Origin of the sequence: Allobacillus sp. SKP2-8, from assembly GCF_007559355.1 — a bacterium.
Taxonomy (GTDB): domain Bacteria; phylum Bacillota; class Bacilli; order Bacillales; family Alkalibacillaceae; genus Allobacillus; species Allobacillus halotolerans.
Genome location: NZ_VMHF01000004.1, coordinates 47,842 through 92,903 on the forward strand (window position 1 = coordinate 47,842; position 45,062 = coordinate 92,903).

47 protein-coding genes are annotated in these 45,062 nt (G+C 39.3%); 18 read left to right on the forward strand and 29 right to left on the reverse strand.

Annotated features, from left to right (window positions below; genetic code table 11):
- Positions 1-92 precede the first annotated feature (92 nt).
- Entirely contained in the window at positions 93-887 is a 795-nt protein-coding gene (proC, locus tag FPQ10_RS05875) for a pyrroline-5-carboxylate reductase (RefSeq protein WP_370512026.1), read from the reverse strand.
- 130 nt (positions 888-1,017) lie between these two features.
- Here proC and FPQ10_RS05880 point away from each other — a divergent pair, with 130 nt between their 5' ends.
- Positions 1,018-2,103 (forward strand): ABC transporter ATP-binding protein, encoded by a 1,086-nt coding sequence (locus FPQ10_RS05880; protein WP_144161734.1) that lies wholly within the window; start codon positions 1,018-1,020, stop codon positions 2,101-2,103.
- A gap of 56 nt (positions 2,104-2,159) precedes the next feature.
- Here FPQ10_RS05880 and FPQ10_RS05885 read toward each other — a convergent pair whose 3' ends face one another.
- Positions 2,160-3,632 carry a GGDEF domain-containing protein gene (locus tag FPQ10_RS05885; RefSeq protein ID WP_144161737.1) on the reverse strand — a complete coding sequence of 491 codons (1,473 nt, stop codon included), beginning with the start codon at positions 3,630-3,632 and terminating at the stop codon, positions 2,160-2,162.
- A 1,049-nt stretch (positions 3,633-4,681) separates the two neighbouring features.
- Positions 4,682-6,577, reverse strand: a complete 1,896-nt coding sequence (locus FPQ10_RS05890) for an SEC-C metal-binding domain-containing protein (RefSeq protein WP_144161740.1) — start codon at positions 6,575-6,577, stop codon at positions 4,682-4,684.
- 86 nt (positions 6,578-6,663) lie between these two features.
- On the opposite strand from FPQ10_RS05890, the gene FPQ10_RS12980 reads away from it, so the two are divergent.
- On the forward strand, positions 6,664-6,837 hold the full coding sequence (locus FPQ10_RS12980; RefSeq protein ID WP_186278564.1) for a hypothetical protein: 174 nt from the start codon (positions 6,664-6,666) through the stop codon (positions 6,835-6,837).
- Between the two features lies 1 nt (position 6,838).
- On the opposite strand, the gene FPQ10_RS05895 is transcribed toward FPQ10_RS12980, so the two are convergent.
- On the reverse strand, positions 6,839-7,321 hold the full coding sequence (locus FPQ10_RS05895; RefSeq protein ID WP_144161743.1) for an AbrB family transcriptional regulator: 483 nt from the start codon (positions 7,319-7,321) through the stop codon (positions 6,839-6,841).
- Positions 7,314-7,838: an AbrB family transcriptional regulator gene (locus FPQ10_RS05900; protein WP_144161746.1), complete on the reverse strand. Its 525-nt coding sequence runs from the start codon at positions 7,836-7,838 to the stop codon at positions 7,314-7,316. The genes FPQ10_RS05895 and FPQ10_RS05900 overlap by 8 nt, the downstream gene beginning before the upstream one ends.
- A gap of 746 nt (positions 7,839-8,584) precedes the next feature.
- On the opposite strand from FPQ10_RS05900, the gene FPQ10_RS05905 reads away from it, so the two are divergent.
- A complete protein-coding gene (locus FPQ10_RS05905) occupies positions 8,585-9,943 on the forward strand; it encodes a hypothetical protein (protein ID WP_144161749.1) in 1,359 nt (452 codons plus the stop codon).
- On the opposite strand, the gene FPQ10_RS05910 is transcribed toward FPQ10_RS05905, so the two are convergent.
- Together FPQ10_RS05910 and FPQ10_RS05915 are read right to left on the reverse strand one after the other, a co-directional pair.
- On the reverse strand, positions 9,931-10,245 hold the full coding sequence (locus FPQ10_RS05910) for a hypothetical protein (protein ID WP_144161752.1): 315 nt from the start codon (positions 10,243-10,245) through the stop codon (positions 9,931-9,933). The genes FPQ10_RS05905 and FPQ10_RS05910 overlap by 13 nt on opposite strands.
- Before the next feature lie 64 nt (positions 10,246-10,309).
- A complete protein-coding gene (locus FPQ10_RS05915) occupies positions 10,310-11,251 on the reverse strand; it encodes an MBL fold metallo-hydrolase (RefSeq protein WP_144161755.1) in 942 nt (313 codons plus the stop codon).
- A 197-nt stretch (positions 11,252-11,448) separates the two neighbouring features.
- Between FPQ10_RS05915 and FPQ10_RS05920 the strand changes: the two genes are divergently transcribed.
- The gene (locus FPQ10_RS05920) at positions 11,449-12,222 is read left to right on the forward strand and encodes a hypothetical protein (RefSeq protein WP_144161758.1); all 774 of its coding nucleotides are present in this window, start codon (positions 11,449-11,451) and stop codon (positions 12,220-12,222) included.
- A 92-nt stretch (positions 12,223-12,314) separates the two neighbouring features.
- Here FPQ10_RS05920 and FPQ10_RS05925 read toward each other — a convergent pair whose 3' ends face one another.
- The 3 genes from FPQ10_RS05925 to FPQ10_RS05935 all read right to left on the reverse strand — a co-directional run bounded on the left by FPQ10_RS05925 (position 12,315) and on the right by FPQ10_RS05935 (position 15,918).
- Entirely contained in the window at positions 12,315-14,162 is a 1,848-nt protein-coding gene (locus FPQ10_RS05925; RefSeq protein ID WP_144161761.1) for a TcaA NTF2-like domain-containing protein, read from the reverse strand.
- A gap of 108 nt (positions 14,163-14,270) precedes the next feature.
- Positions 14,271-14,897, reverse strand: coding sequence for a hypothetical protein (locus FPQ10_RS05930; protein ID WP_144161764.1), 627 nt, complete (start codon positions 14,895-14,897; stop codon positions 14,271-14,273).
- A gap of 79 nt (positions 14,898-14,976) precedes the next feature.
- Positions 14,977-15,918, reverse strand: a complete 942-nt coding sequence (locus tag FPQ10_RS05935) for a hypothetical protein (RefSeq protein WP_144161766.1) — start codon at positions 15,916-15,918, stop codon at positions 14,977-14,979.
- A 220-nt stretch (positions 15,919-16,138) separates the two neighbouring features.
- Here FPQ10_RS05935 and FPQ10_RS05940 point away from each other — a divergent pair, with 220 nt between their 5' ends.
- Positions 16,139-16,654 (forward strand): GNAT family N-acetyltransferase, encoded by a 516-nt coding sequence (locus FPQ10_RS05940; RefSeq protein ID WP_144161769.1) that lies wholly within the window; start codon positions 16,139-16,141, stop codon positions 16,652-16,654.
- Between the two features lie 229 nt (positions 16,655-16,883).
- Here the strand turns inward: FPQ10_RS05940 and FPQ10_RS05945 are convergent, their stop codons facing one another.
- The 3 genes from FPQ10_RS05945 to FPQ10_RS05955 form a co-directional block, all read right to left on the reverse strand.
- Positions 16,884-17,192 carry a hypothetical protein gene (locus tag FPQ10_RS05945; protein ID WP_144161772.1) on the reverse strand — a complete coding sequence of 103 codons (309 nt, stop codon included), beginning with the start codon at positions 17,190-17,192 and terminating at the stop codon, positions 16,884-16,886.
- A gap of 121 nt (positions 17,193-17,313) precedes the next feature.
- Positions 17,314-17,982, reverse strand: a complete 669-nt coding sequence (locus FPQ10_RS05950) for an LrgB family protein (RefSeq protein ID WP_144161775.1) — start codon at positions 17,980-17,982, stop codon at positions 17,314-17,316.
- The gene (locus FPQ10_RS05955; RefSeq protein WP_186278565.1) at positions 17,973-18,332 is read right to left on the reverse strand and encodes a CidA/LrgA family protein; all 360 of its coding nucleotides are present in this window, start codon (positions 18,330-18,332) and stop codon (positions 17,973-17,975) included. The genes FPQ10_RS05950 and FPQ10_RS05955 overlap by 10 nt, the downstream gene beginning before the upstream one ends.
- A 135-nt stretch (positions 18,333-18,467) precedes the next feature.
- Here FPQ10_RS05955 and FPQ10_RS05960 point away from each other — a divergent pair, with 135 nt between their 5' ends.
- From FPQ10_RS05960 to FPQ10_RS12990, 3 genes are all read left to right on the forward strand, one after another.
- Entirely contained in the window at positions 18,468-18,911 is a 444-nt protein-coding gene (locus FPQ10_RS05960; protein ID WP_186278566.1) for a cell wall hydrolase, read from the forward strand.
- 688 nt (positions 18,912-19,599) lie between these two features.
- Positions 19,600-19,863, forward strand: coding sequence for an AMP-binding enzyme (locus FPQ10_RS13495; RefSeq protein ID WP_144161783.1), 264 nt, complete (start codon positions 19,600-19,602; stop codon positions 19,861-19,863).
- 209 nt (positions 19,864-20,072) lie between these two features.
- Positions 20,073-20,819 (forward strand): hypothetical protein, encoded by a 747-nt coding sequence (locus FPQ10_RS12990; protein WP_186278567.1) that lies wholly within the window; start codon positions 20,073-20,075, stop codon positions 20,817-20,819.
- A gap of 55 nt (positions 20,820-20,874) precedes the next feature.
- Here FPQ10_RS12990 and FPQ10_RS05975 read toward each other — a convergent pair whose 3' ends face one another.
- Positions 20,875-22,074 (reverse strand): benzoate/H(+) symporter BenE family transporter, encoded by a 1,200-nt coding sequence (locus FPQ10_RS05975; RefSeq protein WP_144161786.1) that lies wholly within the window; start codon positions 22,072-22,074, stop codon positions 20,875-20,877.
- Positions 22,075-22,200: 126 nt separating this feature from the next.
- Between FPQ10_RS05975 and FPQ10_RS05980 the strand changes: the two genes are divergently transcribed.
- On the forward strand, positions 22,201-23,340 hold the full coding sequence (locus FPQ10_RS05980; protein WP_144161791.1) for a glycerate kinase: 1,140 nt from the start codon (positions 22,201-22,203) through the stop codon (positions 23,338-23,340).
- A 1-nt stretch (position 23,341) separates the two neighbouring features.
- Here FPQ10_RS05980 and FPQ10_RS05985 read toward each other — a convergent pair whose 3' ends face one another.
- Both FPQ10_RS05985 and FPQ10_RS05990 read right to left on the reverse strand, forming a co-directional pair.
- Complete coding sequence (locus FPQ10_RS05985; protein WP_144161794.1) at positions 23,342-23,671, reverse strand: hypothetical protein; 330 nt, start codon at positions 23,669-23,671, stop codon at positions 23,342-23,344.
- A 166-nt stretch (positions 23,672-23,837) separates the two neighbouring features.
- On the reverse strand, positions 23,838-24,149 hold the full coding sequence (locus FPQ10_RS05990) for a hypothetical protein (RefSeq protein ID WP_144161797.1): 312 nt from the start codon (positions 24,147-24,149) through the stop codon (positions 23,838-23,840).
- A gap of 253 nt (positions 24,150-24,402) precedes the next feature.
- On the opposite strand from FPQ10_RS05990, the gene FPQ10_RS05995 reads away from it, so the two are divergent.
- Genes FPQ10_RS05995 through FPQ10_RS06005 form a run of 3 tightly spaced genes read left to right on the forward strand, consistent with a single transcriptional unit; the run spans position 24,403 to position 27,433 of the window.
- Positions 24,403-25,374, forward strand: coding sequence for a Bug family tripartite tricarboxylate transporter substrate binding protein (locus tag FPQ10_RS05995; RefSeq protein ID WP_144161800.1), 972 nt, complete (start codon positions 24,403-24,405; stop codon positions 25,372-25,374).
- A 46-nt stretch (positions 25,375-25,420) separates the two neighbouring features.
- Complete coding sequence (locus FPQ10_RS06000) at positions 25,421-25,903, forward strand: tripartite tricarboxylate transporter TctB family protein (RefSeq protein WP_144161803.1); 483 nt, start codon at positions 25,421-25,423, stop codon at positions 25,901-25,903.
- A gap of 15 nt (positions 25,904-25,918) precedes the next feature.
- Positions 25,919-27,433 (forward strand): tripartite tricarboxylate transporter permease, encoded by a 1,515-nt coding sequence (locus FPQ10_RS06005; RefSeq protein ID WP_144161806.1) that lies wholly within the window; start codon positions 25,919-25,921, stop codon positions 27,431-27,433.
- 42 nt (positions 27,434-27,475) lie between these two features.
- On the opposite strand, the gene FPQ10_RS06010 is transcribed toward FPQ10_RS06005, so the two are convergent.
- The gene (locus FPQ10_RS06010; protein WP_144161809.1) at positions 27,476-28,486 is read right to left on the reverse strand and encodes a dipeptidase; all 1,011 of its coding nucleotides are present in this window, start codon (positions 28,484-28,486) and stop codon (positions 27,476-27,478) included.
- Between the two features lie 121 nt (positions 28,487-28,607).
- On the opposite strand from FPQ10_RS06010, the gene FPQ10_RS12995 reads away from it, so the two are divergent.
- Positions 28,608-28,781, forward strand: a complete 174-nt coding sequence (locus tag FPQ10_RS12995) for a hypothetical protein (RefSeq protein WP_186278568.1) — start codon at positions 28,608-28,610, stop codon at positions 28,779-28,781.
- A 46-nt stretch (positions 28,782-28,827) separates the two neighbouring features.
- Here FPQ10_RS12995 and FPQ10_RS06015 read toward each other — a convergent pair whose 3' ends face one another.
- Positions 28,828-30,309 carry an RsiV family protein gene (locus tag FPQ10_RS06015; protein WP_144161812.1) on the reverse strand — a complete coding sequence of 494 codons (1,482 nt, stop codon included), beginning with the start codon at positions 30,307-30,309 and terminating at the stop codon, positions 28,828-28,830.
- Positions 30,310-30,425: 116 nt separating this feature from the next.
- On the opposite strand from FPQ10_RS06015, the gene FPQ10_RS13000 reads away from it, so the two are divergent.
- Complete coding sequence (locus FPQ10_RS13000; protein ID WP_186278569.1) at positions 30,426-30,599, forward strand: hypothetical protein; 174 nt, start codon at positions 30,426-30,428, stop codon at positions 30,597-30,599.
- A 220-nt stretch (positions 30,600-30,819) separates the two neighbouring features.
- On the opposite strand, the gene recQ is transcribed toward FPQ10_RS13000, so the two are convergent.
- From recQ to FPQ10_RS13005, 4 genes are all read right to left on the reverse strand, one after another.
- Positions 30,820-32,967, reverse strand: coding sequence for a DNA helicase RecQ (gene recQ, locus FPQ10_RS06020; protein ID WP_144161814.1), 2,148 nt, complete (start codon positions 32,965-32,967; stop codon positions 30,820-30,822).
- Between the two features lie 113 nt (positions 32,968-33,080).
- The gene (locus FPQ10_RS06025) at positions 33,081-33,674 is read right to left on the reverse strand and encodes a type II toxin-antitoxin system PemK/MazF family toxin (RefSeq protein ID WP_186278570.1); all 594 of its coding nucleotides are present in this window, start codon (positions 33,672-33,674) and stop codon (positions 33,081-33,083) included.
- Positions 33,675-33,789: 115 nt separating this feature from the next.
- Positions 33,790-34,002, reverse strand: a complete 213-nt coding sequence (locus FPQ10_RS06030) for a hypothetical protein (RefSeq protein ID WP_144161820.1) — start codon at positions 34,000-34,002, stop codon at positions 33,790-33,792.
- A gap of 514 nt (positions 34,003-34,516) precedes the next feature.
- On the reverse strand, positions 34,517-34,663 hold the full coding sequence (locus FPQ10_RS13005) for a hypothetical protein (RefSeq protein ID WP_186278571.1): 147 nt from the start codon (positions 34,661-34,663) through the stop codon (positions 34,517-34,519).
- 150 nt (positions 34,664-34,813) lie between these two features.
- Between FPQ10_RS13005 and FPQ10_RS06035 the strand changes: the two genes are divergently transcribed.
- A complete protein-coding gene (locus tag FPQ10_RS06035; protein ID WP_186278572.1) occupies positions 34,814-35,089 on the forward strand; it encodes an AbrB/MazE/SpoVT family DNA-binding domain-containing protein in 276 nt (91 codons plus the stop codon).
- An 8-nt stretch (positions 35,090-35,097) separates the two neighbouring features.
- Positions 35,098-35,487 carry a type II toxin-antitoxin system death-on-curing family toxin gene (locus FPQ10_RS06040; RefSeq protein ID WP_144161826.1) on the forward strand — a complete coding sequence of 130 codons (390 nt, stop codon included), beginning with the start codon at positions 35,098-35,100 and terminating at the stop codon, positions 35,485-35,487.
- Between the two features lie 203 nt (positions 35,488-35,690).
- On the opposite strand, the gene FPQ10_RS06045 is transcribed toward FPQ10_RS06040, so the two are convergent.
- The 4 genes from FPQ10_RS06045 to FPQ10_RS13500 all read right to left on the reverse strand — a co-directional run bounded on the left by FPQ10_RS06045 (position 35,691) and on the right by FPQ10_RS13500 (position 38,564).
- Positions 35,691-36,140: a hypothetical protein gene (locus FPQ10_RS06045; RefSeq protein WP_144161829.1), complete on the reverse strand. Its 450-nt coding sequence runs from the start codon at positions 36,138-36,140 to the stop codon at positions 35,691-35,693.
- Positions 36,133-36,384: a hypothetical protein gene (locus tag FPQ10_RS06050; RefSeq protein ID WP_144161832.1), complete on the reverse strand. Its 252-nt coding sequence runs from the start codon at positions 36,382-36,384 to the stop codon at positions 36,133-36,135. The genes FPQ10_RS06045 and FPQ10_RS06050 overlap by 8 nt, the downstream gene beginning before the upstream one ends.
- 843 nt (positions 36,385-37,227) lie before the next feature.
- Positions 37,228-38,154 carry a hypothetical protein gene (locus tag FPQ10_RS06055; protein ID WP_144161835.1) on the reverse strand — a complete coding sequence of 309 codons (927 nt, stop codon included), beginning with the start codon at positions 38,152-38,154 and terminating at the stop codon, positions 37,228-37,230.
- Positions 38,155-38,312: 158 nt separating this feature from the next.
- Positions 38,313-38,564, reverse strand: coding sequence for a DUF2513 domain-containing protein (locus FPQ10_RS13500; RefSeq protein WP_144161837.1), 252 nt, complete (start codon positions 38,562-38,564; stop codon positions 38,313-38,315).
- Between the two features lie 189 nt (positions 38,565-38,753).
- Between FPQ10_RS13500 and FPQ10_RS06065 the strand changes: the two genes are divergently transcribed.
- Positions 38,754-39,185: a hypothetical protein gene (locus FPQ10_RS06065; RefSeq protein WP_144161840.1), complete on the forward strand. Its 432-nt coding sequence runs from the start codon at positions 38,754-38,756 to the stop codon at positions 39,183-39,185.
- A 117-nt stretch (positions 39,186-39,302) separates the two neighbouring features.
- Here the strand turns inward: FPQ10_RS06065 and FPQ10_RS06070 are convergent, their stop codons facing one another.
- Positions 39,303-40,421, reverse strand: a complete 1,119-nt coding sequence (locus FPQ10_RS06070) for an SAP domain-containing protein (protein WP_144161843.1) — start codon at positions 40,419-40,421, stop codon at positions 39,303-39,305.
- 141 nt (positions 40,422-40,562) lie between these two features.
- On the reverse strand, positions 40,563-42,002 hold the full coding sequence (locus FPQ10_RS06075; protein ID WP_144161846.1) for an ATP-binding protein: 1,440 nt from the start codon (positions 42,000-42,002) through the stop codon (positions 40,563-40,565).
- A gap of 450 nt (positions 42,003-42,452) precedes the next feature.
- Between FPQ10_RS06075 and FPQ10_RS06080 the strand changes: the two genes are divergently transcribed.
- On the forward strand, positions 42,453-43,280 hold the full coding sequence (locus FPQ10_RS06080; protein ID WP_144161849.1) for a hypothetical protein: 828 nt from the start codon (positions 42,453-42,455) through the stop codon (positions 43,278-43,280).
- Between the two features lie 484 nt (positions 43,281-43,764).
- On the opposite strand, the gene FPQ10_RS06085 is transcribed toward FPQ10_RS06080, so the two are convergent.
- Positions 43,765-44,817, reverse strand: coding sequence for a nuclease-related domain-containing protein (locus FPQ10_RS06085; protein ID WP_144161852.1), 1,053 nt, complete (start codon positions 44,815-44,817; stop codon positions 43,765-43,767).
- Between the last annotated feature and the right edge of the window lie 245 nt (positions 44,818-45,062).

A 45,062-nucleotide genomic window follows, 5' to 3' on the forward strand; every position in this document is an offset into this window, starting at 1 on the left:
TTCAAAGAATTACCTTAACCGCTCAAACCAACACAATAAACCCAAAAAAAACGCGCTCTTCATTCAATTTCTGAAGAGCGCGCCACCTGATATTATTCTTCTCTCGTCGCATCCATCGCTTTAATGATACTGTTACGGAATCCGTTTTCTTCCAACGCTGCAATGGCTTTAATTGTCGTGCCTTTCGGTGTACATACTTGGTCCTTCAGTTCTCCTGGATGAATGTCGGTGTCGCGCACCATTTTCGCAGCTCCCAGAACGGCTTGACTGGCCAAGCGATACGCCTGCCGACGCGGAATTCCTTGTTTCACCGCGCCATCTGCCATCGCTTCAATCATGACATAAACATATGCTGGCGATGAACCGGATACTGCAGGAATCGCGTCCATTTGCTTTTCTTCCATCACTTCCACTTGGGAGAAAGCTTCAAAAATTTTAATGACTTCACCTTGTTCTTCATCTGATACGAGTTCGTTTGGGCTAATGACGGTCATGCCCTCTCCGACAAATGAAGGTGTATTCGGCATGCTGCGCACAACTTTTGTTTGCTCCCCGAATACGTCGGTAATGTCTTTAATTGAAACACCTGGTGCAATGGTAATAATGATCGCACCCTTCTTTAAATGCCCTTTTACTTCTTCAATCACTTCTGGATAAACATACGGCTTTACTGCAAAAAATAAAAAATCACTTTCTGAAGCGACCTTCTTATTATCTTTAAACATTTCAATCCCGTATCGCTCTTCCATCCAATTGATTGTGCGGGTCGTCAATGCCGATGCAAAAATTTGATCCTTATTGACCATTCGTGATTCCAACATCCCACCAATCATGGCCTGGGCCATTTTTCCACTGCCGATAAAACCGATATTTTTATCCATTAACATTCACCTCGTCCTCGTACGAATTGTTTCATTTAATTTTAGTAGATAGAAACTTGAAAGTACAGGGTTATACTAGGCGGCATTCAAACAAATACGTTAAAATAAATACAAGTAACGACGGAGGAGAATACATATGACTGAGCTTCGGTTAGAAAATCTGTCAAAATCCTATGATGGAAAAAACGTTGTGGTCAATAACATTAATTTACATATACACAATAAAGAGTTCATCGTTCTCGTAGGTCCATCCGGGTGCGGCAAATCAACGACATTACGAATGATTGCCGGACTGGAAGATCCTTCATCAGGGAATATTTATATCGATGAAAAAAGAATGAATGATCTCTCACCAAAAGACCGCGATATCGCGATGGTTTTTCAACACTATGCCTTATATCCACACATGACTGTTTATGGGAACATGGCGTTTGGATTAAAGCTCCGAAAGTTTTCGAAAAAAGAGATCGATGAGCGCGTTAAACATGCTGCGAAAATTCTCGACTTGGAAACGTGTCTGAACCGCAAGCCGGGATCTTTATCCGGCGGTCAGCGTCAACGCGTCGCTTTAGGAAGAGCGATTGTTCGTGATGCAAAAGTATTTTTGATGGATGAGCCGCTCTCCAATTTGGATGCGAAATTACGTGTTCAAATGCGTGCAGAAATTCAAAAAATCCATCAAGAGCTCCAGACAACAACGATTTACGTAACACACGACCAGGTTGAAGCAATGACAATGGCCACCCGATTAGTCGTGATGCATCAGGGTGAAATTCAACAAATCGGTGCTCCGAAAGAAATCTTTGACAATCCGAAAAACACATTTGTCGCAGGATTCATCGGTTCACCTTCTATGAATCTCATAAACGGGACAATTGTAGACGGTCACTTTATCGTCGGTCAATCAAAATTTCTGCTCCCTGAACCTCACTTTCAAACCTTGAAGGAACGTGGCTACGAAAATAAACCTATCATTTTGGGTGTCCGACCTGAAAACATCAGTGAAATTCCAGATGACAACTATGCAACGTTCGAAGCAACCGTTCGAGTCGTCGAATTAATGGGATCGGAAAGTTATGTATATACGACAATTGACGGGCAAGAATTGGTGGCACGTGTTGATTCCAATACAAATTACAAAGCAGGAGATACGATGAAATTAACTTTCGACTTGGACCACATTCATTTTTTTGATTACGAAACCGGAGAAAGAGTTTCATAGATTGCTAATTTAAAAAACTCCAGATTAGTCACTGCTGCAACTAACCTGGAGTTTTCCTATTCATCCTCTATTCCTTGTGTGAAAAATCCCCATTGATTCTTTCCTTTTTCCTTCGATTGATATAAGGCTGCATCCGCTTTTCGAAATAGTGATGATGCATTTTTTCCGTGGTCTGGAGACAGCGAAATACCAATACTCGCAGACACGTTCAACTGACGCAACATTTCATGGTCCCCAAAAACTTCTTCAAGAGATTTCAAGATTCGGTTTGCTGTCTCGATCGCTTCTTCACGACTGCTATCCTTGATGATTACAACAAATTCATCGCCGCCATACCGATAAGCAGTAGCCTGTTCAGGTATATTTTCTTCAATCGCAAATGCAACTTTTTTGAGTAACCGGTCACCAGCCTCATGACCGAGCAAATCATTTACCGATTTAAAATAATCCAAATCAATCATTAAAAAAGCATAATTTGTACGTTTCGCAAGTGATTGGTTGAGCACTTCCTCAAATGCCGTGCGATTTTTCAATTTCGTTAAACCATCATGGAAAGCGAGATGCATCGGAATCGACACCCACCGAGAAATAAGCGCCGCAACCAATATAGCAATGACGATAATCGCCGTCATTTGCAACAGAAATTTATTTCGCTGGGAAGCTAATACGGATGTCAGCATATCTCGATTCATGACCAACTCGATCACTTTCTTCTCCGATGTACCTGAATCGTACTCCGATTGGTAAGGAATATATCGATAAGTGAATCCGTCTTTCTTCATTTCCTGATCCGTGTTGGAAGCCAACGCTCGTGAAAAAAATTCCTTTCGCTCTCCGCTCAACTCAGCTTCTTCCCGTGCCATTCCATAGGCCAGTCCCCATATATTCAGTATTCGTACCGATTCGACCGACACAAATTTTTGTGTCAATTGATCTTCATACTCCAAAAAATTAAACGTATGAAAAACCTCTTCATTACCTAGATCATTCCCGAGCTCGATCACATACTTACCATCTGGAGTCCCCATGTAACTGTATTTCTTTATTTTCCCGGTTTTCTGTTCAACTTCCATTCCATCATGATGGAAAATTCCATTCATCCGGTACTGATCCAGTAATACAGCTAGCTTTGAACAACAATCATCAAAATCCATTCCGATATCATCGGCAAAACTACTATGTGTGATTTCATTTTCCTGATTGATGATATAGATATCCATTCCTATTTCTTTTTTCAACTCAGCAAAATTCCATGTATCGAAATCAGGATTACGTTGATATTTCTCAACGAACCGTTCAGATATATTTTCCATCTGTTCAGCGATCTCCTGATCAAGAAAATAATATGCTTTTTCCGTCGTTTCCAATGATTGAGTCACCATATCTTCAATATGCTGCATCTTCTCTTCGTGATCTTGTGTCGTTTGTTTCTTCAATTCATTGAAATTCACGAAAGCAATCGTTCCAGCGATCATGACAGCGAAAACAATCATCGTCAAAAATAATTTAATTCGAAATTTCTTATACATCCTGCTTCTCCCCAGCTTATGTACGATTTATTATGAACCATTCCATATCGTAGCATAAAAAACAGAAAAAAAGTTCAATTAGATTCTGATTCGGTGCATATATTTTCAATTTGTTCACATAAACTTCTAGATTGGTATCATATAATCGGAGGTTGGGTTCATAAATTCATAACTTGGGTGCAAATATTCATTGCATGGGCGCATATTTCATGTGACACGGAGCATATATTTTGGTTTGGCATATATTTTTGAGGCTAGTCTATGTATACCGGGGGCGGGAGCATATATTTTGAGATTGGTCGTATATATTTCAAATATGGGTGCATATATCCCTCGAATGGGTTCATATCACCAAAACTCGGGCACATATCTCATCCTGTTGGCACATATTTTTCAAATTAGGGTACATATCCGAAGCAATAACTTCACATTAAGCGATGAATTCACGTGGGATCTGTTTCGAAGGCTCCGAAAACAATTCTCTGCCTAAGGGAGCATATATTTTGAGATTGGGTACATATATTTCAAGAATGGGCGCATATGTCCCATCAATGGGACCATATAAACAAAACTCGGGCACATTTCTCATCTACTTGGCTCATATTTTTCTAATTAGGGTGCATTTCCGAAGCAACAACTTCACATTAAGCGACGAATTCACGTGGGATTGTTTCCAAAGGCTCCGAAAACAATTCTCCGCCTAAGGGAGCATATATTTTGAGACTGGGTACATATATTTCAAGAATGGGCGCATATGTCCTATAAATGGGACCATATAAACAAAACTCTGGCACATTTCTCGTCTACTTGGCTCATATTTTTCAAATAAGGGTCCATATCCAAGCCCTCTCCCGCAAAAAAGAACCCACCTTTAAACAGGCGAGATAAAAAGCTGCAGGCAACTAGAAATCGACCCAAATTTCATTAAATGGTGTGCATTGTCGATAATGACAACCAACCGTTTCTTATCCTTACTCAGTTCATTGACGTTATAACCATGAATTAGGTAGAAAAAATAAAACCCACCAGATTCCTGGTGAGTTTGTGGGTTAAAATTGAATCTCTCTGACTTTTTCCAGAAGTGGTTCGTCCCAATACTGTGCATACTGACTCGCATATTGATAGGCTTCGTATTCAGCTTGGCCAATCTCAGGGGTGATTTTCCCGCCCCTCTGAACATCGGCTAGAATGCCCATCACGACGATGACTTGCTCATTTTCTTGAATGGCTTGTTTGATTGATTGGTTCAATTCTTTCTCTGGCTTTTCGGCCTTGTAATCATACAGCACTTTGTGATACATCATTTCAGTTGTTTGTTCTGGAAACGCATCAAACAACTTTTCTGCTCGGTCAAATTTTCCGAGTTCGATCAGTAACGGAATCAAATCATAACGAACGCCAAGATTATCATTTTCGTTTAAATACATGATCCGCTCAAAGTACTCCCTTGCTTTTTCCTTCTTATTTACTTCTATCAAATATTTCGCATACGCATATAAAGCTCGCATATAAGGTCTTGTTTCAACCATCATCCAATACGAGCCTGCATTTTCCTTCTCGAATTCATCATCGAATTTCTCTTCTCCGATTTTCACCGCATCTGTCAAATAGCGTTCTCTCTCATCAGGTGGAAGGTGAAATGAATAGAGAATGAGTGCATCGACATAATCAGGTTTGAGGGTCAATACTTGTTCAAGCATCGCTTTTTGCTCTTGGGATTGTGCGTGGACCGCTTCCTCAAACAATTTTTCGGCTTCGGATTTGTCGGGAATCATCCCTTCGCCGCCCGTTTCATTCCATTTCTGAATAAACTGTTCGAACTCTTCCTCGCTTTCAAAAGTTTGCTCGTTCATCGCCCGAAACATATCTTCCGTGGGACTGGAAAAATCCGCTGCTGGAGATTGTCGGGTAATAATCGGCGATCCCATTTCCATTTTATCATCAAAATATTCCTCGATTTGTTTTTTCCGATTACTGATCGACCCAGTTGTTGTTTGATATTTTTCGGCTAAAAATTTGAGTGTCACCTTTTTATAATCCTCTGGATAAAGGTCTACCCGGTAAACATATTCAAAAGCCGCAATTATTGGTTCTGGTTTATTGATTTGAATATAATTAACACGTGCCATATTTTCCCACTCAGCAATCATTTCATCAATGACATCTTCATTTCCAGGTTTCTGAAGCTGACGAATCCCTTGCGAAACTTCCTCTTCTTCCGGAAGCAAGGAAAATGAACCAATCATATCTTCAGTCGCTTCTTCCATCATTTCATCTAAATGATCAATTGCCGGAAAGATATAATCAGTTGTTCGTAAAAATTCATCAATACTTTGTCCTTCTTCATCTGCCGCATACGAAATCAATTGTTTCAAAAGATCCATTTCTTCATCGATGATCTCTATTAGTTCATGCGGAAAAATTTGATATGGACCACACTGTACAGGGAGTCCAAAAACACAGTCTATCTCCGGGTCGTCTGTATGGAATCCTAAAAGAAGCGACGTTTCTTCTTCGGTGAACACATTTTTCGCACGCGCGATACCATTTTCCATTTCAAGAATTTCAAAAAATGACGACTCAACCTTATGCCATTCATCCATACTTCGGATGACGGATTCCCGTCGTTCTTTTTTCTTCTGGTGCGCGATAACGTGATCAAGATAAGATTTGCTTTCTCCCTTTTCCTCATTTCGTAACGCGTTCAATAACTTAGAAACTTGATATACAAAATCAAGGTCATTGTCTTCAAGATCCACAAACCGAGTCGGCAATAAATGAGTATAGTTCTCTGTAATTTCGAAAATCATTCGTTGAAACGCTTGGATGGTTTCTTCAAACATCCCTTGAGATACCATCCCTGCCACTTGTTGAACTTTATTCAAGCAACACTTTTTATACTTTTTTCCACTTCCACACGGACACGGGTCATTTCTTCCAATCATACTTAGTCACCTCGTTCAAGTTCATTTGCTTTCAGTATATGGCATCTTGTATAATCAGTAAACAAAGGCTTCGAGGAGGTTTATTTATGAAAATCCATTTTCTAATTGGCATTTGGCTTGGTTTTTTCATCTCATTTTTAATATCTGGTTGGTATGATGGTGAGTTTAATTGGACTTTCCTAATTGCTTCATTAATCGGTGGTACGCTAGCTCACTTTTTACTGATCGTTCCACTTTCACGAAAATATCCTCAAAAATAATTTAAAACAACATGACGAGAAGTGGTACGCTCACGACAATCGCAATCACGCGAATCGTATGAACCATGATCACGACAGGCATTTGAGCTCTGAACTCCTCCGAAATTATCGTCACTTCACTCATTCCAGCCGGCGCTGAACTGCAAAATGACGTCACGATATCAAATTGAAAAACACGATGCAGAACCCACGTTAAGATAACGGCAAGAATTAAATGGGCAATCGGCGCCAACAGTGCAACCTTCCAAACGGATTGAATCGCCTGAAATGTTTCTGTCGTAAATGCGAGGCCGATACTCCCTCCGATGATACTTTGCATGACTTTTTTTGCACGGAAACTAAAGGTCGGTAAATTTTTTCGGACAAATTGATAGCCACCGACCGCAAATAAGGATCCGAGCAACGTCCCAAGAGGAATCCCTGAATAAAATCCAATCGTACCGCCGGTAAAAGCCAATACGGCTACAAAAATCCACTTATCCATTGAGATCCCCCTCTCTCTTTCTCAATCGCATTGCTTGTTTCAATAAAATTGGAAACAGACTCATAATGACGACAACGCGCACAAGATGAACGAGTACAACAGTCGGTGCATCCAAGTCCAATTCCTGCGCTAATGTCGCAACTTCCACAATGGCACCAGGCGATGCCGCGAGCGTTGCCAGAACAGGATTAGTGCCCGTCATCCAACCGAGCGTCGCACCTGCCACACCTGTAAAAATAACCACGATGACCACGACGACAGCCAAGCTTTTCCCGAGCGTGATTAATTGTTGTTTATTAATTTTAATCAACGACAACCCAAGCATCGCACCGAGCAACACCTGAATGACAAACGAAATCGAAACGGTTCGCTCCAAATGTAAAATATCGAAATACTTCGCCAACCCGACCGCAAACATCGAGCCAAGAACGACGCCAACCGGCAAGCGGGTAATATAGCCAATCGCCCCGCCGATTAACGCGAGAATAAGATAAAAAATCACAGAAGCTGTCATCATCTATCGGTCCCTTTCATGCTAAACATCTATTTTCTATGATAATCGAGTCACTTCGGAAAAGAAACCCAGGGAGGGAGGATGTATTTTAGGGACGGGTGGATATGTCTTGAGGAAGGGCTCATATTTTTCGGAGTTGGGCTCATATTTATTGAAATTGGGTCCATAATTTCGGATGCTGGGTGCATATCTCTATAACTCAGGACCATATATACCACAGCTGGGTGCATATGACTTGAGTAGGGTGCATATATTCTGGAGTTGGGAGCATATAGTTTGAGATTACCGCATAGATCATGGAGATGAATACATATTATGCGGAGTGGGCTCATATATCTTGAAGTTGGGCTCATAAATTCGGTCTCTGGGCACATATCTCAATAACTCGGGATCATATATACAATAGCTGGTCGCATATCAGTCATTCTTGGCTCATTTCCTGGAAATCAGGGCACATATCCTAGCATTCATCTCAAATGAAGCAACAGTTCAGCAGCTAGATTTCAATGGATCATATTTCCTCAAGTTAGTCTCATAACTCACTCAATAGGGCGCATATATTCGATGCCTCGGCTCATATATCAGTGAAGTGGGTTCATATCCCACTAGATCGGTTACATATCCAAAGCAAATGGGCGCATATTATTTCTAGATAATTCCCTCATTAATCCCCCTCCACAGACAGTCTCCATGACAAACCACGCCAACTTTTCTATAATGGTACAAGTGAATCACAAAGGAGTTTCAACATGAGTTATATACGTTTGCAGTCGACGAGCATCTTGCTGATGGGGATCACGTATTTGATTTCCCAGTTCATAGACTCGCCGCTTCTGCCTAAATTGGTCAGTATTTTCGCTTTTATTACGTTAGTTCTTTTTATCCCTTATTTAACAAAAGTTCCGAGAATCCTCATTAGCTCTTTATTGATTTTGACCACCATCTTATCCATTTTCGGTGAAGGGTTACTTCAGATGTTGTGGAGTTTTGATGAGAATGCGGGACTTTTAGCGATTTTCATTTTCGTTCCGCTGATATCCATTCCGATTAAAGCAGGTAAATACTTGGATTCCATGGATGTTATTTTTACATCGTATGTTCGTACAACAAAACAGCTTTTCACCTATTTGTCTTTTTCAACGATGGGGGTTGGGTCGGTGATGAACTTAGGTTCCATTCCGATCATTCACCAACTGACGAGCACAGATGCATTCAATCCTCACATGGATACAAAGTTGCGGGCAATGAATCGCGGATTTTCAATGGCCTTCATGTGGTCACCGTATTTCATTTCCGTTGCTCTCGTTTTAAGTTATTTCGATATTTCTTGGTTAGAATTATTTCCGTATGGGCTTGCCCTCGCTCTTGTTGGCATGGTGATGGGAGTGATTGCCCAAGGGAAAAACTCGCAGCCAATCGACATGAATCAAGACCCTGTGGATGAACAAACATTGAAAAATGCCCAGCGAAAAGTTGCTCAATTACTAACGTTAATCGTCACGATGACAGTCATCACCATCTTGCTCGAACAGTTCGTCAATTTATCGATGATTACCATCGTCCCGCTTGTCGCTATCGGATTTTCAACAGTCTGGGCTTTGTTTTACTTATCACCGAGACAATTTGCTGAAAAACTCTCCGATTACACACAAGATCGACTACCAAAAATGGGAAATGAGCTATCTTTATTCATCGCAGCTGGTGCATTCGGATATGCCATCATCCAAGCTGGTGCAAGTGACTTAGTCATCTTTTTCTTGCAATCAACCGGCATTACACACGTGCTTATCTTATTGCCATTGATTGCTTTGGTCATCAACGTGCTGTCATTTATTGGCATACATCCGATCATCACCAATACCGCACTGGCGACGACATTCAGTTCATCTGTCATTTTTGCAGGCGACCATCTCATCCTGAGTCTCGGTATCTTGAGCGGCTGGATGCTTACCATTATGATCTCGCCATTCTCAGCAACGAACTTGATGGTAGGAAACCTCGTCGGAAGCAACTCGTTGCGCGTTGGCTATCAATTAAATTTCCGCTTCGGCTTGCTCACATACCTCGCACACTACTTACTGATCTGTGGATTTTATTACTTTCTATAAGGAGAGCCCGCTCGGCTAAACCGACGGGCTTTTTTATATGGATGATTTTTGGGGGGTGCTTGAGCAATAGGAGTGCTGGTTTGAACGGTCAGCACGGCATTTTGAACGGTTAGTGCACCCTTTTGAACAGTTAGTGCACTTCTTTGAACGGTTAGTGCAGCTCTTTGAACAGTCAGCGCGGCATTTTGAACGGTCAGCGCGGCATTTTGAACGGTTAGCGCACCCTTTTGAACACTCAGCGCAACATTTTGAACAGTTAGCGCACCCCTTTGAACGGTCAGCGCAACATTTTGAACGATCACGCTCCCTCCCTCTAAAAATCCCTTCCAAAAACAAAAAACTTCAGGAGTCACCCTGAAGTTTCACCTACTTCACGCGATAGAGCCAGTCGTGGCTTCTCACCTCTCGTTGACACTCGCCTTTTTTGCGTAAAAATTCCAAGTGGGCTAAAGCTTCGCCAATCGCAAAGCGCATCTCATGGATGGTCAAGCGATCGCCAAATAAATAGTGGCACACTTCGTAAACTGTCTTTCCGTCTTTGAGCTGATCCAGTATATCATTGAGCCGGCTTTCGTGGTGTTTGACGATTTCATCAATTCGATCATTCGCCCCATGGAAAGGCTCGCCATGCGATGGAATGACATACTCGGCATCTAGTTGTTTAATTTTCTGCAACGATTCCATAAAGGTCTGAAGCGGATTTTGATCGCCCATGAACATATAGGAAACGTTCGGCGTGATTTTCGGTAAAATGTGATCGGTCGATAGCAACACATTTTTATCTTTATTATACAACGTAATCAATCCTGGTGCGTGGCCCGGCGTAAAAATCACCTGGTATTCATAGTTTCCTATTTTGATAGAATCGCCTTCATTCAAATACCGATCCACCGAAGGCTCCGGAATGACGAAATCTGTTGATTCAATTGTGTTTTCACTAATTCCGTCCGCTATTTCGTGCGGAATTCCAACCGCTTGATAATAAGCTCTGATGGTCTCCACTGCGTTTTCTGACCAATTTCTTTTTCTGGCACGTTCAGCCGTCTGCGTCATCAATACCTCCGCGCCCATCTGTTGTTGCAGTTCACCCGCGTAGCCAGAGTGATCCGGATGGTAATGTGTAATCAATAATTGCTTCACTTCTTTATCGGATAAATGACTTTGCCAAATTTCTTTCGTGACGGGTCGATTCAACGCCGTATCCATCACGAGCCATCCATCTTGACCTTCCGCTAAAAAACAATTGACATGATTCAACCGAAAAGGAAGCGGAATCGTAACTTTGGTTATTCCTAATTCCTCTAACATCCAATACCTCCAGCGAATTTAATAGATTCAGTAATCTGATAATTAAATCATGCCATTTTTTTAACAAAAAATCTATGAAGTTCATGTGAATTTATGTCGAAAGGGTAGTAGTTTTCACGAATTATAGGGATAAAGTCTTGTTTATTCAAAGAAAGTACCCTACGATTATATTATTAAACGTAAAGGAGATGTCATTATTGCATCGATGTCATGTTTGTAAATATGAACAAGTTCATGGAAATTTCTGTGAAAATTGCGGCACACCATTAGCCAGCAATCATGCAACAACCCAAGTACATAACCAGCGGGATGAAGTAGCTGCAACATACGCCGCGAATACAGCGAAACAGGCACCGGTAAATTTTCATCAACATACGTATTCGAATGAATTTGGCGCGATTTTGAAAGACCCGACATTGGCATTGAAACGGACGGATAAGCAGTTTCTTTACGGAATTACGACCGTTGCCATTTTCGCGATCCTCATCGCATTGGCGTTTTACTTCTGGATGAATGGGATGTACAGAGAACATTCAGGCGGTTGGGGATATGAACCTGAATCCTTGCCTTTTTTTGACATTTTCTCACGCTCATTTATAGGAGTTGCTTTGTTTTTAGGGGCAGGGTTAATCGCAACCGTCGCACCACTTGCTTTTACCCAGAAAAAAGTTAGTATCCCTACGATTGCCACACAGTATTGTTTACTTGCTGTTCCATTTGTTCTAGTAGGAATCGTTTCGATGTTCGCCGGACTTGGTGACGGTGAAACCTTCCAGGCAATTATGGTTTCCGTTCCTGTCGCTTTATTCATCACTGCTGCACCCGTGATCATCGTGACTCATCATTTATCCAAACAAAATGGCCAGTATGTATATGCCGCCTTATTCAGTGTCACACTCGTATCATTCATCACATACTTCTTATTTAATAATTACTTGATGGACTTGTTTGAGCACTTAGCTTATTTTTAAAGTTATCAGTCATGCACAATTACTATAAAAAAATCTTGGAGCTCATACTTAATGTAGCTCCACGATTTACATTTATAAAGGCTTTTGATTACTTATTCAATCGTGCTAAGTAAATAATCACCGTCTTCTTCAACGACTGTGTAGGTCCACTCATATGAGTTCGTTTCACTTTCTCCGCTATCGTAATGAATGGTGACCTCTTCTTTTGTATCAACTTTCCATCTATCTCCATCTTCTTTGACGGACAGTACTTCTGATGAAACCAGCTCTTCTGTCGTCCCTGCTTCATGCAAACGTTTCACAAGAGACTGCTGATCATTCTCTAAGTCACTTCCCGATAAAATGTAAGGCGACACAATGGAGTAATCGCCGGCGTTAACGGCTTCAACTAAATGTTCGATATATTTACCTACACTGACTTGAACGACTTTTTCAACGTCCTCTTCAGGTGCTGCTTCTGTTTCCAATAGCCTTACTTCGCCATCATAGGTATAATCATACGTTTCTTTTTCGCTCGTAAACCCAAACCTCGGAACATCATCGACAACAACCCACTCATCATCACGGAAATTTAGCTGATAAAAAGTGTAGTTTTTCCGGTAAACCTCCAATTCACTGGCATCCGGTTGATCATAAGAGTTGATCACCATTTTATCCTCTGCCACCGGTACGACAACGAACCACTCACCCTGGTCATCTTTACCGAAATTTGTTAACCTCGAATAAATTTGAAAATCCTTATAATGTAACCCACTATACCACTCATCACTTCGATCGAACGCACGATACATTGACTCGTAGTCGTATTCATAAGAATCACGTAATCCTGCATTCATCCCTTCCATCAAGCTGAAGTCTCTCGTCTCGTAGCTTGTTAGAATCGTTTCATAGTGATTTTGTAACGCTTCTGCCAACTGATCGGCAAACGCTTGATGCAATTCAAAGTTTAAGGAAACTGTTGCTGCATCAATCGGCTGCTCGCCTGTTGACATCGTACCCCATGGAAAATCAACATCGTATTGAACTGTTGATTGCTCATCCAGTAGAAATGGACCCATCTGTTCGTTAAAAACGGGCTCCTTCACTTCCGTTCCATCGACAAGAAGCTTACCCTCATATTCCATAGGAAAATCTGTTTTGAATGTTACGTAATCTACATCAAATTGCGGTGAAATATGCTCAGCTTTCCCAGCAATATAATGTTCGCGTTCTTCCTCCAACTGCATCCATTCGCCTTCATATGTAAAGGTGAACTGATGAAAACCACGTACAGTCGGTCCTACTTCAAACGTACTTTCATGTGTCGAAAACGTATGTAATTCTTCTTCCGATTCATTAGATAAAATCAAACCATCCATCGTAGATTCAACCGTTATATAACTCGGGATGACATGAATTTGATAAGAATCTTTTAAAAATCCTTCCCGTTTAACCAAATACATTTCTTCTGCATAGCTAGAAAAATCTTGTGAAATCGCATGTTCTTGCTCGATCATCTCCGCTTGCTCTTGTAAACCACGCTTCACTTGATCAAGATGGTTGGCGTTTTCTTTAATATAATCAACATAAATTTCTATTTCATTTTTTGAAATCTCTTCTTCCGTATCTGAAAAATACATCGTACCAACCAATGATTCATAATCATCTTCTTCAATAGCATATACAACGCCATTAACGAAACGCTCTGATGAATTGATAAATGATAAGGTGAAATAACCAGCCAATATGACGAGTGCCACACCTAATCCAATTGACAACAGTTGCTTATGTTTTTTGACGAATACCCCTATTCCATCATTCGTCTGGCTTTGTCGATTCGCCCCATTTGTCGTCGGTTTTTCCCCCTGTTGATTCGTAGACGAGCCTACTTCTTTCCCGCAATTCGAACAGAATGCTGTCGACTCAGACAATTCCGTTCCACATTCTGAACAAAACTTCATTTCTCTACCCCTTTATTCTTTTCTCTTTTTATAGTTCTATAGTATTATATTAGCTGAAAATTCATGCAAAAGATAGAGGCTCGATGAAAGTTTGCTCGTTCAACCGACTTACCGAGCCAAATGTTTCAATAATTCCGCTCTCGTATAAGCCTCCGCCACTTCTTCTCGCAATAAATAATAATCGACTAATTCCGCTGTCGAAATTTCAAACGCTTCTTTTATTCCTGCGCCGATCACTTTCAAATACGTCACCGAAGGAGTCATCCGTTCATTTGACTGGATTGCATTCGGATGCGTAAACGTATAAATCGGACGTCCCTCTTTTTCTCCGACGTCGAGGACTTTCCCGTACATCTTATTCGAATCGATCACATATTCTCCCTTCGACTCCAGTTGGTCGAAGTCAATCTCAAGTGTCATATCGTTATTTTCTTGCCGAACAACATCAACATATTGCTCTTTCGTAATCAAATACATCCGTCCAAAAGTAGGTCGATCTGGATTGGAGGTCGTATCAATGAAGCCGACTCCTTTATTGTCCCACCGCTTCGACCGCTTCGCGAAAAACATCGGAAAATCAATCATCACATTTTCGGCACGCAAAGGGAGGGACTGATCGCGACAACCAACCTCACTCACCGTTCCACCTGGCGGAATCTCCCCAAAAATATACGCATGAAAACGATCTTGGTTAATATTCGATCCGTAACTCGCATACCAAACGTAATTTTCCATGTAGAACGCCTCCTTTTTTGTTGAAAATAAACAAATGGCGCGACCCTTAAATCGAGTTGCGCCAATTCCGCCAATTCATTTACTTTACTCGCCGTTTCACCAAATGCTGAATTGCCATAAACGCTAAAATTCCTGTCGTCAACACGATAACCACAATCAACAACGTACTCGGCTCATCCGATGTGTAACCGGAAGAATAATGTTTTACTTTTACTTCATTCGCTGAATCTGCATCCGTCTCCGCTTCAGCTACTTTTTCTTCAGGTTTACTCTTTACCAACCGAACTTCTTGAAAAAATCCGTCCGTCACGCGTTGATTCGAGAAAATATTGCTGCCGATTCCGCCGAGTGCTGAATCCTCTTCCTCGTCTTCATCTTCATCGACTTCTTCCGTCTCTTCATCTTCGTCAACCTCTTCATCCTCCAGTTGCACATCCTCGATCTCAGGATCTGAATTATCTTCGTATGTAGACTCGCTGTTCGATGAGTTGGTTGGAGTTGAAGTTTCGTTAGTTGTGTCCGTTGCATTGGCGTCGTTTTTCGGTTTACTTGTGTTGTCTGTTGATGTTTTCGGCTTATCGTCTTTTTTAGTTGAATCCTTTTTATCGGATTCTTCTTTTGTTGTAGAATCCTTATCTTGCTGTTGTGGACGATCTTGCTCGTTTTTTTCTGTTGATTCATTTTTATCTTTATCAGGGGCTTTATCTTCATCTTTATCCGGCTTTTTACTTGGCTTAGATTCTTCTTCTGGACTTGTGGATTCATCTGCTGTTCCGTTTGACTCTTCTTCCTTCAACGGTCCATCGTCAGGCGACTCGTCACCCTCATTCCCGTCCGGCTGAGCTGGTTTATTTTCCTCTTCCTTCGGTGTTTCAGTACCATCCGTTTCCGGACTTTCAGCATCTGGCTCATTATTTTGCTGAACAGTAGGCTCATTCTGATTTTCTTCAGCTGTCATATGTATTGGCAAAACAAGCAAGCCCACAGTCACCAAGACTAACATCCATCGTTTTTGTTTCATTTCCGTCTCTCCCAACTTACTGGAAATTCGACTAAGTTACGTAGATTATATCATTCTTTGCTAAAACTTTCCTCCATTCGATACATTGCGCATCTAAAAATATCCCTCTCCTGTCAGACCGTTCAATGCTCAAAAATCGCTAACCTTCGAATCAATCATTTCACGTTTTCTCACTGCTTTGCTATGATAAAAATAATCTGCAAACGAAGGAGAACCCATAATGACAAACAACTTACACTTACGACCTTTAGAAAAAAGCGACCTGGAATTCATGCATCAAATGCGCGTCAACTCTGATGTGATGGACTACTGGTTTGAAGAGCCTTACACGACGCTTGAAAAAATGAACACGATATATGAAAACAGCCAGGACAACGACTCGCACCGTCAATTTGTTTTGTACCAAAATGACGAACGAATTGGCTATGTCGGCCTTTTTGATATTGAAACAAGACACCGAAACGCAGAATTCGGAATTATGATCGCACCCGAGCATCAAGGAAAAGGCTATGCTGCAGATGCCACGCGATTAACTGTGGAATATGGATTCAATAAAGTGAACCTGCGCAAACTGTATTTATATGTCGATGAAATAAACGAAAAAGCCGTGCACATCTACAAAAAAATTGGATTTCAAATCGATGGCAGGCTGCGTGAACATTATTTCGTGAACGGCGAATATCATGATGCCTTTATGATGAGTTTACTGCGGAAGGATTATGTGTTTGGAGCGTAAATTTCGTTCCTTCCGCTCAGTCATCAGCAAGATATGCGACCTATATTCAATTATTTGAGCCAGCGTGGCCGTATATGAACCCACCAGTCCATTTTATGTGACCAAAGACCAAATATATGGACCCAACTACCGGAGATATGCTCCCAAAACAGATTTATATGTGCCACGCCTGCACACTTTCCTGCAAAAAAAGGCTGCCCGCACTGGACAGCCTGATTTTTTCATTCCATTATTCAGCTCTTGTTAGAACCTCTGATTCACCACTACTCACGTGCTCCATGGTTAACTCATCACCATCGACGTTGAACTTCACTTCTTCAGATTCACCCATCATGGAGATTTCATACAAATCATCTTCTATATGTGCGAGGTCAATTTCTAAGGCCATACCCATATCTTCCCCGAATTTCATCGCATCTTCAGTAATCTCAACGATTGCGCCCGTGCTATCTTCCCATTTTCCTTCGATGCTTTGTCCTCCGCAGGCGACTAACAGTAGAAAACCTGCCATTAAGACGGTCATAATTAACTTTCTCAACAATATTTCCCCCTAATATTCAATCGCTGAAATTTATTTTCTATGTATATAAAATTTCAGTTTCCTTTTTATTATATCACAAAACCTTTTTATATGACTTTTTTCAACAGATTTCGACAACCTAACCGACGAGCCAATATACCAACACAGGGACGATCAACGGCATTACCAACGTCACCACTAAAAAGGATAACGTACTGATTGCACCTGCATAATCATCCTCCTCCATCAATCTCGATGTACCAATTGCATGCGCGAGGGCACCCATCGCTACGCCTTGTGCCAGTTTACTTTGAACATGAAACCTTCGATAGATCATCGGGCCGACGACTGCTCCAACCATGCCGAACAAGGTACAAATAATCGCAACCAATGTTGGAATACCGCCATAAAGTTCCGCCAAGTCAATCGCTACCGGAGTTGTAATATTTTTCAGCATCGCCGTAACGATATAATCATCGCTCACCGGAAATAATGACAAGACGAATGCGCCAGTAACAACACTTAACAACGAAGCAACCGTAACCCAACCAATGATTTTGGCGCCATTTTTCAAAAGCATTGCCCGATATTTATACAATGGAAAACTCAGCGCAACTACTGCCGGGCCGAGTAACCAATCAATCCATTTGGCAGACTCGTAATACTGTTCATACGACTGACCCGACATGACTAGGATACCGATCACCACAATTGTTGTCGTGAATACAGGAAGTAAATAATTTTTCTTGCGCATTTGATAAACCCACTGCGCGGCTAAAAAAACAACAATCGTGATGACTAGCCACATGTAGAGTCACCTGCTTTCCGGTCCATCATGATGGCAACAAATAACATGACAAACAACGAACTGATGAACAGTAAAGCAAAAAACGCCAAGCCAAACCAGCTGACTAAATGCTCATATTGCAAAACACCTACCGTTACAGGAACAAAAAATAACGGCAAATAACGAATGAATAACTCCGCCCCTTCTTTGACCCAGCGGACAAGTCGATCGCCGAAAATGACAAAGACGCCAAACAACAAGACCATTCCAATTATGCTGCCCGGGAGCCATGGCAAAAGAAACTCATGAACCGTTTCGCCAAGTAAATAAAAACCGATGACAAGTAAAATCCCTAATATGTAAGTAATCATGAACACCTCGATCAACACCAGTATCGCTTTTATCATATCGGAATTTTCGGCTTTACGCTACAACACATTCTTTCAATCACAATGAAAAAAATGAACATGTAACCATGAGCCGTTCATACAATATAGATAGAGGTGATGGATGTGACAAGAGTAAGACATACAAGTAAAGACATCGATTTAATCGCTCGGATGATGCGGGCAGAAGCTGAAGGTGAAGGTAGATTAGGAATGCTGATGGTCGGAAATGTGATCGTGAACAGAGCCGTTGCAGATTGTTTAGATTTCCGAGATGTGCGAAACATCGAAGAAGTCATCTACCAAGTTCAAGGAGGGAACTTCTCCTTTGAAGCCGTACAAAAAGGAAATTTGTTTTACCAACCTGCAAGAGAAGTAGAAAGAAAGTTAGCAAGAAGAGTCGTGCAACGATGGAGGCAACACCCATCGAAATATGCCTTATGGTACTTTAACCCATATGCACCCTGCCCCCCTACCTGGTACGGCCAACCATTCACCGGACAATACAAACAACACTGCTACTATGAACCGATTGCAAATACGTGCGAGAGTGCTTATCGATAAGATTTGAATTATGAAAACTTGTTAATTTATGGGACCAATTTAAGGAAATATACGCCCGCTTTGACGTTTCATGAGAAGAACGCTAAAAGATATGCACCCAACTTGAAAATATATGAGCCCCGCACCGGGCGATATGCACCCTGGTTAGGAAGATATGCGACCGAATCTATTAGATATGCGCCCGTCTTCAGAATATATGGACCCAAAACCCAAAAACATGAGCCGAACGCAAAATATAATGAGACCTTAGCATGATCATAGTAGATGCAACAGAAAATATGAGAGTTATGCTCCCAAATTGAAAATATATGGGCCCCGCACCGCACGATATGCACCCTGGTTAGGATGATATGCGACCGAATCTATTAGATATGCGCCTGCCGTCAGAATATATGGACTCAAAACCCAAAAATATGAGCTGAACGCATAATATAATGAGACCTTAGCATGATCATACTAAAGCAACAGATAATGTGAGAGTTATGCTCTCAAATTGAAAATATATGGGCCCCGCACTGGCCGATATGCACCCTGGTTAGGATGATATGCGACCGAATCTACTAGATATGCGCCTGTCGTCAGAATATATGGACCCAAAATCCAAAAATATGAGCCAAATGCAAAATAAAATGAAGCCTAAGCATGATCGTAGTAAAGCAATAGAAAATATGCGAGATATGCACCCAAATTGAAAATATATGAGCCCCGCACTGGACGATATGCACCCCGATTAGGAAGATATGCGACCGAATCTACTAGATATGCGCCCGTCGTTAGAATTTATAGGCCTAAACCCCAAAAATATGTGCCCAATCAAGAACTCCAGGTTCACACAAAAGAACTCACCGCTCCGTATAAGTATCCAAGAGCCATCGAGATTATTGAAGAACTGCCGAAAACAACCTCCGGTAAAATCCGTCGAGTAGAATTACGTTCGGCTGAGCAGAAATAACATTGGTTTAAATCTCCCTTATTAGATAGATGAAACCCGGCTGTTAAAACAGTCGGGTTTTTGAATGAGATTTTTACCGAGCGAATGTTTATATCTTTCGGATATTATTCTCGTTATGTATCTTAATTTTTCCTCTACTTACCAATATCTTATTGAAATTACAAACTAGTGACTGTAGAATTCAAGAATAGTAAGGAGGTGAAACGAAATTGAAGAAAATTATCTTTATATTGTCTTTAGTCATCGTTCTATGCATACCTATGTTTGGAACTGTAAATGCGGACGTTTGGGTGGATGGTTATTACCGCAATGACGGTACATATGTCAAAGGCCACTACAGGAGTGATCCTGATGGCTATTTTTGGAATAATTATAGTAGTTTCGGCAACGTAAATCCATACACTGGCGTAGTAGGAACCAAGTTACCTTCTTTATATCACTATAGTTCAAATAACAATAATAACTCATACGATAATTACGACTCGTATGGTAATTATGATTATGATAGCTATAATTATGACTCATATGATGATTATGATTCCGGTTATGATAGTTATGACTATGACTCGTATGATGACTATGATTCCGGTTATGATAGTTATGACTATGACTCGTATGATGATTATGATTCCGGTTATGATAGTTATGACTATGACTCGTATGATGACTATGATTCCGGTTATGATAGTTATGACTATGACTCGTATGATGATTATGATTCCGGTTATGACAGTTATGATTATGACTCGTATAGTGATGATGATTCCGGTTATGACAGTTATGATTATGACTCGTATAGTGATGATGATTCCGGTTATGACAGTTATGACTATGACTCGTATGGTGATGATGATTCCGGTTATGATAGTTATGACTATGACTCGTATGGTGATGAAGATTCCGGTTATGATAGTTATGACTATGACTCATATGGTGACTATGATTCCGGTTGGTAAAAAAACAGCACCTCACTGCCCAATGCAGTTTAGGTGCTAGTTTTTTTATCTATATTCACGCCACTTTCTCCAATTTCTCCCGTCTCACATCCTCCCCATCCATCAAATAAGCAACCATCACACCAAAGATTAACGCCCAGAACTGTGCGCCAATCCCAAAGATGGTGATATTTGCGAGAGGGATCAGGAAGGCCACAATGACTGCGTATTTGAATTTTCCGCTTCCGATCGACATCGTAAATGTTTTGATCAATATCGGTAATAACAGCAGGCCGACGAGGAATTTCAAAATACTCGTTGGATAAATCATCAAAATGCTGATTGCCGGGTAACTGACAAGGCCGAAGATAAGAGCAAAGATGGATGCCCAAACGGCTGCATAATATCGTTTGTCTTTTTCCCCGACGGCCGGGTCTGAAACGACAGCAACCGGTGCACCTGCGCTGGTTACACTATGGCTTCCGAAAAATCCGCCGAAAAACGTTGCGATCCCTGAAACCAAAATCGATAAATCCATATTCGTTCGATATCCTTCTGCCTTTAATATTGAATTTCCGATCGTTACCTCACCAAACAAACTAATGATCGCTAAGGGAATAGAAACGGTAAAAATGACCTCCAAGCTACCAGCAACGGGCCCAACCGTCGGGAATAGATTGAATGATACCGAGCTGAATGAACTTGGGTTAAGCGTGCCATCCACGAACAACGTCAAAGACAAAACAAAGAACACGACAATCGCTGCAGGGAATTTCGGAAACAATTTTGTCGCAAGGATAAATGTGGCTATGCCGATGATTCCCCACTCAATATGACTGGCCGTAACTTCCACGATGTATAGAACATAGTGAATAATGGTTCCAGCGAACATCGCCATCACAATCTCAAGTTTGATGAACTGTTCAATCCGCCGGTACAACTTGAACACACTAATGAGGATCAACACAACACCAGCCATACTGAAAGCAAAAAACACTTCATCTATTGGGTATCGATGCACGGTAAAACCAACAAACACCGCCGTCGGTATCGAAGAAGACACGTTCAACGGTAGCTTTGTTGTTAACGACAGGATTAATCCCGCAATGCCCGCAAGCACGATCGCCCCGAAAATCCAATTTTTCATCAGTTCACTTGACCAGCCGAGTTGTTGGCTAACCTCGAATATAACCATTGTTGGAACGATTGCTGTTAAAATTCCGGCCAAAACGCCGTACATCATATAATTATAGTTAAATAACTCTTTCCATCTCATAACACAGGTCCTTCTTTTTTTATGTAGTGTTTATTATTATAACATGATGTTTCTCGACAATTCTGAATAAATATTAAATATGATAGAATTAGGAAAAAGATGTTCGATAAAAAGGAGACTCCTTCTATGAAAATCGTATTAGCTCCAGATTCATTTAAAGGAAGTTTGTCTTCAAGCGAAGTGACTCAAGTGATGGAACGGGCCATTAAAGATGTCGACGCAACTCATACCGTCGTTTCCAAACCGATGGCTGATGGCGGCGAAGGTACGATTGAGGCCATGTTAATTTCGAGAAAAGGAAGGAAAGTGAACGTACGATGCACTGGGCCGTTAGGTGAGCCGGTTGAGAGTTCGTATGTCCTTTTTAATTCAAATGAAGCGGTCATTGAGCTGGCTGAAATTGTTGGGCTTACACTCGTCCCAACATCGAAAAGAAATCCAGATCATACAACAACTTATGGATTGGGTGAGGTGATTTTAGATGCGATTGACCGAGGTGCGAAGTCGATCATGATCGGACTCGGCGGAAGTGCTACGAATGATGGCGGTTTAGGGGTGTTGATTGCTCTTGGGATGAAAGCCTGGGATAAAAATGGCCAACCACTCAACGGCTATGGCTCGGATTTGCACCGTGTTCATAGCATTCATTTTGAAGATATCGATGAACGTTTGAAGGATATTGAAATTAAAGTAGCATGCGATGTTACGAATCCACTTTGTGGCGAGCGAGGGGCGAGTGTCGTTTTCGGACCTCAAAAAGGAGCAACCGATCAACAAGTAGAAAAATACGATCAGTCACTCCATCAATACGCCGAGCTCATCGAAAACAATCTCAGTCAATCCTATCAAAACATCTCTGGGTCCGGTGCAGCTGGTGGATTAGGTTTCGCCTTGCTAGCCATCGGCGGCCAACTCGATTCAGGAGCAAAACTGATTGCCGAGACAATTCATTTGGAAAAAGAAATTCAAGAAGCAGATTTAGTGATCACAGGTGAGGGACAGAGCGATGAACAAACACTATATGGAAAAGCACCCGGTTATGTCGCATCCTTAGCCAATAAACATCACGTACCTGTCGTTCTCCTTTCCGGCAGTCTGTCTGGTGATCAAAAATCATTAAATGACGCATTCACCAGCTGCTTTTCCATCGTGAATCGTCCGCTTTCATTAGAGGAAAGTATGAATGAAGTAAAGACACTACTATATGAACAAACAAAACAAATCATTAAGCTTGTGGGTGCGTTTTCCGCTAGATATTCAAAATAATTCAAACTACCTTTGTTGTTTCTGGTGAATCTTTAGGACCTCTACTCAATGTCAAGATCCCGTCAATCAATAAACAGATAAACGCTGCCCAATGAAGTAGCATGCCGAGCAAAGGAATAATACCGATTGTACTAGCTACAATCCCAACAACGGGGCCCCATATCTTTTGATTTGAATTCCTAGAAAGAACCAATGTAACAATGTGATAGACTAGCATAAACAATAATGGAATCCATAAAAGCGAAAGAATAAATGTTCCACCGATTCCTGGAATAACTAAAAAGAATTCCATTCCAGATCCTATAAGTTTCATCACACCGGAAATAACCATTTAGCCGCCTCCACAAAATTTATAAATACTACAAATAAGATATCCATTTACAGGTAATTTTATTCGAGAAACTGGATTGAAATGCTCACCTGACAAGGTTTAATAATAAAAGATAAAGATCTCCTTCGCATATCGAATAGCTTCTAAGTTAGATTGGTATATTAGCTCACTTCTTTAAACGATCTGCGTTCTCTTTTGAACGGTGAGCGCTTCTTTGAACATTCAGCTCTCCTCTTTGAACGATTAGCTCAACCTTTTGAACACTCAGCTCACTTCTTTGAACGATCTGCGCTCTCTTTTGAACAATCAGCGCACCTCCTTGAACACTCGGCTCAACCTTTTGAACGGTCAGCGCATTTCCTTGAACGATTAACGCTCTCATTTGAACGATCAGCGCACCTCTTTGAACACTCGGCTCACCCTTTTGAACGGTCAGCGCATCTCTTTGAACACTCAGTGCTCTCCTTCGATCGCTCACCCACGCCTCCACCACATATGGACTCTCTCCTCCCTTCTCCCACACCACAAAATAACACAACATTCAGATTTTCATTTTGACAACGCTTTCATTATTTCATTTTACAAAATGTAAGTGGTTTTATAAGTTTTTCCATTTAAAAGTAAGTAAAAAAACAGCTTGACTGACATTTCTATATCTTATATACTATTTTAAAACGTTTAAATTGTTAGAAAATCTTTATCGCATAAAATCATTAGAGGGAGAGATTAGAGTGAAAAGTCTAAAGCGTATGATCGGGGTAGCCGTTATTCCATTGGCAGTTGCATCACTTGCTGCATGTGGTGGCGATGAGAAAGTTGAATCAGCAGAAGCGTTTCCGTCAAAGGAAATTGAATTGACGATTCCATGGTCACCGGGTGGCGGAAGTGATATCGAAGGCCGCTTCGTTGCAGAGCATGCATCCGAATATGTCGGTGAAGATGTCGTTCCAGTCAATGTGCCAGGTGTCGGTGGAACGGTCGGCTTAGAAGATTTAACGAAGAAAGATGCTGACGGATACAATATCGGACAGATTCATGAAGGGTTACTTGTTGCCCACCATTCAGATGTAACAGAAATTAATTATGATAGTTTTGAACCTATTGCTTCTATGTCATCTTCAGATCAGATTCTTGCTGTTTCAACCGACATGGGCGTTGAAACGTTAGAGGAATTAGTTGAATACGGACAGGAAAATACCATCCAATTCGGTGGTACAGTTGCTGGAATCCCACGTGTATGGGTTGAGCAAATGGCGAAAGAACTTGATGTCCAGCATAACCTCGTCGGATATGAAGGGATTTCTGAAGCCATTCAAGCACTCGCTGGCGGCCATATTGATGCTGCAATCGTCGACTATAAATCTGGTATTGATTTTGTAAAAGCGGACGAGATTAACTTCGTTGCAATCGGTACAACGGAACGAATTGAAACAGCGCCAGATCTACCAACTTTCCAAGAAAAAGGCTATGACATCACGATGGGAATCAACCGTGGATATGTTGCACCAGAAGGAACGCCTGAAGAAATCGTTGAGCAACTCGAAAAAGCTCTTGAAGAAACATCAAAAGATGAAGATTACGTCGAAGCCGTTCAAAATGCTGGCTCAAGTGTTAACTTCATGGGCACGGATGAATACAAAGAGTATTTAGACAAGCAAGACAAGATCATCAGTGACGTCATCGAAGAAGTAGCAGCAGAATAAATCATAGAGGGAGCCTCTCCCTCTTTCTTTGTTAGGAGGAAGAATTATGGGTGAATTAATCGTTGCCATCGCACTTGTCGTCTTATCGATTTTGATTTACACACAGACCGGCGACCTCCCATCCATGAACGAATCCCAATTGGATGCAGGGTCTTTCCCTCAGTTTGTGGCGATAATACTTGGTGGGCTATCGCTCATCTTAGCGATTAAACAAACAATCGTCTTAGTAAAAGCACGTCAACAAAATAACGAAACATCAATCAAAGAACAATTGCTTTACATAGTGAAAGAACACAAACTCGTTTTCATCACGTTGGCTCTTTTATTCTTATATATTCTAGCAATCCAAATACTCGGGTTTATTCTATCTTCTATTATATTTATGATTGTCACGGCTTTGGTCATTGGACCGCGGACGAAAAAGAGTATCGTAACAGTTTCCAGTATTGCGGTAATTTTGACACTCAGCTTATATTTCTTTTTCCAAAACGTTCTTCAAGTCAGATTCCCAACAGGCGTTTTCTTCTAAGAGGAGGCTCAAACAATGTTCGATTTACTATTCTTAGGATTCGGTGAAATTTTCACAGTAAAAATATTGCTCGTTATCTTTATCGGGGTTGTCGTCGGAGTCGTCGCCGGCTTGATTCCAGGGTTTACCGTCGCCATGGCCATTGTGCTGACCTTACCACTAACGTTCGGTATGGAGCCAGTTACAGGAATCGCTGCGATGATCGGTGTGTTCGTCGGTGGAATGTCTGGAGGGTTAATAAGTGCTGCACTACTTGGCATACCTGGTACACCTTCTTCAGTCGCGACCACCTTTGACGCATACCCGATGGCTAAAAAAGGACAACCGGGAAAAGCACTGTCGATTGGAATTTGGGCATCCTTTTTAAGCTCGGTTGTCAGTTTGTTCATTTTAGTAACCATTGCACCGCAAGTTTCCCAATTCGCATTGAAATTTGGTCCGTGGGAAATGTTCGCGCTTATTTGTTTGGCATTGACGATTATCGCAAGTGTCACAGGAGATTCCATTATTAAAGGATTAATTGCAGGTCTGTTCGGATTGCTCATATCAACAGTCGGTGCCGATCCAATTATGGGCTTCGCACGATTCACATTCGACCTCGATGTCCTTCGTGCAGGCATTCCATTTTTGGTCGTATTGATCGGAATGTTCGCGATTTCCCGATTGATGCAATCATTGGAAAAAAGCCAATTGGAAAAAGACCGACTTGAACGCTTGAATAAAGATGCTGCAGAAATGAAATTCACACTAAAACCTTTTCAAACCTTGAAAAAAGTCATTTCAAAACCGATGACGTTGATCGGCTCTTCTGTGATTGGATCGATTATCGGCGCCATTCCGGGAGCTGGCGGAAGTATCGCCAACATCGTCGCCTATGACCAAGCGAAGAAATGGTCCAAAGAACCGAAAAAATTCGGAACAGGCTGTGAAGAAGGCGTCGTCGCATCGGAAGCCGGGAACAACTCAACCGTCGGTGGTGACTTGATCCCTACCGTCGCATTAGGCATCCCAGGTTCAGCTGTAACAGCCGTATTGTTATCCGCATTGATGGTACACGGCATAACACCCGGTCCACTACTGATTGTAGACGAGCCAAACATCGTCGGTGGCATATTCGTCGCGTTCTTCATCGCATCATTCGCGATGCTGATCACACAATTCGCCGGCATGCGATTCTTTGTAAAAATCACCCAAGTACCAACGCATATTTTAGTGCCGATTATCTTAGTACTATGCGTCGTCGGTACATTCGTCTTGAACAACCGAACGACAGACCTATATATATTACTTGCGATGGGCATCATCGGCTACTTATTTACGAAATATAAATACGCCCTTGCCCCAGCGATCATCGGAGTCATCCTCGGACCGATCGCCGAACTAAATCTCCGACGAGCATTCATGACAGACCCAGATTGGACGCTTTTCCTATCCCGACCGATCTCACTAACATTTTTAGTTTTGACCGTTCTGTCGATATTGTTTACGATTTGGCAGACGTGGAATGCGAAGAAAAAAGCTCAAGCATAGAAAAATCCCGATTGCATGACAGTGCAGTCGGGATTTTCTAATTTAAAACACCTTCCCATAAACCTTCAACCAATTCCCGCCATAGATCTTCAAAATTTCTTCTTTCTCAAACCCTCTCTCCAACAACTTTTTCGTTAAATCTTGTAAGTTTTGGTGCTTCAAAATATCAAAAGCTTCGTCATCGCTTGGTGGGAAATATTTTCGAAGCATGTCACAACAATCCAGGCCAAGTCCGATGTGATCCACTCCAACCGTCTGTTTCATGTACTCTACATGGTCGGCGATTAAATCGATATCGCCTTCATTGGCTTTTCCGGAAGCGATTCGACTTAGAATATTGATGCCGGCAACACCATCACGCTCAGCAATTTTTTTCAATTGTTCATCCGTTAAATTCCGCGGTGTTTTGGCGACTTCCCGTGAATTGGAATGCGAGGCAATAATCGGTCCTTCCGCAAAACGAAACACATCCTCAAATCCGCGGTCGTTAATGTGCGTAATATCAAGGAGCATGCCTAGCCGTTCGGCTTCTTTGACAAGCGCTTCGCCAAATTGCGTCAATCCGCCACCCCGATCTTCTATATCCATCGAAAAATGGCAACCATCTGCAGCATAGTTCCGACGACTCCATGTCAAACCAACAAACCGAACACCTAATTCATAGAAAACGCGTAATAAAGACAAATCATCATACAGCGGCTCCACACCTTCAAACGAAAGCATAATGCCGACTTTTCCTGTGTGCTTCGCCTCTAAGATATCTTCGTAACTTTTACAAAGCATCAGCTCGTCAGATGACTCATCAATCTCCGCATAGAGCGCACTCACTTGATTAAGCGCCTTACGCAGCACCATCTCAGGGATGTACTCATCGTCCTCAAAAATAGACGACACGATCAGGTTGAATCCACCTTTTTTGAAATTTGGCAAGTGGTCGGTCTCGATAACTTTGGTCCGTCCGAGCGCCCGCTGTTTGGCCACATCAAAAAGTAGATCGTAATGTGCATCAATAATAAACGCTTCTTCGTGAATTTCTTGAATCAATTTGTCCATTTCATCACACCTTTTTCAAATTCGTTTAATTCAACAATAACATAATGAAGGAATTTGTGATTGCGACATCGAATTTACGGAGAAAGCATACATATAAAGTATATGAACGGAGGGGATAGACTTGAGTGATGACAAAAAGAAAGTAACGTTGACCACTGATGAATATGAACGAGCGGAATTTTTGAAGTTATTGATTGAAGAAACGAAATCGCCGGCAGAGCTCAAGCGACTTCGAATGGAACTGAAACAGATTTATCATCAAGGGCATATGCGGGCTGTTCGTGAGCAAATATAAATTAAACCACTATCGCCGAAAAATCGATAGTGGTTTATTTGTTCATTTAAAACTCATTCCAACCAATTGGAACTTCAATCGGTCCACTTGATTTAGGACCAATGTGATAAACATTAAAAATAATGACGAGATGTTCATCGGTCGCATAAAAAGTGTTGTAGTCTTCTTCTGGCGCCGTCAAGTTTGACTCATAATCTGCAAATAACTTCTCCCGATACTGTTCATCACGAAGCTTCGTTTTAACGAGTTCGTCTAAACGCTCATATGAAATATTTTTATCTGCTAAAACCTCCTCAAGGTGGACCATTTCATCACGATCTAAATCGAAATGGAATGAATTGATTGCAGAGGTGCCATTCACTCCACCTTCATATAGATATTCACTCATTAAAATGGAAACATAATCGCCATACTGGTAAACATCTCGATATCCGATTACGTATTGTTCAATAAATTTAGTTGAATCTTCCGTTGGCGTTACGTCTTCTATGTTCGGCATATCTTCATTTTTAGCTACATACTCTTCATATAAAAAGTCGTCTAAAACGTTAATACCAAATTGAGGGACCTTGAATTCACTTTTTACTAATCCGCCAAACTCACCTTCAAGCTCAGTTTCTTCATATTTATGAATAAACGTCGGATTGCTTAGTGCTTCCAGTTTTTCAGTCTTTTCCGTAGGTTCGTTTGTTTTCACTTCTTCTGTTCCTGTTTCTTCTGTCTCGTTATTCTCATTCGTGGAATTCTCTTGATACTCAGTGGATATTTCATAATTGATCGCGCCTGTATCTACACTGTACGCATAATTAGCGTCCATGTCGTGTTCTTTTGTGACGATGAATTTCTCACCATCCAATTCAATCTCATCCACGATTTCAATTGAATCACCATACAGATTCATTAAATCTTCTGTCGTTAAGTTTAATGGCTGCTTATCTGCAGATTCAGCTGTGACTTCATCAATTTTCCATTTTTCATTTTCTTTTTTGTACGTCCAATAATATGTTGACCCAGGGCCGGGATAAAGATGATTTCCAATCACAATCGATGTGGCTTGGAAAGAATCTTCATCTTGTTCAAGCACATCAAATCCCGCGATTACCATGCTTGGATCTAAAATTTCATAAGTATCACAGTCGCAATAGAACGCTTCTAAATAGTAAGACGTATATTTGTCGATGAATTGCTCAGTCGCCAAGTCGGTCAATGATTCATTCGTTTCATTGACGGCCGCCAAAACTTCTTCAGAGCTATCATTAGAAAAATCCAATTCATACCAGTCCATGTTTTGTTGTTTTGTATCAATGAATCGATTCATTAATTCTTCAACGTTATTCTGGATAATCCCCTTCACTTCGTCTTTCGTCAATTCTTCAAAAGCCGGTTCTTCTTCCTCTTCTACTGTTTCCGTTTCTTCTTCATTTTCTTTTTCTTCCGCTTCAGCTTCAGCACTTTCATCACTATTGCAGGCAGTTAAAAGCAGCCCAAGACAAATTAATAAAAACGCTATGTACTTCCTTTTCTTCAATCTAAAAGACCCCCTAAAAATATTTCCCCGATCTCTTTCTATCTTTAATGAATACACATTCATATTAACATATTTTTGAAAGGATGGGATGGGGTTTCGGGTGGAATGTGGGAGATGTGCAGATTAATGTTGAAGGTTGGTGGGTTGATGTAGAAGGAATCGGGATAAGCACTGAAAACTTGTGGATTAACACTGAAGGAAGCGAGTTTAACACTGAAGCTTGGCAATTTAACACTGAAGAAAGCGAGTTTAACACTGAAGCTTGGATATTTAACACTGAAGAAAGCTGAATTAACCCTGAAGCCCGGCAATTTAACACTGAAGAAAGCCAAATTAACCCTGAAGCTTCATCAATTAACACTGAAGGAATCGAAATTAACACTGAAGCTTCATCACTCAACACTGAAGAAAACGCTTTTAACACTGAAGCCAGACGAATAAATATTGAAGTTCAACAAAGCAAAACGGAAGCCTAACATCATTCGCTAGGCTTCCGTCGTGCTGACTTTTCTAGATCAACCCATTCTTCACCAATACAGCTGTTATTTTCGTATAGTCATAATCTTCCGGCAGGGCTTCTTTCAATGGCTTCAATCTGGGCTCTTCAACCTGCTCACGTGCTTGCAACACCGCTGTTTCTTCTTCATCGGTAAAAAATATTCCCCACTGAATTGGCTTGCCTTCTTTATATGCTTTAAACAGATGGCTTTCGATCGTTTGAGCTTGGACGCCGCGAATGACAGCGATATCTTTGATCGTTTTGCCGGACCTGAACATTTCATAGCTGATCATGTGGCTCGGGCGGTCGTCTTGTGGGTCGGCGGTTCTTTTTCTCGGTGTGGGTGTATCCGTGATTTTAACCCGCTTCTTCACGTCCTGATTTTCTGCTCGCCATTGTTTAATCACGGCTAAAAATGCTTCACCATATTGCTCGAATTTCCGCTCGCCGACACCTTTAATTTCAAGCATGTCTTCCTCAGTCGTTGGGAAATAACGACTCAATTCTTTCAGCGTTGCATCGGAAAACAGCACATACGGCGGAACATTTCGTTCATCGGCCATTTGTTTTCGTAGCGCTCGTAGCTCTTCGAAAAGGTCCGCTTCATAATCCGCTTCCTCACTTGTCGGAATCGGTGCGACGAACATTTCAACGGTTCGCCTACCCATCAAGACATCGACGGAATTTTGATTGAGCCGGAGAACCGGAAACTTCCCTTCCACCATTGTCAGCAGTTGTTCGGCGACAAGAAAATGAATGCGTTCCGTCAGTTCTTTTTCCGTGTAAGCCGACATAATTCCATACGTCGACAGTTCATCCAGTCGAAAGTTTTTGAGCTTTTGATCGCGTGAACCTTTTAACACTTTCGCTGTCATACCAACGCCAAAACGCTCTCCCATCCGCTTCACACACGACAAAATCATTTGTGCTTCTTCCGTCACATCCGCTTTCTCATTCCGCTCAACGCAATTACTGCAATGCCCGCAAGGTTCTTTCGGCATTTCACCCTCAAAATAATCCAAAATGAAAGACGTCAGGCAACCGTGCGTATGACAATAATTGATCATTTCTTGAAGCTTGCGGTATTCATTTTGCTTCGCCGCTTCATCGGCGTTCGACTGTTCAATCAAAAATTTCTGCAGCTGAACGTCTTGCGGTGAAAACAGCAAAACACAATCACTCGGCTCACCATCACGACCGGCACGCCCCGCTTCTTGGTAATACGACTCGATGTTCATCGGCATCGCATAATGCAGGCAATAACGCACATTCGATTTGTCGATCCCCATACCGAACGCATTCGTTGCAACCATAATCGTTTTTTCATCATGAATAAAAGCAGCCTGTGCCTGTTGCCGCTCTTCTTCCGTCAATCCAGCATGGTACTTCGCCACTTGAAAGCCACGAGACTCCAACTCACTATGTAACGAATCCACCTGTTTCCTTGTTGCTGCGTAAATAATTCCCGAGTCATTCGGACGCTCTTCAATGAAGGAACGGACATAGGAAGACTTATTCTTGCCTTTCACAAGGTGGAAAGACAAGTTTTCGCGCTCAAAACCCGTATTGATCACATGCTCATTTTCAATATGTAAAAGATCTTGAATGTCCGCGATGACCTCATCCGTAGCTGTTGCGGTTAACGCGACAAACACGGAGATATTCGGAATCCGTTTTAGATTCGGGACAATCGAACGATAACTCGGCCGAAAATCATGCCCCCATTGTGAAATACAATGCGCCTCATCAAAGGCAACGAGTGAAATCGATATTTTCCTCAACGTACGAACAAAATAATCCGACTCAAAACGTTCCGGGGCGACATAAACAAATTTATAAGTACCCCTTTCAATATCTTTCATCCGACTAGCCATTTCGCTCGTGGTAAGCGAACTATTAATGTAAGTTGCCGCAATACCAAGCGACTGAAGCGCATCCACCTGATCCTTCATCAATGAAATGAGCGGCGAAATAATGACCGCTGTCCCATCCATCGACAACCCCGGAATCTGATAACAAATCGACTTCCCGCCACCCGTCGGCATGACAGCAAGCGTATTTTTCTGATCTAATATATAGTCAATCGTCTCCCCCTGACCCGGACGAAACGATTCATAACCGAAATAAGTTTGTAGAATTTGTTGTTCTTTTGTTGGCATGGGGGGCCTCCTTTTGGTTGGTTAGATTAGGTTGGAATGTAGACTATTGAAATGAAGCGTTATCCAAATTTTAACTCGTGGAAGTGCGAGGATATTGAAGGTTTAAATCAAATTCAAGTTTGATTCTTTATATAATTCAACTTTATTTCATCAATCAAAAAATCTAGTATTTTTTCTACCTCAATCAAAGAATCTTTATCTTTCTTTGTTAATAAAATGTCCTCAATTTCTGGTTTAATTACACGGTCAATGAGTGTTATCACATTGTTAAATTCTCTATTTAGCTCATGGTTCAGTTCATGCCTAATATAGTTGCTTAATTCATAAGTTAAAGTAATTTTATAATTTAATTGATTTAAGTCTTCTTCATTTAAAGAAGCATCTATTTTAGTGATACCTCTTGTTAGATTTTGTAGTTCAACCTCATCAACTGGCATCGTCATATCTAAATTTATAAAGCTATCTTCAACTAAGACAAGTGGATAGTTTTCTTTTTTTAATTCGACGTAATTGGATGGAATTTCCTTTCGCTGTTTTAAAGAGATCGCTTTTGTGATCGGTGCAATTAAGACAGTCTTAAATGGTGTCTTTCTTTTATGCAATACTACCGCCCTGTGGTAGTTCCTTATCACTTTAGAATTGTCTATATGTTCTGTCGGTCGTGGTGGAAAAGTATATGTAATGATACTACCTTTTCTAAAAAACATATGCAGAACACCCATTCTATTTTTTATATAAATTATAGCATAACTGGGTGATTTTAGACACATTAAAAAATGCCGGATTCATAACCCGGCATCAATGGATAAAAGCAAGCTGCACCTATTTATTGATATGACGATCATGCACTCGCTGTACAGTTGGTCTAATATAGTCATTATAATAACTAAGTTGTGACTTATACAAATCTTCAGGAATTTGTTTGGGTACTTCTTCCATACCGGAGAACAGCTGATCATCTCTTTTGTTGGCACTACGGATATCTTTTAGCGATGATTTCAATTTTATCCGCTCCTCAACAATATTAATGCTCATAATATATTATTCTCCTTTCTCATGAAAATTAACCCTTATATTGATTATAACACAAAAAATTTTTCAATTGTATCCACTGCATTTACTTTTTTAGACATTCATTAACATTTGTACGTTAAAAACTCATTAGAAATGTTAGCGGTTAAAATTATAATCGTGTAAACCTTGGCAGGAGTGGTAGTAAATTGGTTATTAGAAATATTTTAACCTAAATTGCTGTAACGCAATGATATCGTTATAATGAAATAAATAATCCCGGTAGTAAAAAAACGATAGTTAAAATGTTTCTTGATCAATTACTAATTCTTATACCATCTGTGGTTTAGTGTTTTCCCTTGATTCAACCCACTTGTCATCAAATATTTCATCACTCTCGATATGATTAAGGCATATTAACAAGGATTTTATAGCTGGTTTAGAAGTATCGTCTGTATTCCAATCCTCAATAAATTTATAAGCAGATAATGGTTTTCCTAAACTAGTCTTGTGCTTATAACTGTGTGCAGATTCAAAATTAGCAAATCGACTTCCCGCCACCCGTTGGCATGACAGCAAGCGTATTTTTTTGATCTAATATATAGTCAATCGTCTCCCCCTGACCCGGACGAAACGACTCATAACCGAAATAAGTTTGTAGAATTTGTTGTTCTTTTGTTGGCATTGGGGGCCTCCTTGAGTGGTCTGTTCTTTGTTTATTGTAGCATTTATGAATGGAAGGTACATCGTGTTCAAAAATATTCATTTAATTTGTTATAACGCGTTATAACAGTTATAATAAAATGAATAACTGAATATACTAGGAGGTAAGATGATGTCTTCGGTGGTGAAAGAAATGTTAAAAAGGAAAGTTACAAATATTGGAAACAGCAGTGGCATAACTATACCTCAAGAGGTGATTAAGCACTTAAATTTAAATAAAGGAGATGAAGTTCGGTTCATCTTAGAGGAAGATGGGAAAGTTGCTCTTAAGAAACATGAGCCGGTAAACTATGATGCAATTGAAGGAATTGATCAGGAATTCGTTGATGGCGTAAAAGATTTGATGGAGAATTACCATACAACCTTGCGAAATTTGAAGGATAGATAGAGATTACTATGAGATACCTTACTTCAAAAGAAGTTGTTTTCTTGAATATATTTTTGATTAAACAATATTCACCTAAAGAACAAGCCGGTGTGAAACATGCAAACCTGCTTGAAAGCGCAATAGCTCGGCCTAAACAAACCCTTTACGGGAAAGATGCTTACCCAACAATCGATCTAAAAGCTGCAGCACTTTTCGAAAGTCTTTGTCAAAATCATCCTTTCCATAATGCCAATAAAAGGACTGGATTTGCTGCAATGAAACAATTTTTGTGGGTAAATGGGATGAACTTAATCGCACCTCAAAAAGAAGCAGAGGAATTCACCGTCAAAGTTGTTACTGAAAAGCCTGATCTTCAAGAAATTGCTAAATGGATTAAGAAATATAGTGTATTACGATAATCTAACTCAGTCCATCAATTTATGATGGACTTTTTAACATTGTCTGATAATGTATGGACGTATATATTCACAAATGACTTTAATACGGTGGTAGATTGGTGAATGAGATCGTAAAGAATTTTTATCATGAACAAAAGATAAATAAAAACAGGAGTAACATGTTAGTTTTTGCTTTCACGTAAACTCCTAAGTTATCAGATTCATCATTTTATGTCTTTATTCATTTTACTGATTTTATCTAATATATCTTCTCTGAGTTGCTCCATCTCTTGTTCTTTTAGTCCATCATTCAACAGCTGAACAATACCAGCATTTAAAGAAACATCACATTGCTGTGAATATTCATATACTCGACGGTGTAAAGTCTTTGGCATCCTAATTGTAGTTCTTCCTGAGAAATTGTCTTTCTCTTGAGAGTACTCATTCGGATATTTAATTACCCATCCTTTTTCTTTGTATAGTGAATACAATGCCTTTTTTGATTCGTCTACTTCGGCAAGCGCTTCTTCAATTGTATCCCCATAAACCTCAAGACCATTGATTTCAGGACTTTTAACTACAACCCCCTTTTCTCCTTCCTCTTCAAAAGGAACAATTTCCAATTTATAATTTAGAGAGAGAAATTCATCTAAACTTTCTACAAATTTACTCACGATCCATTACCTCCTCAACGAGAGATATCACTTTTTTTACATGATAAACATGCATTGGCTTTTTTCGAGATAGCGTCCAGTTCAAATCATCATACTCAGGATGACTGACCCAACTGTGAGACCCTTTCCCTGAACTTTCATTCACTATAAAACCATACTTCTTCAGTAAAGATACCAACTCTTTGTAGCTTCTTCCCTTTTTATTATTTTTTAAGTCTTGATATAGCTTATGTTTTTTTGACAACTAATACACCGCCGCACCATATATAGTGACAATATAATTTAGCATAAATGATTTTAATTCATATATCAAGTTTTCTGTTACCCATTGATATACATAAATATAATCGTTAGGATTCTAAGTTGGGTGTGGAAACTTTTTGATAAATAATGTGAAGATAACATACCCGTTAGACTTACATTTGGAAATGGAGGAAATCAATTTTACAAAAAACAATGTGAGCATTTTATTGAGGATCCTAACTTAGGAAATTGGCTCGCAAATGCTGTGCGTATGAACAATCAAAAAAGTGAAAAATATAATGCACTCTTACAATATGTCGCCTCATTTGCTAAAGAATTTAAGCAAGAAAAAAGAATTGAATATAACGATAAGAATGAAAAATATTTCCCAATCAGAGAATTCAAGGATAACCGAATCCCTAATCCATCATTATGATGATTATATGAAACGATACTTCCAGTTGCACACAGGGTTTAAGAATAGAGCTTATTGAAAGTGGGAATAAGGGGTTGAATCTACGGCAGAATGAGTGATTTCGTCCTTAAGATGTATTGTGTGGAGATAAGAAATTTTACTATTCATAAACACACTACCTATTACACTCTCATTCTGTATTTCTTCAGTGTTAATTTAGGAAGGTTCAGCGTTAAACCGTAGTGCTTCAGGGTTAATTCATGAAGCTTCAGGGTTTATCTGCACTACTTCAGTGTTAATTTTCACTTCTTCAAGGTTAATGCGAGAATCTTCAGTGTTAATCGTAAGCGTCAAATAAACTGCACTCAAGTTTGAGCGCGGTTTAATTGACGCTTACTTATCAAGACTTTTCTTACTCCAAAGTAGTTTTTAAGTTTTTGTGTTAGATAAATAACTCCTCACTTTTTCCCAGTCAGTTCCTTCTTCTGTTAATAAATTTAGTATGTTGTTCCTATCCTTATATTGCGAGTTTGAAAAGTACTCTTGATATTTGGACTCAACCGTCTCAGTTAATTCTTGTAGTTCAAATATAGATTCCATTGCGTTTAGACTGTGAACATCTAGATCTAAAGACTCCAACACAGCAATTCCTTTTCTGAAATCTTTTAGTTCTTCGCCATTTAACAGATAGACTATTAATTCCTTCATTGATAATTTTTCTAAAGTGAAGTCATAGCTTTTATCCATAAAAATTTTGTAAGCTTTAGAGCGATAATTAATTTCATAGGTATAAATACCAAGTCTTTTACTTTCAATTTCTATTAGCTTATACAATTCGGTACTTATCTTACCAATAATTCTTCCAATAAATTTCTTTACTTTATCTGAATTTTTATATTCAAGTATAGGGTCTTTTACTACCCCTAACCTTTTTTCTAAGAAGTGTGTGAATTCTGTTTTTTCATCATCTAAATGGATTTTATCTAACAAAAACCTTCCATATCTTAGGTGATTGTAAAAATTACTTAATAAGTTTATAAATGCATTTTCATTATTCGTTAGTTCAATTTTATATAATTTTCTTATCTTATCCATCAATGCAACATGGTCATGATGCTTTATTGAAGACACTAAGCCATCTAAGTCAGTAATCCCTTCATAATCACCCAAAATAATTACTACCTTTTGTAGTCTCTCAACTCCCACAGATATGTAGTACATAAAATTAAATATTTCTGTAGTATTGTTCAATGTTTCCATGTCCTCGAAGCTTTTAATACCATCGTATAAGAAGTTCCCAGCAACATTTAATTCATTTCCCATACTAAAATTTTTCCATGCGGAAATTGAGTCCATTACAACACCTCTTTTTTAAGATATCTAGCTTTTTCATAATTCTATTACTCTATCCCAATAACCCGTTTAATCTCGATTTTGACCAATTCCTTTATAATGGAAAAGGGAACGTTTCCTAACTCAAGACCCTTCGAAAATATTTTATCTTTTGTTCTTTCTCAAATGTTGGAGTCCGAGATGTTATCTAAGTAATTATTGCCTTTCCAAGTTAACCTTGGTTCATCAATATAAATCCTGGGTATCCTGTCTTCAAATCGATTCTTATAGTAAATTAAGTTAGCCTGCCTCAAAATTTCAATGTGGTAATCATATAATTCATCTTTTCTGTCTAATGGATTTAATTCAATTGTGTTTCGACCTTTTGAAAGGTCTATTAGGATAGTTCGGACTAATTCCATATCTCTTCTCATTTAAGATCACCTCTTGTCTATTCTTCTATCATGTGTATATTTTCATAACTGTCCGATTAATCCCACCAACAATCTCTCCAAGGGAGAATACGAAACAATCTAACAAACTAGTCCAAAATACGCTACAATTAATAAAAAGTGACCGTATGACACAATAATTAATCAATATGACTTCACGGAGGATAACAAATGAATATTAACTTTACCAACAAGCAATACGAAACCTTATTGGAAGTTGCATATCTTGGGGAGTGGATAGCTAATGCAGGGCGTATTGGCGACCAACAAATTGAGAAATATAATGAGCTGCTTCAGTATATAGGAACTTTCGCAAAAGAGTTTAATCAATCTCATTCAATTGAATATGACCAATTTCTTGGAGGGTATTTTCCTACAACCGAATATGAAGAGCAAATGCACCCTATTATTAAAGAATATGATGAGTTGAATTTTTGGGAAAGGTTATCCGACCGATTAACCAAAAGAGATATCGAACAGTCCGGAAAAACTTTTACTTCTCGAAAGGAGTACTTCGAGCTGTACGCAGAAATTCGAAAAAAATATGAGATAGAGTTCTCTGTAAATGGGGTAAGGAATTTGGTTATTAAGGAGTACGGGTGATTCGTTCTCCTCTCTTAAGTCTTCCGAGAAGTCATTCAATTTGAAGAACCCATCTTTTTACATCCTACTCAGACATTTCTCACAAAACTTTGAGAATATAAGTGAAGCATATACTATTTATAATTTCCAATTCGGATATTTCAGTCCATATTTTCTCTCAAACGAAGAAGGTTCAATGTTATCAAAAATAATTTTAGCTTTATGGAAAATACTTGAATTAATCGATGATAGATCACCATTATCATTTTCTAATGCTTCTAACAAAAATTCATATACGGTATTCTTATCGAAGTAATGGAAAGGAACATCCTTATTTGACATGTTCCAAGCTTCATCGAAATAAATATCAATCGCATTTATATTATTTTTTTCTAAAATTGTTTGCACTCTCGAGATAAGGCCAGGGGCAATAGTTAATAATTCAGGCCATGCTAAATATTCACTGTTACTAGAACCACTTAAATCCAAAATAAATACTCTAAAATAAAAAGTAATAGCCTCTTCTGATTTATTTTCTTTTTGTAATTGTTCAGCCATGCTAAAAATAGTGTTGCGCATTAATCCATATGATCCTTCTTTTTTATATTTAGCATAGGCCTTTGTATATAACGACCATGCAATTTCATCATTACTTGGTTTTTCATCACTACCAATCGAGTTCATATATTGAAGCACTGTTGCTACATTGTAAGTTCCATCTTGAGAACTATATTTGTGAGCTGGAACGATGTAGTAGTAACGCTTCAAAACGTCATTACCAAAATCAGTTATTTTAAAAGATGATGTTTTCAGAAATGGTTTAACTTCTTCTGAGTCAAAGTTTTCTTCAATCCTGCTAATTAAATCTGCTTTTTTTCCTGAGACCTTTAAATCTTTACTTTTTAAAATCTCTTTGATTTCGGGGACTCTTAACGATGAGACTGATTCAATAGGTGTAGACTCTCTTAGATATCCGCTACTCAAAAGTGTGTTAACAGTTCTAGCAGGTTCAATGCCATATTGATATTCAAAGTAACCAGGGAATGATGAATCATTTGATTTGCCATCTATCCAATCTAAAAGAACAATTTGACCAGGCAACAGGCCTATGTCTAATTTTTCACGATAGATTGGGTTTATCTCTTCATTTGTATAAACATTTGTCTTATATTCTACTTTTCCCGTATACGTTTCGTGTGATTTACTTGTAGTCTTTTTCTTCTTCTTATTACCAAAAAGAAAATTTAATAATCCCAAAAGATCACCCCTATAATAAAAAAGTTAATTTACTTAATAATTCATTTACCCCATTGGCGTTAAAGTTTTTTAAGTGTCAAACTCTTCGAAAATAATAACTCATTCAGCATCTTAATTTATTTCGAAACCGCATGGATTATATTATTTTTTAAATAATTTTCCTAATAGACTATTAGAATTTGAGTGACTATCATTCTTAATTATAAAAGTAGACAATCTTCCAAGCATATCTGTTAATTCATTTTCAAATTCTATTGTATTGTCATCTGTTCCAGTATGAGCATGAATCAGTTCATGTAAAAGAGTACTAGCAAATGAATGTACATCTTTGAGCTGGGTGCGTTTAATGATAATTCGTTTTGTTGAAGGTTCCCAAATCCCTAGTGCATCAGTGCCAGTATAATTATTGGGACTCATTGTATTAGATATCACAATATCCTTTATCCCTTTTAAACTATTAGGATACCAATTTACAATCGTATCTTTGTAATTAAACACTTCTCTTTCTTTTTTAGTCAATTGATTTTCAGGAATAATATCAAATTCAAATTTTTCATTCCATTCTCTAGCATATAAATCTATATCTCTGAAACTGTTACCATCTAAATCTTTTGCGGTTACTAATTTTCCGGCTAATGAGTCGGGAATAGTTATAATTTGAAGACCATCCTGCTCAGCATACTTTACATATTTTCCACCATTTATTAAGTCATTAGCAGTCAAGAAAATCACATTTCTTATACTACTTAGTATTTTACATGCATGAAGCTGAATATCAATCCATAATAACTCCTCATGAACGTTACCTGTTTGCACTTTTTGTAAATCATCCACCAAGGTTTCTGCTGCCCTTTGACTTGTGCATTCTAAAAGTATAGATTTTATTCGGTCAGAATAAGCAGTTCTCCCAACATTAGTTCTCTCTCTATTTAACGATTTACGAAGTTGCTTTGTAGTTGAAGTAATATTATAGGAAAAAAGAAAGTTTTCTTCTTCGGCAACACTCAGTCCATTTACATATATCTTAGAAAGTCCGGTACTATTTTCAATAAGTTCCCCGTATTTTGTAGTTTCAATAATTTTTTCTCCTGAGTATTGTAAAAAGAAATTTTTTGCTTTTTTAATATCATCTTCTTTGACATTCGTTAAAATGAAGTCAGTACCTACCATATTGGGGTAAGTAGGATTTTTTACGATAGCATGTAGTGTTACTAAATCATCAAAATTACCTTTGGTTAGTTTCTCTATTGTTATATCACTATATTTTGATTGAATAATTACTCCGATATTTCTTCTATCGAATGTTGCCATTGCATCTTTCAATCCAACTCCAAACTTTCCTATAACTTTATCTGGATGCTCCGTTTTTTCTGAGTTCTCATTTTGAGTTAAATGTTCATATTTAAGTCCCCTTCCGAAATCCCTAATATGCCATTTATTATCATGATCTTTAAAAATTTGTGGTTCATCTGTGTTAGTGAGAATTGATTCATCTAACGCGTTTGCAATAATTTCTCTTAAAGCATGTGCAATTGTCCAATGTTCCAATACCTTTTCAACATTCAAATCGAATTCTTTCATTAACAAAAGCCTCCTAATTATTTTGAGACCTTCTAGCAGGCCATTTAATAGCTATATTTTCTTAGAGAATTAACTTGGAGATTGATTCTAGATGAGCAAAGACATTACCAGCAGTGGCTACTTTTACCTCTTGAAGTTACAATATTAGTATATCAAACCAATAAAGAGAAAAATATGCTATTCTTAAAGAAGAAAAACAACTCATCTAAACAGGCCGTACAGAGTAAACAAACTACTAGAAAATAAAGTAAAACTACGAGAAAAGAAGGATTAGGAGAATACAAACTTGATACCCAACTCAATCAGCTAATCGCTATCTGAGTGACCCTCTTTTGAAAAATCCACGAGCAAAGTCAAATGAATTTACTTTATTAAACAATTACGATACTAGATGGGTAATTTAGGGATGCTAAGTACCATGGTCAACTAAAAAAGACAGGAGGAATTACTGTGCAGGACAAAGATGACAAGCTAAAAGACGCCTCAAAATCTGGCTTTGGACTTTTATCAGATTCTGTCTTAAATGCATCAACTAATGCTGCGTCTGAAATAGCAAAAGAATCGGTGTCAGATATGGTAGGAGAAATGGCGATTGACACAGTCAGCTCATTTATCCCTGGTATTAGTGGTGCAATATCTTCTTACAAAATAAAAAGAGCAGAAAAGAATCTTACAATATTAATAAATGAAGTTAGCAAGAGACAGGAAAGGATAACAGCCAATCTCAGCAAGCAAACAGAAGAAAACAAAGACAAACTAGATCAACTATTGCAATACATTATAGAGTTGGCAGCTGATGAATACCAAGAACAGAAAATTGAATATATGGTGAATGGATACTTGTATTTAACAGATCACAATAAAATAACATCAGATTTTGTCATGCATTATTATGACACTCTTAAGCAACTTCGAATGGTCGATATTTCTGTTCTTCGCTTATATTATAAGAATGCATTTCTCATGCCAACTGAGAGAGAGAATTTTAGAGATATAATGGAAAAACATGGGTTGTCATATGAGCAATATAGGTCTGTTCAAGAAACTTTAAGAAGACATGGATTATTAGAACTTGAAGTTAAAGATGAAACAGAAAACGACATGACCAAACTAGAAGAAGGAATTAATAAAGTTGTTGCTTTTTTAGAACACTTAAATAAAGGTAAGAATTCTAGACCACCCCAAATCGGCAAAGTAAAAATCAAGCAAAAAACAAGGGAATCATTCAAACTGAACAAATTTGGTAAAGAGTTTAACGATTTTTTTCATGAAGGTTAGCATTTAAAAGTGGTCAAATATCATTCTTCAATACAATATAAACACCAAGTAAGTCAGTTTTCTGATTTAATATTGGAGTGAAAAGTATCAATATAACAGATCTTTTTTCTAGTAGAGAAATATCATTTTTTATTTGGACAGTATTTCTCTTTGTACTAATATTTATATTGGCGGTTCGAGACTTAAAATTGAGAAGAGATATTTATAGAGTTTTTAAAGCTGCTATCAACAAATATATAATCTCATTCTTATTAATTACTATCCTCTATACAGCTAGTTGCGTCTTCGCTTTCCTTCAGGGTTAATCCGCAATCCTTCAGGGTTTATTTTGGAAGCTTCAGGGTTGATTCGTGCTGCTTCAGGGTCAATTTGCAAAGCTTCAGCGTTAATATGCGCTGCTTCAGGGTTAATTCACGAAGCTTAAGGGTTTATCTGCAATACTTCAGTGTTAATCTGCTTTCCTTCAGGGTTAATGTAAAATGCTTCAACGCTGAACTGCTCGGATCCTATGCTCTACACTTTCCTCCTTCATCACCTTATTCAAATGAAACAAATAATCGAAATCGTCACTTTGAAAGTTGTATGCTAGCTGATATTTTCGTAAATATTTATCTCCGTGCCTCGTAGCTGCTTTCTTCAGCATGTCGCGAGCTGTATGGCTTGATTCTAGCCCAGTAAATTTCCGAAATGCTCGGTTCGTTATTTCCTTTCCATATAACAAATAATAGTCTTTGAGTGCATTTTCGTGGGCTAAGGCGTCGCGGTGGTTGCATCGTGGACATTGCCATCTACGTCTAGTCATTTTCATGCCAAGGTTTCCACAGTTTATGCAGAAAATTCCATGGTTAAGTTCGCTTGGTTGGATTCGATTTTGTTTTAAGATGTTTGGTAGATAAGGAGCATTGTGGCGTTTAATTTGATTGGAAAGATGGTTGATCTGTTTGACGGTGAGATGGTTGTCGTGTTCATTGGATAGTTCCCGAAATAATGAAGGCAGTCGTTGAAGGGATATGACGCGAGATGCGTGGTGAGTGTTCGTTGATTCGATTCGTAATCTCGTATTGGAGTTGGTCATCACGACATAGTATTCTACTGGCAGTTTGCTTATGTCATATTGTTCTAGCCAGTTCGATAATTGAAACGCTTGCTCTTCGGCTTGCAAAACGGGGTCTTCAAAGACTTTAAATTCGTCGCCTTTTGTCTGGATCACTTGATGCACCGTATCATCAAATAATAAGTCGTCACTATAATATTTGGATTCGAGAATTAAAATAAATTTAGAAGAGATTATGATAAAATCCATTTGAAAATGATTTGAATAAAGATTGAGGCGGACATTGGGCAAAATTTTGCAATAGGATGGAAATTTACTGAGTGGATAAAGCAATCGCTTTTCACCGTGGAAGCCAGCGAGTTCATTGCTTACCTTTTTCTGGATTTGTGGATAGCGCTCATGATGAGCAGGTAATCGATGATGCAAAGCTAGCAACTTAAGAATGTGTGGGGAGGGATAGAGGGTTAGCTTTCGCGTAGACAAGGGTCAATCGCTCCTTTGTATTATTGTACTTTTAAGTATAGCTAATTCTAGTTAAATGACAAGTAGGTTGATAAGCTGTGTTCAAGCTTCAGGGTTAATACGTATTTCTTTAGTGTTGATTTGCATGGCTTCAGTGTAGATGCGCACAACTTCAGTGTTAATTCAGATTTCTTCAACATTAATTTGCAATCCTTCAACATTAATTCAAGCTTCTTCAACATTAATTTGCAATCCTTCAACATTAA

Excerpts from the sequence above, each read along its gene's own strand:
- FPQ10_RS05900 (WP_144161746.1), bottom strand. The coding sequence starts at position 7,838 with ATGATGACAGCTTCTGTGATTTTTTATCTTATTCTCGCGTTAATCGGC.
- FPQ10_RS06005 (WP_144161806.1), top strand. The coding sequence starts at position 25,919 with ATGTTCGATTTACTATTCTTAGGATTCGGTGAAATTTTCACAGTAAAA.
- FPQ10_RS05915 (WP_144161755.1), bottom strand. The coding sequence starts at position 11,251 with ATGTTAGAGGAATTAGGAATAACCAAAGTTACGATTCCGCTTCCTTTT.
- FPQ10_RS06025 (WP_186278570.1), bottom strand. The coding sequence starts at position 33,674 with ATGTTTTTTAGAAAAGGTAGTATCATTACATATACTTTTCCACCACGA.
- FPQ10_RS05885 (WP_144161737.1), bottom strand. The coding sequence starts at position 3,632 with ATGTATAAGAAATTTCGAATTAAATTATTTTTGACGATGATTGTTTTC.
- FPQ10_RS05925 (WP_144161761.1), bottom strand. The coding sequence starts at position 14,162 with ATGAAGTTTTGTTCAGAATGTGGAACGGAATTGTCTGAGTCGACAGCA.
- FPQ10_RS05890 (WP_144161740.1), bottom strand. The coding sequence starts at position 6,577 with ATGATTGGAAGAAATGACCCGTGTCCGTGTGGAAGTGGAAAAAAGTAT.
- recQ (WP_144161814.1), bottom strand. The coding sequence starts at position 32,967 with ATGCCAACAAAAGAACAACAAATTCTACAAACTTATTTCGGTTATGAA.
- FPQ10_RS05940 (WP_144161769.1), top strand. The coding sequence starts at position 16,139 with ATGACAAACAACTTACACTTACGACCTTTAGAAAAAAGCGACCTGGAA.
- FPQ10_RS05935 (WP_144161766.1), bottom strand. The coding sequence starts at position 15,918 with ATGAAACAAAAACGATGGATGTTAGTCTTGGTGACTGTGGGCTTGCTT.
- FPQ10_RS06040 (WP_144161826.1), top strand. The coding sequence starts at position 35,098 with ATGAGATACCTTACTTCAAAAGAAGTTGTTTTCTTGAATATATTTTTG.
- FPQ10_RS05980 (WP_144161791.1), top strand. The coding sequence starts at position 22,201 with ATGAAAATCGTATTAGCTCCAGATTCATTTAAAGGAAGTTTGTCTTCA.
- FPQ10_RS05880 (WP_144161734.1), top strand. The coding sequence starts at position 1,018 with ATGACTGAGCTTCGGTTAGAAAATCTGTCAAAATCCTATGATGGAAAA.
- proC (WP_370512026.1), bottom strand. The coding sequence starts at position 887 with ATGTTAATGGATAAAAATATCGGTTTTATCGGCAGTGGAAAAATGGCC.
- FPQ10_RS13500 (WP_144161837.1), bottom strand. The coding sequence starts at position 38,564 with ATGAGAAGAGATATGGAATTAGTCCGAACTATCCTAATAGACCTTTCA.
- FPQ10_RS05930 (WP_144161764.1), bottom strand. The coding sequence starts at position 14,897 with ATGGAAAATTACGTTTGGTATGCGAGTTACGGATCGAATATTAACCAA.
- FPQ10_RS13005 (WP_186278571.1), bottom strand. The coding sequence starts at position 34,663 with ATGCCAACAAAAGAACAACAAATTCTACAAACTTATTTCGGTTATGAG.
- FPQ10_RS06075 (WP_144161846.1), bottom strand. The coding sequence starts at position 42,002 with ATGAAAGAATTCGATTTGAATGTTGAAAAGGTATTGGAACATTGGACA.
- FPQ10_RS05905 (WP_144161749.1), top strand. The coding sequence starts at position 8,585 with ATGAGTTATATACGTTTGCAGTCGACGAGCATCTTGCTGATGGGGATC.
- FPQ10_RS06035 (WP_186278572.1), top strand. The coding sequence starts at position 34,814 with ATGTCTTCGGTGGTGAAAGAAATGTTAAAAAGGAAAGTTACAAATATT.
- FPQ10_RS06065 (WP_144161840.1), top strand. The coding sequence starts at position 38,754 with ATGAATATTAACTTTACCAACAAGCAATACGAAACCTTATTGGAAGTT.
- FPQ10_RS06030 (WP_144161820.1), bottom strand. The coding sequence starts at position 34,002 with ATGAGCATTAATATTGTTGAGGAGCGGATAAAATTGAAATCATCGCTA.
- FPQ10_RS05950 (WP_144161775.1), bottom strand. The coding sequence starts at position 17,982 with ATGTGGCTAGTCATCACGATTGTTGTTTTTTTAGCCGCGCAGTGGGTT.
- FPQ10_RS05985 (WP_144161794.1), bottom strand. The coding sequence starts at position 23,671 with ATGGTTATTTCCGGTGTGATGAAACTTATAGGATCTGGAATGGAATTC.
- FPQ10_RS06010 (WP_144161809.1), bottom strand. The coding sequence starts at position 28,486 with ATGGACAAATTGATTCAAGAAATTCACGAAGAAGCGTTTATTATTGAT.
- FPQ10_RS05955 (WP_186278565.1), bottom strand. The coding sequence starts at position 18,332 with ATGATTACTTACATATTAGGGATTTTACTTGTCATCGGTTTTTATTTA.
- FPQ10_RS05895 (WP_144161743.1), bottom strand. The coding sequence starts at position 7,321 with ATGGATAAGTGGATTTTTGTAGCCGTATTGGCTTTTACCGGCGGTACG.
- FPQ10_RS05960 (WP_186278566.1), top strand. The coding sequence starts at position 18,468 with ATGGATGTGACAAGAGTAAGACATACAAGTAAAGACATCGATTTAATC.
- FPQ10_RS06055 (WP_144161835.1), bottom strand. The coding sequence starts at position 38,154 with ATGGACTCAATTTCCGCATGGAAAAATTTTAGTATGGGAAATGAATTA.
- FPQ10_RS12980 (WP_186278564.1), top strand. The coding sequence starts at position 6,664 with ATGAAAATCCATTTTCTAATTGGCATTTGGCTTGGTTTTTTCATCTCA.
- FPQ10_RS05975 (WP_144161786.1), bottom strand. The coding sequence starts at position 22,074 with ATGAGATGGAAAGAGTTATTTAACTATAATTATATGATGTACGGCGTT.
- FPQ10_RS06000 (WP_144161803.1), top strand. The coding sequence starts at position 25,421 with ATGGGTGAATTAATCGTTGCCATCGCACTTGTCGTCTTATCGATTTTG.